This window comes from Pseudomonas agarici, from assembly GCF_900109755.1.
Taxonomy (GTDB): Bacteria; Pseudomonadota; Gammaproteobacteria; order Pseudomonadales; family Pseudomonadaceae; genus Aquipseudomonas; species Aquipseudomonas agarici.
The window spans coordinates 1-46,367 of sequence record NZ_FOAR01000035.1 but is presented as its reverse complement, the minus strand read 5'-3'; the positions used below and the strand labels follow the sequence as shown (position 1 = coordinate 46,367).

Below are 46,367 nucleotides of genomic sequence, written 5' to 3'. Positions count from 1 at the left end.
CCCACACGAATTGCTTGATTCAGTTGTTAAAGAGCGGTGGGTTGAGCTGTTCGCTGAACCGAGGCGCGCATTCTACAGCAGCGCCAGTTGCTGTCAAGTGATTATTTGAGAAGTTTTCAAGGCTTTTCGTTCAAAAAACGCTTCAACTTCAACCACTTGCGCTGTCGACCTATCGACAGCGGGAGGCGAATTCTACAGCGTTACACGCTGCTGTCAACACCTCTTTTACAGCGCTTCCGGGCTTCGATGAACTGAAGACCACATCGTTCTAAATCTACTTAACTCACTGAATGAAAAGGAGTTTTTCGTTTCGACCGCGTCGGAAGTGGGGCGAATTATAGGCCCATGGAAGCTACCGTCAACCCTTATTTTCATCTTTCTGTCGCAGGCTATTTTTGCCTTGCTTGATCGACACCATGAACAACTGCCAGAAGCGCCTGGCCATCACCCCACCATCAGTCACCGCATTGACCAGCATCTAGATCAAGCCTTGAACAGACGCAGATCTAAGGCGCTGCAACGGTGACTATTCAGTCGACCAAGACCTCCTCTGTCCCCTGCTCAACAACCGTTGCCGACAGGGCACCTACGACAGGACGGGCATCCACGGTCTTCAAGTCTTTGGCAAATGTCCCATCCTTCTCGCCCTTGAAGAAGTTCTTGCCGTAGATCAACAAACACAAGACCACGCCAACTCCAAATGCCCAGCTCGCTCCCTTGATCGCCAGCACCGCGCCGATCACCCCCGCGATGCCCAAGTCGCGCTGGCTGCGGGCTTCGAGGATGCCCAGACGGACACTCACATAACCCTGGATCAGCAATGTCAGCGACAGCGCGACGCCAAGAATCGGCTGTACCAGAGTCACCACCGGCAACAGCAGGAGGCCGGTGTTGGTCCCCCAACGGAACGAGCCGACGCCACCGATGATCGACGTCATCGCCTTCGGACCGCCCTTGAAACGCTCAATCACCACAACCAACATCGCTGCCCATTTCGGGCCACACATGGCGACGTCCGGGCCGAAGATGCTCATAAATGCATTACGCGCACCAAAAATCAGGTGCGCACGATCGGCGTTATAGTCGACCACATCATCGGTACGGACCGTCTCTGCCTCATCGAGCAGCGATTTCGCACTGAGCACGTCGCCAAAGACAATAATGTACGCCGCCAGCATCGTCGGCAGCGCGGAGAGGAACATCGACAACGGCGGCATACCCAGGCCAAACACTGTGTAGTTGCTCCACAGCCCGGCGAAATCCGGTTTGCTGATGCCCCACCGAATGATTGGCCATGGCGCTTCACCGAACAACGGCGCAATCACCACCGCCAACAAAATGATCGGCAAGATGCCCAGTTTGGCAAAATTCCACCAGAAACGGTTGCGCTGCTTCAGTTGGTTAAAGTGCTGGGAGAAAATCAGGTAGAAGGCGATGCCGACCGCAATGGCGATAGTCCATGGCAGTACATCGAATTTGCCGCCGACCTTGAACACCGCGATCACCGCACTCAAGCCCGCGCCGACGATAATCCCAGACTTGATCGCCGAGGGCACATACTCCACGACTTTCTTCGCCATCCCGGTCGCTCCCAGCGCAATCGAGAAAACCCCCAGCATCAACTGGAAGGCAATCAAGGCATGGACACGCTCCGGGCCCACCGGAAATTGCGCGCAATAAGCCATCAACAACGGCACCGCCGGGGTGATCCAGCCGGGTACGGTCGGATCGCCAAGTAAATGATGCGTGAGATAAAGCAAGCCATTGAGCATTACAACGGCCAGCGCGATCTCAAAAGACATGCCCAGCAGTTCGGTCATCAATGGGATGGCGGCTAAGTCCACGGCACACATTAGCAAGCCTTGCAGATAGTCCGGCAGCTCGAATTTGTAGTGCATGAACGGCAACCGGACCTTGAAAGGGCCTAGCGGGATGTACGGACTTTCGCTGCGCTGCGCAGGGGTATTGGACATGAGTCTACCTGTATTATTGGTTTTGTAATGGCAGACGACCGAACCGGTGGGCCGGACGTCGTGGTTTTCGGGATCAGTAGGCCGCGCGATAGATTTTCTCGATATCGCTGGCGTTCAACGTGCGCGGGTTGTTGCGCATCAAGCGGTCGATCTTGCTGGCCTCTTCGGCCATAGCCGGGATGGCATCCTCAGGCACATTGAAGCTGCGCATCCCGGATGGGATTTCCACGGCAGCGCACAGATCCACCATGGCTTTGACTGCCTGATCCGCCGCATCCTTAGCGCTCAGGTCGATGACACGCACGCCCATGGCTTGCGCAATGTCACGGAAGCGCTCGACGCAGGCCATCTTGTTCCATTCCATCACATACGGCAGCAGCAGGGCATTGCTGACGCCGTGGGCAATGTTGAAGCGTCCGCCCAATGGATACGCCAGCGCATGCACCGCACCTACCCCCGCGTTGCCAAATGCCATGCCGGCCATCAGGCTGGCAGTGGCCATATCTTCCCGAGCTTGCAGGTTGGACGGATTGGCATAGGCCTTGGGCAGCGCCTTGGCGATCAGCTTGATCGCACCAAGCGCGATGGCATCAGTGATCGGCGAAGCGTTGAGCGAAATATAGGATTCGACCGCATGCACTAGCGCGTCGACACCACTGGCCGCCGTCACACTGCGTGGGCAGGTCAAAGTCATAATCGGGCTGACCAGCGCCACGTCGGGCAGCAGGTAATCGCTGACAATACCTCTCTTCAATTGCGCCTGCTTGTCAGAAAAGATCGCCACGTTGGTCACTTCCGAACCGGCGCCAGCGGTGGTCGGAATGGCGATCAGCACGGGGCCTTTGCGTTTCACCAGATCGACACCGAACAGTTCGGCCAGCGGACCTTCATGATGGGCAAACGCCGCGACGCCTTTGGCAATGTCGATAGCGCTACCGCCACCCAGAGCGATCAACCCATCGTGGTTGCCCTCGCGATAGACACGGGTGCAGTCCTCCACGATGGCAATTTCAGGCTCAGGCTTGACCTGGTCGAAGATGCCGTAACGGCGTTCACCCAGTTGCGCCAACGCCAGATCGACGGTGCCGGATTTGACCAGAATGGCGTCGGTGACGATCAGCGGGTTGTTGACGTTGAGGCGAGTCAGTTCCGCCGCAAGCTGCTCGATAGCGGCTTGGCCGGTTATCAATTTGTTGGCGATTTTAAAGGCAGAGATGCTGCTCATCGGACTCGTCCTGTGTGCGTTGTTTTTGGAAGACGTGCCAGAAGAGATAGCGAAAGCTGTGCCAATACGCGAAAAGCCTTGTGGCAGAGGCGCTTTTGCGATTCACAGGAAATTTGAAAGGGTTTTAACCGATCAGTGTCGATTAGATTTTTGATCGATTTCAGCGGTAGCGATTGAAATACTAATCAGAACGTTCCCAGCGTTTCATCTTCTGCACCACGGTTGCCTGACTCACGCCCAATGCTTTGGCCGCCAGGCGAGTGGTCTTGTGTACCTGCAACGCGGCACGAATCGCCTTGCGCTCGGCGCTCTCCAGTACCTTGCGCAGCGGCAGGCGGCTGTCGTTGGCGTTCTGCGGATTGAGGTTGAGAATCTCTTCGGGTAGATCCAATGCCTCGATGGTCCCGGCCTGATTGGTCACCACCATCCGCTCGACCAGGTTGATCAACTCGCGGATATTTCCCGGCCAGGCATACTCGTACAGCAGATCGAGAGCCTCCAGGCTCCATTGCACCTGGCGTGCATAACGGACGTTAAACTTATCAAGGTAATAATGTAACAGCGGCGGGATTTCCTCACTGCGCTCGCGCAGCGCCGGAATGTTGATCGGCACCACATTGAGCCGGTAATACAGGTCGGCGCGAAAGCGCTTTTGCGCCACCATCTGTTTGAGGTCATGGTGGGTAGCGCTGATGATGCGCACATCGACCTCTTTCAGTTCCAGTCCACCGACCGGAATGAAGCGATTTTCTTCGATGACCTTAAGCAACTTGACTTGCACCGGCAGTGGCAAATCACCGATTTCGTCGAGAAACAACGTGCCGTGATGTGCCAGCTCCAGCAGGCCGCGCTTACCCTTGGGGCATGCACCGGTGAACGCGCCGGGCGCATAGCCAAACAGCTCGGCCTCAATAAGGTTCTCGGGCAGCGCGCCGCAGTTGAGCGCGAGAAACGGCTCGCTGGCACGCGGACTGGCGTTGTGAATGAATTGTGCAACGAGGGTCTTACCGACGCCGGTTTCACCCTGAAGCAAGACTTTCACCGAGCTACCGGCAACCTGTCGAGCCAGAGAGAAGACACGGCCGGAAACCTCCTGATCGGCCACCAGCGGCGAATGCAGGAGATTGTCTCGCTGGCCCGCATGAAGTTTGGCGGTGCTGTTGCGCAGTTGCTTGAACTGCTGCAGCTCATCGCGCTCGTGTTTCATGCGTAGCAGTTCAGTCATGTCGCGCACGGTGCTGACGACGTAGGAAATACGGTGTTCAGCGTCGAGAATCGGCGTAGCGCTGACCAGCAGCTTCTTGCCCTGACTCAGGCTCTGCATCACCGACACCGGTCGACCTTCCTGCAATACACGCAGTGACGCCGATTGCGAGATGACACCCTCCTTGACCAACTCCCGCATGGGTCGGCCGATAAGATCCGCACCATTGAGTCCGGACAGACGCTCATAGGCATGGTTGACCTTCAGCGTCTTGCCGTCGCCATCGGTGATATAGACGCCGTCATGCAAAGCGTTAAGCAATTCTTCGAAACCGGTGTCGTTGACGTTCACCGAGGGGCTCCGCGGGTGACTGGGAGGATTGAGAAGTCTAAGCGTTGTGGTGGCCTTGGTCTGCGATAGGTTGCCGGGCAGCCCATTAGGCGACATCCTCGGATAAGGTACAAGATGCGGGCATCCCGGCTGCTTGCCCTTGGGATAGAAGGGTTTCGGCCTTGCGATCAATATCTGTCACGGGATGACGGCGTCGATTTCGACCAGAAAACGGCTGCGGCTTATCAGCTTTTCTTGATAGTGCGCTCAAGGTCGAAAATCTCGATTGCATGACAGGCTGGCTCGCTGCTGTCCAGGGCGGTTGATTATCCCAGGTCAAGCATGGTGGCGAAATTGTTCGAGTAAAGAACGAGAGTAACCCAGTGCTGCCTTAGTCCTGGACGAAGGCGATACCGGACTTGCGAATATCCCTATAGAAGAAGCTGCCGAACTCCTAATCCACTCGATGTGGATTATTTCAAGCATCGAGCACTTCACAAATACTCAACGATAACGAAAGATACAATCGCTCGAGGCTAGAATTAGAATTTCTTCGTGGGCACGCAAAGAGAATTTCATAAATTGTCATTCAGCGGCCATTTTATTTAAGCCGTTTACGGTCTTCATCGGCGCAGTTTCTTCACCCGTCTACCTTATAAAATCCGCATCTTTTTGAAAGCAAACCAGCGGGGTTGGTGCTAGCGTATGCGTACAAGCATTTTGTACTGGAATCACTACTAATGTCTTCTATTATTTACAAGGACAGCCTACTTCCATCAATAAAATTTGGATCTGAGGACGTTTCCATGAGCGTAACACCTAAAGTCGTGCTATGTGCTTCGGGGACCTATTCCAGTTGAGCTGCTTTCGCGGGTGATGAAAAAAAGCCTTTGCACATTAACGAATAACATCGTAAAAGAAGAAAATACGACCGCGCAAATATTGAGGGTTTAATATACTCCGGGCTCGTGACAAAAAATCAACCAAGTGCGTGTTTATGTGATGATCCGGGCTGTTTGTCAATTTAGGTGTAAAAGCATCCCATCGGCTTCTTTAGCTGAGCCAATATCAGTTTTTGTTAGCAACATATGATTTAACCAACACCGAAAAACCCAATAATTTAAAAGGAGTTATCCATGAATAAATACACGCTCATAGCTCAACTGCTTGCTCTTGCCATCGCCCCTGGTTTTGCTCACGCATATGAAGCGGGCGATATCATTGTTCGCGCTGGTGCGATCACCGTTGATCCGAACGAAGACAGCTCTGGCGTGAAGAGCCCACTGGGTAACCTGGGCGGCAGCGCGACAGTTGAAAGCGACACTCAACTGGGCCTCAACTTCGCTTACATGTTTACTGACCATTTGGGTATCGAGTTGCTGGCCGCCACATTCAACCACGATGTGGGTGTACATGGCCTGCAAGGCGGATTAGCTGGACTCAATGGCAACCTCGGCGAAGTCAAACATGCGCCACCAACTCTGAGCTTGATCTACTACCCGTTGGACAAGAACTACGCGTTCCAACCATACGCAGGCATTGGCGTCAACTACACGGCCTTCTATGACACCGACACTTCAAACAGCGCCGAAGCCAAAGGCTACAGCCACCTTGATCTGGATAATTCATGGGGCATGGCTGCGCAAATCGGCGCCGACTATATGATCGGCGACCATTGGATGATCAACGGCCAACTACGTTATATCGATATCGACACCAATGCCCACGTTGACCTAGCCGGTGCTGGCGACCTGAAGCTCAATGTGGATATCGACCCGTGGGTATATATGGTTGGTCTGGGCTATAAATTCTAAGCCCACCGTGACAGCAAGGGGTTGGACCTTCACAGGCCGCGACCCGCAGCGGGCGGTTCGAGAGGTTGAGGTTAGAAAAGACGTGCCGCCATCGCTTGAACTGGATGGCCTGCAACGGTGCTGTATCCACTCACCCAACCTGCGCCAGATTTGAGGAGCCAGTAACAGAGCGAAGTAGGCTTTCACACCCGCAATCATCATTCGGCTTAAGGGCCTTATCTACCCGACAACGACATTGGTTGATTTTTTGTGTCCGGCGTAGGAGCGTAGAACCTCATTCGGTACTTTTCAAAACATCGAGGCTCCGAATATTGGCCTGTCTTCGCCCCTACGCCAGCTCTAAAAGCGTTATCTGCTACCGCCGCCACCCATGGTGCTGTTTTCGGCGTTACTTAATACGCGTTGAGTCAAATTTATGCACTTATCAATGTCACCAGCTTTTTTTGCCGCCAGCGCCTCTTTCTTCGCTTGCTTAAGGTTATCCGTCGCCCCCCCTTCTAAATTTTGGCTGGCCGTAACGAGCACCTCATCAATTTTTTCTAGATTGAGGTCACACAAATTATCAGCAGCATGGGACTGGATTGAAAATACGGAAATGGCAATCGATGCAAGCAACGCAAATTTATATCTCATAATTTACTCCAGCAATGGCTGTGGGTTGCAGAAAAGAGTTTTTATCGTCCTAGCAAAAATCAGCGCTGTCCATTTTACCCCTATTACTTATAGCGCAACAAGACATTAAAGCAAGTGGTAAACATCAAATAAAAACCATCACCAAAAAGCACGTTTATAAAATACAAAATAAACGATTATTTCTAGCAGATGACACCCCCAGAGTTAGGGGGATAAAGTGAGGCCTTCTCAGCCATAAAGCTCTAAATCCGATGTCAATCACCTAGTGACCTGTACGGTGAGTTCGTTAGTTCAAGTTCGCAGGCCTGCCGCCCATGACCTAAGCGCTGTGACCCGTCTAGCCTGGCTATGGCGGGCAACAGCAACGCCGGTCAAGGGCAGGTGGCGCCGAAATTGACTCATAGAACTCACCACACGGGTTACTTAGGGAGACCCTGAAAAAAACCTGCAGATTTGATGAAATACCTACCTCGCGCAAACTGAACGATTGAGTCCTATGAAACAGGTGTCTTTCGCCGATGCCGAGCATACCGACAAAGCTGCGCCGAAGTTTATAGACAGCTTAAACTTCGGCGCTTATTAATGGCTCTTGGGATTTCAGAAATCAACAGCAACGACCCCTTGAGCCCTCGAGTTCGCCGGAAATCCGTCTTTTAAAAGGTCGACTGACGATGCGGCCTTGAGCAACCCATCCTTTTGCACGGAAAAACTGTGTATGGCGTTGCCAGCTCCCAATGTATTTTCCGCAGTCTGATTGATTCTTTGATTGATAATGTAGAGAAAATCTTCATCTGGTGAAAGCGCCATCTCGAATGAAGTGCTTCCAGGCTGCATCAGGTTTCGATTGTTGATAAACGACTCGCCAGGCATTGGAACATTAACGACTTGTATTTCCATGGGTGACAAAGCGTTGTCGCCAGAAATATCATAAACGGATATTGTGCTAGATGCCTGTTGAGTATTCAAGCGTGGTAAATTGTTCACCGTGTAAAGCCGCGTCGCTTGCTTGTTGACCAATACCCAACAAATATCCTGACCACTATTATTTACCGCATTTACAAACTTCAAACTACCCGAGTCATCGTATGAGAATACACCCAACTGATTTCTCGTTACGAACCCGGCGTACAATATATTTTGTGACGGATGGCTCCAAAGACCCAGAGGCATTGAAGGTACGCCCGGCGAACCAATGTAAAGGTAATTTTCAATTGTCTCAGGCAGTGTGGTTTTGTTGATAAGCGTTAATTCCCCTTTGTCATTGATTTTCATAGTTTTTATTTGACCTTGGACACTGCTCTTCGGGCCAGCTAAAAATGACCGAGAGCCGTCTCCGTCAAAATCAGCGTCAACTTGAAACTCATCGGCAAAAAATAGATTCTTCACTGTCCTGGATGCATGAATTTGCGCGGGCTTTTGGAAGTCAGGCACCTTTAAAGTGTCTGCATAGACCAGGGCTCCGTTATGCTGGATTTTAAAAGAAGTGTAACTGGCTCCCTCAGGATCAGATAAACTCGCTTTCTGATGGTAGTCTTCGTTCCGATTAGCAGCAATCAAGATGTTTCCTGAAATATTAATGCTGACCGGTGCGATGCCCTTGGATGAAAAGGGTGAACCCGGAATTTCACTAAGGTGCCCTTCTTTACCTATATTGAATCCAGATATACTATTGCTATTGGTGTTCACCGCATAAAGACGTTTTTTATCACCAGTGATGATGATCTGTGAATCGTTATCTTGCGGACCCAGTTTTCCGTGAGTATTGTTATTAATACCCGTGCCATTGGTTTTATAAAATCTCATAAATTTAATAGAACCATCGCTCAGTCGTCGATATTGAGCGACTGCATTTTGGTTTTCTGCAATGTTATTCGTCAATGTGTAGAGGAATTTTTTCTCGCTGCCGGCGAAAGCAACGCAGCTTATACAGATGGCCACCGCCGATAGCGTGATTTTTGGTATTACGTTCATAAAAACGCCCTTAGATACACTTTTTCGTGGGGAATTAGGCTGCTCTTGCAAAAATGGTTACTGCTGTAAGCACAGCCTAGATACTTGCACGAAGACGCTAGCACCGCTCCTGACAGTCTGCTTTCAAAAAAATGCGCATTTTCTAGAGAGGTTGAATCGTAGTGGCCAACTAATTCCGGACAGGACGTTAAGTTTTTCTTCGGCCCGAATTGGCGTCAGTCCATCGTTGAATTGATTCGGCCAAATCCGGTTTTCGGCCAGCTAGCGTTAAAGAAACCTCAATGGATCACCAATGGTAACGTCACCACAAACTCGCTTCCCTTACCATCTCCCTCGCTCATACCCGTCACGGTGCCGCCGTGGGCTTCGACCAACTCACGCACTACCGTCAGACCGATGCCTAAGCCGGCACCGTTGAAGCCAACGGCATGAACGTCCTGTACAAACGGATCGAAGATAAACGGCAGTGCCTGGGCAGAGATGCCGATGCCGTTATCACAGATACTCATCTCAAGTACATCGACCTCAGTCGAGACTGAAAGCGTGACAGTGCCGCCTGCTGGTGTGTATTTGGCCGCGTTGCCCAGCAGGTTGCCTAGAATTTGCGTGAGACGCACCGGATCGCCGTCCACCGCCAGCGCACATTCGGGCAACCGTGCCGTAAAGTGCAGATGGTGAGCACTCATCACTGGACTGCATACAGCGATGGCTTCATGGATGATCTGCATCATGTCTACCGTGCGGCAATCGAGGCGCAGCTTGCCAGTGCTGGCACGAGAGACGTCGAGCAAATCGTCCACCAGCCGCGACATGTGTCGCACCTGGCCTTCGATCAACGCCTGCATTCGCGGCAGTTCTTCACTGGAGACACGCGCCAGCCGTCCGGCGATCATGCTGATGGGCGTCAGCGGGTTGCGCAGCTCATGGGCCACCATGACGAGAATGTGTCGTTGTTGTTCCAGTGAGTGTTCGGCCGAGGCTTGCAAATGTTGCGCGCTGAGGGCGGCGATCACCAATTGTTCGTTGGCTTCGCGCATCTCCAGGTACAGCCTTTGTTCTTCTTGCGTGCGCTGGGGTTTTTCCGCCTCCGAATGCGCCAGGAGGATCGCCAGCACCAATTGCTGATTGGCTTCGAGCAGTTGTTCGACCTGCTGGCCATCGACGAGTTGGGCATTGGCGTCGCTCAACTCTTTTTGCAATGCCGCCAATACTGCCCGTGCCTTAACGGTTTTCTGGCCGAGCAGGAACAGTTCGCGAGCGGCATTGGCCACCGCTTCTTCGTTCTTGCCATCGACGTTGCTCATGACCTTGACTCACGCATCTGTCTCCGGGACGCTGGCGGGTTGGCCGCCCCCCGAGCAAACCTTCCTGATCCGGCAACATTTCGCCGATTTGCAGGCCGTTATCGTCAATGTGGTACAGGCGCAACTCATCGGAGTGGGCACTGGCCCGCACTTTGACCACAGCCATGATGCGCATCAAGCGGCTCTGCACTTCAATATAGCGCTGAACGATGATCGCGTCGGTGAGAAACGCGGTGCCATAAGGGCTAAATCGCAGATCGGTGTAGCGGTCTTCCAGCTCCGAGGTCATCAGTACGCTGACTCCGGCGCTAGTTAGGGCCGTGACCATGCGTGACAGCGACTCGCGAAAATCTTCACGAAAGGTCGGCGCCAGCGCCAGTTCGAAACCCGACAGCGAATCGATCACCACGCGAGCGGCTTTCAATCGGGCGATCTCGGCTAACAGCAACTGAACGATTTCGTCGATGGACAGATCCGGCGCGCGGCTGTCCACCAGGCCGACCTGGCCACTCTGGATCAGGCTGGCCAGAGTGGCGTTCTGTGAGTGATCGGGGCGCTGTTCGAACACCGCAATCACACCGGTTTCACCATTGCGTGCGCCTTCGGCGAGGAAAGTCGCCGCCAGAATGCTTTTACCCGACCCCGAGGGGCCGGCCACCAGCAATGAATAGCCTCGTGGCAGACCACCACCGAGCATCTCATCGAGCCGTGGCACGCCCATTTTCAGACGTTTGATAGGGAACCCCAGAGGAGCCTCAGCCGGACTGATTGCCGCCGGAGCAAAAACCTTGATCCCCGACGTAGCGATGCGAAAAGTGTGCAGTCCTGGCAGCGTCGGCTGGCCGCGCATCTTCATGATTTCCATCTTGCGCACCATGGAGTTGCGCTGAACGCTCTGACGCAACCAGATCAGACCATCGGCCACGGTAAAAATCGGGTTGGTGTCGGTTTCGGTAAAGTATTCGCCAATCAGGAAAGTCGTCGCCTGCCAGGTGGTCATCAACATGCCCAATTGCTGAACGAACTGCGGCAGGTTGTTGTTGGGGTTGTCCTGAGTCTGGCTGGCCAGCACCACCGAACGGAACGAGTCAACGAACACCAGTGATGGAGAGTGCGCCTCCACCTCGCTGACGATGCGTCGTAACACCTCGTCCAGATCTCCGGCCAGCGTGTCGTCGGCCAGGTTGATGTAGCGGATCGACCGGTTGATCGCTTCGCTGTCGAAAAAATCGAATTGCTGCTGATAGCGCAGCATCTTCAGCGGTGGCTCACCCAGTACGGTAAAGAACAGCGCCGGGCGTTCGGGCGTCGCCAGAGCAAACATCATCTGATGCGCTAGGGTGGTTTTGCCGCAACCCGGAGGGCCAGCGATCAGGTTGAACGAAAACTCCGGCAAACCTCCACCCAGCACCTCGTCCAGTCCTGGCACGCCGGTGGCCAAGCGGTTGATAGTCACTTTGGTGCTCATGGCGAATTTTCCTGCGAAGGGGTGTCGCTCAAAGATGGCTCCCACACGTCACGAAGCAATCGTGCAGTGAGCGAGGGCCCAATCAGCGTGGTCAGCAGCTCGTAGAAGGTGGTCAGCATCACTTCACCGAAAAACAACGCATCGGCTTCGCTTTGTTCGAGGAGCACGGACTTGAGGGCAGTCAGATCCAACGCGGCCTGCACGCGGTCATAGGTGCCGGCCAAGCGCGGATGAGCGCAAGCGCACAGCTGGAGGCTGCGGCGGTGAAGCGCGCCAACCCCTTGCTGACCAATGATGGGCATGAGGGCTGCGTTCATATCCTGCAAGGTCGAGACGATCGCCTGGGCGACCCTTGCAATGTCAACGTCGGGGCCAACACGGTGCGCCAGAGAAGCTACGATCTGGCGGTTCTCTTCGCTTAGCGTAAACATGACTGGCTAGATCTGATGGACAAAGTCTGATGGTACACCCTAAAACGCGATATCGAGATTCATTTGGACACAACACTTCAGTTGCGGCCATATCAGGTGGGCCCGGCTGTACCCGGTTTCGCCAGTCTCGAAACCGTTGATAGGCTGTCGTCCAGGCCTGAACCGTTCAGACATAGATACAGCTTTTCTGGAGACCTCAATACCTAGACGTGAGTGACACGTAAGCGTCAGGAAATGCAGACGGAAAACCGGCTGTTTTCTGGGCGGCGCGATCCATCTCCGGGAGATTGCGCGAGCGTCTCAATAATGTGGCCGGAGCCTCAGCTAATGTGCGTGCTCAGTTAAGGGATCTGAAGAGGGTCGCGAACTCCCGCGCAGCGGGGGTCACCCTTGATGAGTTGGAACCATGAGCATCGAAGAAATAGCCGCGCTCGCGGCGAAATGCAAGACCTGGACGATTAGCCGGCAGGTTATTCCTGGGCCTTGAACGCCTGGATCAAGGTTGCAGCGGAGAGTAAGAGAGTACCAGGCGCAGCGGATTATTCGTTGACGGCACAAACCCCGGCCTGCCCTGGTAGCAATCGGCAGCGTCCTGGTCTTTTGCGTCGACGACAACGAAAGCTATACCCGACTGCTTAGAAACCATATACACGCGTCGGAAGAAGTCAGACATCAGCCGTTGGCCGAGTTCCTTCCCCTGCAGACCCTTGTCAATCGCGAGACGACGGGACAGCGCAAACAAAAAAGCCCCGGCTGGGCTTTTGTTGGCCTGTTGTCACGGAAAAAGTGAGCTGGCAGCAGATCGGCGCGAGAGGCCCTATTTATATGGTGTCCCAGGGCAGGTTCGAACTGCCAACCTTCCCCTTAGGAGGGGGATGCTCTATCCAATTGAGCTACTGAGACAACGGCGACCACCAGGACAGGTGGGCGCAAAGGACGGCGAGCATGTTAACGGGCATGCCACCGTTTGTCATGTCGTCCATGGGCTTTTTGGCGCGTAGGCCGCAACAAAGTCATTTCCCCCGAGTGAATAGGCAAAAAACCAGCAATCCTGTCGCCGGTCGGAAAACTCGCCTTAACGCCATATTGCACCGTTCGTCCACTAGATAATCGCCCAGTTGCTACTATTCTCTAACAATAGAGGCAAAAGGCCAGATGACTGCCTGACCTATGCGACAGAACGATTTGATACTTCCAGACGGCCTCGATATAGCTGATTAGAGCGCTTCACCGGTAAAAATTTTCAAACCAGTGCGCATTTTTGACAATTGGTGCTGGCATATCGCCTTTATCCAGTTCAATATTTGTCACAGAATTGGCGCCAATGATCTGGCAATTTTGAGGCATGATGCGGGTCTCATATCAATTCAGGTTGAACATTTGGCGCAGAATGCTGTCCTACTGACATCCTGCGGCCAATTCCAATGAACCGCTCCCCTGAACTAACCGGTTTAAAACTATGCGCCCATTGAAACAGGCAATTTATTCCAGCCGTACCGCTGACAAATTCGTCGTGCGTCTGCCCGATGGAATGCGTGAACGCATCGCTGAGGTGTCTCGTAACCATCACCGAAGCATGAATTCCGAAATTATTGCACGCCTGGAGCAGAGTCTTATTCAGGAAGGCGCACTGGGTGACGAACTGAGCATGCGCCTGGACAGCCCTGAGCTATCCCTGCATGAACGCGAGTTGCTGCAGCGCTTTCGCCAACTGTCCCACCGCCAGCAGAATGCCCTGGTGTCACTGATTGCACACGACGCCGAAATGGCCGCAGACACCCACTGATTCCTCTCTGAAAGCTCGAGCCAGCCTCGCGCTGGCTTTTTTTTGCGCGAAATTTAAGGCGGGATGCGCAGGGACAGCAAGCCCGGACACAACAGAGAGGTGACGCAGCCAACCCACAGGAGAAGGCCGCGCCAGAGGACTCAGAGCAGGAACAGTGTCGCCAGTCCGAGGAAGATAAAAAAACCGCCGCTGTCGGTCATGGCGGTGATCATCACACTCGCCCCCATCGCCGGGTCACGCCCCAGCCGCGCCAGCGTCATTGGGATCAAGACCCCCATCAAGGCCGCCAACAGCAGGTTCAAGGTCATCGCGGCCGTCATGACCACACCCAGCGACCAACTGCCATACAGCAGATACGCCACGATACCAATCACTCCCCCCCACATGAGCCCATTGATCAGCGCAACAGCCAACTCCTTGCGCATCAGCCGCGAGGTATTGCCGGTACTAACCTGATCCAGCGCCATGGCCCGTACAATCATGGTGATTGTTTGGTTGCCGGAGTTGCCGCCAATACCCGCCACGATGGGCATCAACGCAGCCAGGGCGACCAGCTTCTCGATGGAGCCCTCGAACAGACCAATCACCCGCGAGGCAAAAAAAGCCGTGATCAAGTTGATCGCCAACCACGCCCAGCGGTTACGCAGGGATTTCCAGACCGAGGCAAAGATATCTTCTTCTTCACGCAGACCGGCCATGTTGAGGACTTCGCTTTCGCTTTCCTCACGGATCAAGTCGACCATTTCGTCAATGGTCAGACGGCCAATCAGCTTGCCGTTTTTGTCGACCACCGGCGCGGAGATCAAGTCATAACGTTCGAAAGCCTGGGCCGCATCATAAGCATCTTCATCCGGATGGAAACTCACCGGATCGTTGGCCATGACTTCGACCACCTGCTTATCGGGATCATTGACCAGCAATCGCTTGATCGGCAACACCCCCTTGAGTGCGCCATCGTAGTCGACCACAAAAAGCTTGTCGGTATGACCTGGCAGCTCCTTGAGCCGACGAAGATAACGCAACACCACTTCCAGGCTGACGTCTTCGCGGATGGTGACCATCTCGAAGTCCATCAGCGCGCCAACCTGCTCCTCGTCATAGGACAGCGCAGAACGAACGCGCTCACGTTGCTGACCGTCAAGGGCTTCCATCAGCTCGTGGACGACGTCTCGCGGCAGCTCGGGGGCCAAGTCGGCGAGCTCGTCGGCATCCATCTCCTTGGCGGCGGCCAGGAGTTCGTGATCGTCCATGTCGGCGATCAGTGTTTCTCGTACAGAGTCGGAAACTTCAAGGAGGATGTCGCCGTCACGCTCGGCCTTGACCAATTGCCAGACGGTCAGGCGATCGTCCAGGGGCAAGGCTTCAAGGATATAGGCGACGTCGGCGGAGTGCAGATCGTCAAGCTTGCGCTGCAACTCGACAAGGTTTTGCCGATGAACCAGGTTTTCTACCCGATCCTGATGCAGGCCTTCCTGACGATGAGTCAGATCTTCGACCACTCGCTGGCGATGCAGCAACTCAACGACTTGAGCGAGGCGGTCCTGCAAGCTGTCTGGTGATTTCTTTACTTCAATTTCGGTCATAGGCGAACTCCACTCCCAGCAGCGGGGCGCGCCGGAAGGATCAATCAGTCAATTCATGATTGGTAAAGCGGGATGCTGAGTAACTACTGGGTAAGTCCATGGAGGTATTCCACAAGCCCCGGCGGGGCTGACAGGCGTAATCATACACTGCCTCAGACGCTTTAACGGCAAAAATCTTGGCAAGAACAAGCGCTTGCGAGACAAAACCAGGCATTCTTCGGCGGCTTTCCACTGCGACGACTCATCCTGAAAAGAAAACACACGCTCGATGAAAAAGTCAGCGGCTAGGCTCGATTGAAGACTGTCACGGAAGACTTCCAATGCCCACTAGAGCCTGGTATCTGTTGATCCCCCTCACGCTTCACCTATCCTCCTGCGCAAGCGCGGCCATCGTCCAGCGTTGCGAAGACGCCAGCGGCCATATCACTTTCACCACGCTGGGCTGCACACAAAACCAGAACCTGCAGATCCTGCGTGCCGACAACCCCCCACCTGGCGGCGAAACTCGTACCGCCACACCGAAGTCGCCACCAAAAGAACCAAGTACCGCCCCTCGGGGATTTACCGTAATCGGCGAACACGACGATGGATGCGGCAATCAACTCGATGCCAAGGTCAGGCGTCAGGCCATTATCCAGCAACAGGTGCGCCCCGGCATGAATCGCCTGGAAGTGGAAAGCGCCCTGGGCAGGCCGGACCGGATCAGTACGAGCAACAGTGTCATGCGCTATCACTACAACCTGAAAAAAGGCCGCAGCAGTCTGGTACTGTTCGATGAGAAGGGCTGCGTCAAACGCTAGCCAGCAAAAAGCCCGCAACCAGTGCGGGCTTTTTGGTGTATGGTGCACTCGACAGGATTCGAACCTGTGACCGCTCGGTTCGTAGCCGAGTACTCTATCCAGCTGAGCTACGAGTGCAAGTGTGTTTTTATACCAGATCACCACTGGTTGAAGCCACGTTGTTTGTATCGCTACCAACGACGCTTAAATGGTGCACTCGACAGGATTCGAACCTGTGACCGCTCGGTTCGTAGCCGAGTACTCTATCCAGCTGAGCTACGAGTGCATTTGTTGCCGCGCATTATAGGTCGCCAGATCTCTTTGTAAAGCACTTTTTCTAGTAATTTCAAAAACTTACAGAATAAGCCAGATCACAACGCACTAAACGAATAATGGCGGAGAACGGGGGATTCGAACCCCCGACACCCTTTTGAGGTGTACTCCCTTAGCAGGGGAGCGCCTTCGGCCACTCGGCCAGCTCTCCGCAACACGGGGCGTATATTAACCAGCTTTCCCCCCGTTTGCAAACAAAAAAAACGATAAAAATTAATGGCTTGGTTCTTCGTCCTTCTCTTTCTTGATCCGCAGGTAGATTTCCTCACGGTGCACAGCCACCTCCTTGGGAGCGTTGACGCCTATACGCACTTGATTTCCTTTGACGCCGAGCACGGTCACAGTGATTTCACCATCACCAATGATCAGGCTTTCTGCGCACCGACGAGTCAGAATCAGCATACCTATCTCCTCACGCATTTCAGTTCAGGGACAACACAGTCTGCAAAAAAAGTTTCGGCCTACATGCTAAATAGCCATAGCCCTACGCACCTAAGTATTGACGAGCACGAGCAAAAGAACAGCGTTTGATCGCGTCGAGCAAAAAAACACAAAGGGCGCGGTTCAGCCGCGCCCTTTGGGATAACGCATCACTCGCCTTGGCGAGCCGGGGCATCGAGTTCAAATGCCGTGTGCAACGCACGCACGGCCAACTCCAGGTATTTTTCTTCGATAACCACCGAAACCTTGATTTCGGACGTCGAAATCATCTGGATATTGATGCTTTCCTTCGCTAGGGCCTCGAACATGCGGCTGGCCACGCCCGCATGGGAGCGCATGCCGACACCGACGATCGATACTTTGGCGATCTTGGTATCGCCGATCACTTCCCGCGCACCGATTTCACGCGCGGTGTTTTCCAACACGGTTTGCGCCGCCTGGTAATCGTTGCGGTGAACGGTGAAGGTGAAGTCGGTGGTGTTATCGTGCGCGACGTTCTGCACAATCATGTCGACTTCGATGTTAGCGGCGCTGATTGGGCCGAGAATCTTGAAGGCCACCCCCGGAATATCAGGCACGCCACGGATGGTCAGCTTAGCTTCATCGCGGTTGAAGGCGATGCCGGAAATGATCGGCTGTTCCATGGATTCCTCTTCATCAATAGTAATGAGGGTACCCGGACCCTCCTTAAAGCTGTGCAGGACGCGCAGCGGAACGTTGTACTTGCCGGCAAACTCGACCGCGCGGATCTGCAGCACCTTGGAACCGAGGCTGGCCATTTCCAGCATCTCTTCAAAGGTGATCTTGTCCAGGCGTTGGGCCGAGGAAACGACGCGCGGGTCAGTGGTGTAGACGCCATCGACGTCGGTGTAGATCTGACACTCGTCGGCCTTCAGGGCCGCCGCCAGTGCCACGCCAGTGGTATCGGAACCACCACGACCGAGGGTGGTGATATTGCCGTTCTCGTCGACGCCCTGGAAACCGGCGACAACAACCACACGACCTTCCTTCAGGTCGGCGCGAATCTTCTGATCGTCGATCTGCAGAATACGTGCTTTATTGTGCGCGCTGTCTGTCAGGATCCGCACCTGGTTACCGGTGTAGGACACCGCCGGTACACCACGCTTGATCAGTGCCATGGTCAGCAACGCAATGGTCACTTGTTCACCGGTGGAAACGATCACATCCAGCTCACGGGGAACCGGCTGGTTTTCGCCACTGATTTGTTTGGCCAGATCGATCAGGCGGTTGGTTTCGCCGCTCATCGCAGACAGCACAACCACCAGGTCATCGCCGGCTTCGCGGAATTTCTTAACCTTGTCGGCAACCTGCTCGATTCTCTCGACAGTGCCGACCGAGGTGCCTCCAAACTTCTGTACGATCAAAGCCATTTTCTAAGCCGCCTCAGCCCGTAAAGGGGCGCCCATTAATCATTCAAACCACAGCCCCGTTGCCCACCACTAGACGATGGGCATTGGCGAGGCCTTAAACACCCTGCTCGACAAATGGCACGGTCAGGGCCAGTGCCGAGTCCAGTGCCGCGGCGTCGATACCACCGCCTTGCGCCATGTCTGGACGACCTCCCCCCTTCCCGCCCACCGCCGCAGCGGCTTGTTTCATCAGATCACCGGCTTTGAGTTGGCCGGTCAGGTCCTTGGTCACGCCTGCGACCAGAACGACCCGTTCCTCATGGACACTGCCGAGCAGGATCACCGCGCGGCCGAGTTTGTTTTTCAATTGATCGACCAGTGCCAGCAAGGCCTTACCATCCTGGCCATCCAGACGCGCGGCCAGGACTTTCACGCCCTTGACGTCCAGCGCCTGCGCCGACAGATCGTCACCCGCTGCGCTGGCCGCCTTGGCCTGCAATTGCTCGAGCTGTTTTTCCAGCAGGCGGTTGCGCTCCAGCACAGCCGACAGCTTGTCGATCAAGTTGTCGCGACTGCCCTTGATCAGGTTCGCCGCTTCCTTGAGTTGTTCTTCGGCGGCGTTCAGGTAGGCCAGCGCCACGGCACCGGTAACCGCCTCGATGCGCCGTACCCCCGATGCCACGCCTCCTTCGCTGACGATTTTCAGCAGGCCGATGTCACCGGTACGGTTGGCGTGAATACCGCCGCACAGCTCGACGGAGAAATCCCCGCCCATGCTCAGTACGCGAACACTGTCACCGTACTTCTCGCCGAACAGCGCCAGTGCACCCTTCTTCTTGGCCGTGTCGATATCGGTTTCTTCGGTTTCCACCGCCGAGTTCTTGCGGATTTCGGCGTTGACGATGTCTTCCAGGGCCTTGATCTGCTCAGGCTTGATCGCTTCGAAGTGGCTGAAATCGAAGCGCAGGCGCTGACTGTCGACCAGCGAACCCTTCTGCTGGACATGCTCGCCCAATACCTGGCGCAAGGCGGCGTGCAGCAGGTGAGTGGCAGAGTGGTTCAGCGAGGTGGCATGACGCACTTGGGCGGCGACCTCGGTGTCAACCTCGGCGCCGACCAACAAGTTCCCCAGGGCCAGCACACCATGGTGCAGGAACGCCCCGCCGGTCTTAGTGGTATCACGGACATCGAAGCGACCGGTAGCCGCCTGCAGATAACCGCAATCGCCGACCTGGCCGCCCGACTCGGCGTAGAACGGCGTCTGGTTCAGGATCACAACGCCCTCTTCACCTTCATTCAAGACGTCGACCGACTGCCCTTCTTTATAGAGCGCGATCACTTTCGCCGCCCCACGGGTGGCGCTGTAGCCGGTGAACGCGGTGGCCACATCGACCTTGACCAGGCTGTTGTAGTCCATGCCGAAGGAACTGGCGGAGCGCGCGCGCACCCGCTGGGCTTCCATCTCGCGCTCAAAACCGGCCTCGTCGAGGATGAGGTTGCGTTCGCGGGCGATGTCGCCGGTCAGGTCCATCGGGAAACCATAGGTGTCGTACAGCTTGAACACCACGTCCCCCGGAACCACGTTGCCCTTGAGCTCTGCCAGGTCCTGCTCGAGGATCTTCAGGCCCTGCTCCAGGGTCTTGGCGAATTGCTCTTCTTCAGCCTTCAGCACACGCTCGATATGCGCCTGTTGGGACTTCAGTTCGGGGAAAGCGGCGCCCATTTCGGCCACCAGCGCGGCAACAATCTGGTAGAAGAAGCTGCCCTTGGCTCCCAACTTGTTGCCGTGACGGCAGGCGCGACGAATGATCCGACGCAGCACGTAACCGCGACCTTCGTTGGACGGCAACACGCCGTCGGCAATCAGGAAACCGCAGGAGCGAATGTGATCGGCAACCACTTTCAGCGAAGCCTGGTTGTCATTGGCACAACCGATGGCCTGGGCCGAAGCGCTCAGCAGGCTCTGGAACAGGTCGATTTCATAGTTGGAGTGAACGTGTTGCAGTACCGCACTGATCCGCTCCAGGCCCATGCCGGTGTCCACCGAGGGTGCCGGCAATGGATGCAACACGCCATCGGCGGTGCGGTTGAACTGCATGAAGACGTTGTTCCAGATCTCGATGTAACGGTCACCGTCTTCTTCCGGCGAGCCGGGTGGGCCGCCCCAGATGTCGGCGCCGTGGTCGTAGAAAATCTCCGTGCAAGGGCCGCACGGACCGGTATCGCCCATGGTCCAGAAGTTGTCGGACGCGTAAGGCGCACCTTTGTTGTCGCCGATGCGGACCATCCGCTCGGCCGGCACGCCGACTTCCTGGGTCCAGATATCGTAGGCTTCGTCATCGCTGGCGTAGACGGTGACCCAGAGCTTTTCCTTCGGCAGATTCAGCCATTTGTCCGAGGTCAGGAAGGTCCAGGCGAAGGTGATCGCGTCACGCTTGAAGTAGTCGCCGAAACTGAAATTGCCCAGCATTTCGAAAAAGGTGTGGTGACGGGCGGTGTAACCGACGTTTTCCAAGTCATTGTGCTTGCCACCGGCACGCACGCACTTCTGGCTGCTGACAGCGCGGGTGTACGCGCGCTTTTCCTGACCCAGAAAACAATCCTTGAACTGGTTCATTCCCGCGTTAGTAAACAGCAGGGTGGGGTCGTTGCCCGGAATCAAAGAGCTGGAGGCGACACGGGTGTGGCCTTGCTGTTCGAAGAAACGAAGGAAGGCTTCACGGATTTCTGCGCTTTTCATAGGTTCTTCCACGGAGTCTGCGGCCGAAGGCAAGTGCATCACGTCAAATGGACTGGCGACTTGCAAAGGGCCGCATTATATCGGCCCTTTGCCTCGGGTACAGTGTGTTTATACGATAGAAGTCGTCAATTAGACGGCCTGCAGGTTGATTGACGGTTAAATTCGGCAAATACCGCAACCACCTGCTCGATTTGTGCCCGGTCGATGTCCATGTGGGTGACCATCCGCAAGCGCGGCGCGGCGCTCAACCGAACCCCGCGCTCGGCGGCAAACGCCTTGAGCGCATCTGCCCGCTCACCAAGATCGGCGTAGACCATGTTGGTCTGTACCGGCTCGATCCGATAACCTGCTTCACGCAACCCCTGCGCCAGATGCACTGAATTAGCATGATCGTCAGCCAGGCGCTGGACCTGATGATCCAGTGCATACAGTCCCGCCGCCGCCAGCAAACCGGCCTGACGCATGCCGCCACCGACCATCTTGCGCAGGCGCCGCGCCTTGCCGATCAGTTCCTCGCTGCCACACAGCACCGAACCGGCCGGCGCTCCCAACCCTTTGGACAGACAGACCGAGACCGAATCGAAGTGGCGGGTGATGTCCCGTGCGTCAATCCCCAACTTGACCGCCGCGTTATACAGCCGCGCACCGTCCAGGTGCAGCGCCAACCCCTGCTCCTGGGTCAGACGGCGGGCCGCCGCCAGATACTCCAGCGGCAGGACTTTGCCTTGCATGGTGTTTTCCAGGGCCAGCAGGCGGGTGCGCGCAAAATGGAAGTCATCAGGCTTGATCGCTGCCATGACTTGCGCCAGGTCCAGCGAGCCGTCGGCCTGGACCTCAAGCGGTTGCGGCTGGATCGAGCCGAGCACCGCAGCGCCGCCGCCTTCATATTTATAGGTATGGCATTGCTGACCAACGATGTATTCCTCGCCGCGCGCGCAATGAGCCATCAATCCCAGCAGATTACTCATGGTTCCGGTGGGCACGAAGAGCGCTCTGGCGAAGCCCAGTCGATCGGCCAACTCGCTTTCCAGCCGATTGACCGACGGATCTTCGCCATACACATCATCCCCCAGGGGCGCATTCGCCATGGCCTCGCGCATACCGGCGCTGGGTTGGGTAACGGTGTCGCTACGAAGATCGATAACAGTCATGAAACAGGCCTCGGCTATGGAGCACTGGTGTCGGATACATCCCTTTCGAAAGTAATTACTGCGGTTTTGGCGAAGGATAATCAAGCTCCGCTACAAAACACGCGGGTGATTCACCACAAAAATTCGATGATTATTATCGTAAAAGGCCACATGCGTACCTGTGAAATATATGGTAAAAATCTGGCGCCGCCAGAAAATCTGCCGGCAACGTTCTCAGGGCGGGGTGTAATTCCCCACCGGCGGTAATGGCGCACGATGCGCATAGCCCGCGAGCGCTTGGCGTAGTGGACGGTCTCGACGGTCCCTCGACAAGGTCAGCAGACCCGGTGTGATTCCGGGGCCGACGGTCATAGTCCGGATGAAGAGAGAACGGGATTGACACCAAAGGGCCGTCCACAGAATCGCCGTGTGCATGCTTGCCAGCATCTACAGCCAAGCTGAACGTACCCTTAAATCCCCTTCGATTCATAACGCCCTGTTTTTCACATAAACAGGAGTCAGAACAGATGCAACCCACCACTCTTCATCACACTCAACGTATCGCGTTCATCCAAGCTTGCTGGCACAAAGACATCGTTGATCAGGCGCGCTTCGGCTTCGTCGCCCAAATCGCCAAGCTGGGTTACCAGGAAAGCGATATCGATTTCTTTGAAGTCGGCGGCGCCTTCGAAATTCCCCTGCATGCCAAGCTGCTGGCGCGCTCCGGCGGTTATGCCGGTATTGTCGCCGCCGGCCTGGTGGTCGATGGCGGAATCTACCGCCACGACTTCGTCGCCACGGCGGTGATCGATGGCTTGATGCAGGTCCAGCTGGATACCGAAGTGCCGGTGTTTTCAGTCGTGCTGACTCCACACCACTTCCACGCAGGTGAAGAGCACCAGAAGTTCTTCTTCGATCACTTTGCGCACAAGGGCCAGGAAGCTGCGAAAACCTGTGCCGACACTCTGAGCAAACTGCGCGCCCTGCCGCGCCCGGTGCCGCAGAAACTGGCGGTCTGATCCCCCCACCTGCCGGCCCCGGCCGGCAGGTCATAACTATCTACCCTCTCCCGACGGCGCCAATGCGCTTAAGTGGATTCGACAGTGCCCTCCCAGGGCTCTCGACATCCATCGACTGCGGAGACACCCAAGCATGAACGACTTTTCCCGACTCGGTCCGGAGATTCCCGTCCTACCCGGCAATGAACATTGGATCGACGGCAACCAAGAAGATGCCCAACCCTCCAGGAAGTCCCTGGATCAGTACCCCGACGACCAGCGAGTCACCTACGAGCACACGCTCCATAGAGACACCACGGCCACGGTGCACCGCCAGAAGCTCGAGGCGCCGCCCAACTATCGGGGTCCCACCGATCACCTGGTCTTCACCACTCGTGACAGCACCGACCAGGTGCACCTGTACCGAACCGATCATCCGGTCATTGACATCAATGACCAGCGCTACCACTTGAAAATGGCCTCCTCCGGACAAGTCATCGTGCTGCGCACGGCAGGCGGCGATGACAACATCCGAGTAGACGACCATGTGAAGATCACTGTCTTCATCGAATCGGGCAGCGGAGACGACCGAATACACTGCGGCGGCGGTTTCACCAAAGTCGACGCAGGCCTCGGCAATGATCGGGTCTTCACCCACTCCGGCGCCAGCTATATCGAGGCCGGAGAGGGCGATGACGTTGTTATTGCCCAAGGTAGCGGCCCCATGACGGCCTATGGTGGCAAGGGTCACGACATCCTGGTCGGCGCAGAAGGCGCCTGCTTTATGGATGGAGGCCAGGGCGACGATGTATTGCTGGGCGGCAAAGGCCATAACGTGCTCAGCGGCTCCGATGGTAATGATCAAATCACCCCCGGCCCCGACCGCAATACACTCTACACCGGCACCGGCGTGGACTTCATCGACCGGTTGGGCCCCGATACGCAGGTGTTCAACGCCTATGCAGCCGATGGGCCGGTGCCTTCAAGCATCCACCAGGCCCCCGGCATTATCATTGCCGCCAAGGAGCTGGACACCTGCGGTGTGGTGGTCGAAGGCACGCCGCAATTTCAGGAGCGAGTCAAGGACGATCTTCGGCTGTTGCTGGGCTCCGGTAACGGCCAGCAACTGCTCGGCGCTCTGGGTGATGCCAAGGCAAAAAGTGGCGTGCCGGTAGTGATCAGGGAGTTGACCGAGGAGGAAAACGGCATGTGCTTCCCGAACCGCTCCTGGCCCGAGGATCCGTCCGAGGACGAGCATCCGTTTATCCGCGACAGCCATGCCGGCATTCCGGTCAAGGGCTGCACGGTGTACTACGACCCGTCGTTCCTCAAGGGGGAAGTCACCAGCGTCGTTCATCTTTACCATGAGTTGTGCCACGCCTATAACTTCGTCACCGGGACGATGTTCCTAGGCTATGGCCAAGATGGCGTGGACGGGGACAAGCCCCGTCAAAGTGTACCCAACGGCGAACTCCAGGCCGTCGGATTGAAGGCTGACGTGCCGCCATTCGACTTCGACAGGAACCCCGCGACGCCGCCGCTGGACAGCAACCCCGAGGCTTTCACCGAAAACGGCTTGCGTAGGGAGTTCGGCATTGCGCCGCGCAAGCAATACCGCGGCGACTAGTGGCCTATGTCGCTAATTCCTTTAGTCAATTTCGGCGCCACCAGCCCGGCCTGCGTGGCTGTGGTCACAGCGCCCTGGCCATGGGCGGGCGACATCCGAACTTGAGCTAACGAACTCACCGTATAGGCCGCTAAATCAAGCCCTCAGCGCCGGACGGCACCACCAGAATCCCCGCCCGTAGGCCGTTTTTCACCTTCGGGTTGGGGAAAATGATCCGCGCGCCCGGCTCTGTCACCACCCAGCGACTGCTTGCCAGGTCCTCGGCAAGCAGGTAGCCCTTGGGCAGCTCGGAGAAGTTCTCGATATCCGCCGGCAGGTGCAGCCGGAAGGAATCGCTGTGCTTGATGATTTCCCGTGCCACGCTGAACAGTTGCAGCCCATCGAGGTTTCCGTCCACAGCCACCTCGGTGCCCTCGATCAATTGCTTGAGGCAACGCTCGAGGCGGGAAACGTCAACGCCCTGGTTTTGGCCGAACGGCCGGGCCTTGCCCAGTTCCAGGGTAAAGGATTCGGCGCCCAGCTTGTCGTAGGTGTAGCTGCTGAACACGATGGAAGGTTTGTTCTGCAGCAGTACCGCTGACATGCCGGCGGCGCGCAGGCGGGCCAACTCGCCTCGCGAATGGGCACGCCCTTCCTTGTACGGGTAGAGTGCGAACTGTTCGATCTTCGAACCGCGAATGGCTGTATGCAGGTCGTAGTGCAGGCGGTTGCGATCGGCCAGGCTGAAAAAGCTCGCCGCCAACCGCTCCAGCTCGCAGGCCCGCAACGCTTCGCTGCCACTGCTTTGCTCATGACGACCGTTGAACAATCGATTGACGTCCTGCTCGATATAACGCTCGCCGCGACGCATCGCTTCGGGGTTGCCGAACAGGAACAGAATGCGCGCTCGAGGCTTCAGGTCGCCTCGGGCAATGTCGTGCAACAGGCGATCGAGCAATTCGATCGGCGCCGTTTCGTTACCGTGGATACCGGCGGACAACAGCAGGTCCAGCCCGTTGTCCCTGGCCTCGGGAGGCCGCACTTCCAGCGCGCCCTCACTCAGCCAGCGCATCCGCACGCCTTCGACCGTCAGTTGAGTCTTCTCCGCCGGTTCGCGACCGGCGAGGGTCAGTTCAAGCAGTTTGCCGAGGGCGAGCATAGGGTGCTGCTCCTTGATCAGTGAGCGTGGTTGCAATCGGGGCCGTGCACGTGATCGTCGTCACCGGCATCGGCCGGTTCCATCTCCAGTTGCAGACTTACAAGATTAGTCGCCAATGGACGAAGCAGCAGGTTGGCGTATTCGGCGTCGCCTTCCTCGACATCGACACCAATCAGCAATTGGCCGCGACCGTCATGCTGAATCCACAACTCCTTGCCCTGCCATATCACGGCAACGCGCGTGCAGGAGGTTTCCAGTTGAGTGCCATCGGTGTCTTCAAGGATCAACTGCAGGGTATCGCTCATGGTGGTGCTCTCATCTGGAGGAAAAGCCGGACCCCGACCTTCCGTCGGAGGCCGGGTGTGCGCTTTCAATTGATCTGGAATGGATAAACCGCGCCCAGTTTAAGGATCTGCGTCAGTTCATCCAGTGCCGTCCGGCACTCCAGCAGCAAGCGAGGGTCCGCCAGGTCGCTTTCGCGCAGGGAGTCGCGGTAGTGCTTTTCGACCCATTGGGTCAGCGTGTCGTACAACGGCGCGGTCATGATAACCCCTGGATTGACCGCCGCCAGCTCAGTTTCATTCAACGCCACACGCAGACGCAGGCACGCCGGCCCGCCACCGTTTTGCATGCTCTGCTTGAGGTCGAAGACTTTCACCTCGCGGATCAACCCGGCGGAACCAGTGAGGCCCTGAAGGTACTGCCAGACGCGTTCGTTCTGACGGCACTCTTGCGGCACGATCAGCAGCATCGTGCCATCGGCACGGGTCAGCAGTTGGCTGTTGAACAGGTAGGAGCGTACCGCGTCATCCACCGTCACCAGGGCGCGCGGCACGCAGACCGCCTGGAAGTTGCCGCCACGTTTGGCCAACTTGTCGCGCAGCTCAGCGAGCACCCGCTCGGTGTCGAGGAACGCGTCCTCATGGTAGAACAGCACCTCGCCGTTACCCACCGCAATCACATCGTTGTGGAACACGCCCTGGTCAATCACCGACGGGTTCTGCTGGGCATAGACCACACCCTCATCGCTCAGGCCATGCAAGCGGGCGACTGCCTGGGAGGCTTCGAGTGTCTGGCGTGCCGGGTATTTCTGCGGTGCCGGGTAGCGGGTGTCGAAGGCGCTGCGACCGAATACGAAGAATTCGACACCGGCCTCACCGTATTCACGGCAAAAGCGCGTGTGGTTGGCCGCGCCTTCGTCGCCGAATTGGGCAACGGCAGGCAAGGCGACGTGATGAGCAAAGTGCTTGCTATCGGCGAACATCGCACCGAGCACACGGCTGGTGGTCGGGTGTTCGATACTGCGGTGGTACTTGCAGTTCAGGTTGGCCGCCGTGAAGTGCACGCGACCGTCGGCAGTGTCGGCGCTCGGGCTGACGGTGCCGGCGTTGGCCACCCACATGCTTGAGGCCGAGCAACTGGCAACCAACAACGGCATGGCCTGTCTGGCCGCCTGCTCGATCACTTGCGCGTCCGTGCCGGCAAAGCCGAGCCGGCGCAGGGCAGCGACGTCCGGGCGTTCCTGGGGAGCGAGTACGCCCTGGACAAAGCCCATCTCCATCAGCGCCTTCATCTTCGCCAGACCTTGCAAGGCCGCTTCCTTCGGATTGGAAGCCTGCTGGCTATTGCTCTGGGAAGCGACGTTGCCGTAGGACAGGCCGCCATAGTTATGGGTCGGGCCTACAAGACCGTCAAAATTGACTTCAAAGGATTTCATCGGCGAGGCTCCACGAATCTGTTTTTATAAGCATCAAATCATCTGCGCATGGCGACCGCTTTCGAGGTCAAAGCCGAACACCCGGCGTCAGGCTGGCCGGTGCCGTCAGGCTTGGCGTTTCCAGCGACGCCACTGGGTACGCGCAATAATCCGCTGCGTAATAGGCACTGGCGCGATGATTACCCGACGCCCCGACCCCACCGAATGGCGCACTGCTCGCGGCCCCGGTCAATTGCTTGTTCCAGTTGACGATCCCGGCCCGGCTTTCCAGCCAGAACTGCCGGTAGCGCGCCTCGGAATCCGACAGCAGGCCAGCCGCCAGACCGAACCGGGTATTGTTGGCCTCGGCAATCGCCGCGTCAAAATCGGCATAGCGGATCACCTGCAGCAACGGCCCGAAGAACTCTTCATCGAGACGCCCGGCTACCGCCGTCACATCGAGAATCCCTGGTGTCAGTAATGCCGCACCGGCCTGGGGCTGAGTCATTGCCAGCAGCGCCACGGCACCATTACCCAGCAGTTGCGCTTGCGCGTCCATCAGTGCCTGGGCGGCGCTCAGGGAAATCACCGAGCCCATGAACGGTGCCGGCTGCTGATCGAACGCACCCACTTCGATAGTCGAGCTGACTTGCACCAGACGCTCCAACAAGCGGTCGCCCCAGGCACCTTGCGGCACCAGCAGGCGGCGAGCGCAGGTGCAGCGCTGACCGGCCGAGATAAAGGCCGATTGGATAATGGTGTAGACCGCTGCATCCAAGTCTTGGACTTGATCTACCACCAGCGGGTTGTTGCCCCCCATTTCCAAGGCCAGGATCTTGTCCGGGCGCCCGGTGAATTGCTGGTGCAGGTGATTGCCGGTACGGCTCGAACCGGTGAAGAACAGGCCGTCGATCCCCAGGTTCGCCGCCAGGGCAATACCGGTTTCGCGAGCGCCTTGCAGCAGGTTCAGCACGCCTGCCGGCAGGCCGGCCTCGATCCAGCATTTGACGGTCAGCTCGGCGACTTTCGGGGTCAGTTCACTCGGTTTGAACAGCACGCTGTTACCCGCCAGCAACGCCGGTACGATATGACCGTTGGGCAGGTGGCCTGGGAAGTTGTAAGGGCCGAACACCGCTACCACGCCGTGTGGCTTGTGGCGCAATACTGCAGTGGCGTCACCCAGCGGGCCGCTCTTTTCGCCGGTCCGCTCACGGTAACTCTGAATCGAAATGGCGATCTTGTTGACCATGCTGGTCACTTCGGTCGCCGACTCCCACAGAGGCTTGCCGGTTTCCTCGCCAATGCATCGGGCCAGTTCCTCGGCGTGACTTTTCAGGCTGGCGGCAAAGGCTTCGAGCACCACGATGCGTTCATCCAGGCTGCGCCGGGCCCAGCTCGGGAAAGCCTCGCGGGCGGCCAGTACCGCCAGCTCGACCTGTGCCGAGCTGGCGCCATTGCCCGACCACAGTACCTGCTGGGTCACCGGATTCAACGACTCGAAAGCTTCGCCCTGGCCGGCAAGCCATTGGCCGGCGATGTAAAGCGTGCTCATTATTTCGACTCCCGAGAAACAGACAACGGAACCGCGCGGACCTGATCACCCGCGCTCAATTGAAGACGTTTGGCGGTCAATGGGTCGACCACCAGCGTGCCTGCCGCAAATCGTGCGGGAGCGGCGGTGATGCGGCAGTCTTCGCGCTTGCGGTTGTGGATCAGGAACGGTATGGCGTCATCGCCTGGCGTACCGATGGCCAGCACCAGCGCCTGGCTGTCGCGTATCGCACGGATCTTGCCGGTTTCGCACGCCACCGCTGGGCCGGCGTCGAAGATGTCGACATAGCCTTGGTAGCTGAAGCCTTCGCTCCTGAGCATCGACAGGGCCGGCTCGGTGTCGGTGTGTACCTTGCCGATCACCGCTCGGGCATCCTCGGAGAGGAAGCAGGTATACAAAGGAAACTTCGGCATCAGTTCGGCGATGAAAGCCTTGTTGCCAACACCCGTCAGGTAGTCGGCCTGGCTGAACTCCATCTTGAAGAAGTGCCGGCCCAGGCTCTCCCAGAACGGCGAACGCCCGGCTGCGTCGGACATACCGCGCATCTCGGCGATGATCTTGTTGCCAAACAGTTGCGGGAACTCGGCGATAAACAGCATCCGCGCCTTGGCCAGCATCCGCCCGTTGAGGCCGTTGCGGTAGTCGGCATGCAGGAACAGCGAACACAATTCCGAGTTGCCCGTCAGGTCATTGGCCAGGAACAGCGTCGGGATCTCGCGGTAGATGTTCAGCTCCTGAGAGGCGCTGACCGTCAGACCGACCCGGAAGTTGTACCAAGGCTCACGCAAGCCGACGGCACCGGCAATCGCCGAAATACCGACGACCCGACCGTTGTCGTCTTCGAGCACGAACAGGTAATCCGCGTCGCCGCGCCCAGCGTCGCCCCGGAAGGTTTTTTCCGCCCAGCCGACGCGGTGAGCCAAGCGCTGCTCATCGGCCGGCAAGGTGGTCAGGCCGGTGCCGGTGCTGCGGGCCAGGTCGATCAGAGCGGGTAAATCGCTGCTGCGTACAGGACGAACGATCATGCTATCTCCTCAAACGGGTGCCGACAGACGGCGCCCGTGAAACTCGCTGTAAGGCTGCTTTCGATACCGACCTTAAACTGCCACCAGGCGCACGCTGGCGCCTTCGCCGACGCCCAAGGCTTCGGCGGCCTGCAGATCCAAGGTGACTGGCTTGCCGGGGGCATAATCGAGCGCCAACAACACCGCGCGGTAGTCCTGCAACAATGCATTGGACACCAGGTATTGGCGACCACCGCCCTGGCTCTCACCGATCTTCACCGGCACCACGCGGCTCTGGGCAATCGAACGGATCCCGCTGACCCGCGCGTGCAGGGTTGGGCCACCGTCGAAAATATCGATGTAATGATCGGTCTCGAAACCCTCGCGCATCAGGATGTCGAAAGTAATCTGCGCACGCGGGTGCACTTGTCCCATGGCTTCTTGGGCGGCGTCTGGCAGCAGCGGAACGTAGATCGGGTAATGCGGCATCAGTTCGGCGAGGAAGGTCCGACTCTTCACGCCGCACAAGCGCTCGGCCTCGGCGTAGTTCAGGTCGAAGAAGTTGCGGCCAATGGCGTCCCAGAACGGCGAGTCGCCATGCTCGTCGCTATAGCCGACGATCTCGGTCACCACCGAATCGGCGAATCGCTCCGGGTGACTGGCGACGAACAATAGACGACCACGGGAGTTCAACTCTGACCAGGCCGAGCCCACCAGTTCCGGCACCACATAGAAGCTGGTCAGCAAGCTGTTGCCAGTCAGGTCATGGCACTGGGAAAGCACGTGGATCTTGTTGTGGATCTTCAGCTCGCGCGATGCATGGACAAAAGTCTCATTGCGGAAACTGTAGAACGGCTCCGAATAACCGGCCGAGGCGACGATCGCCGAGCAGCCGACCAGCGTGCCGGTGGCAGTGTCCTCGAGCACGAAGAAATAGCTTTCTTCGCCGTTGAAGCTGACTTCAGCGGCAAACGAGGCTTCGCTCGCGGCGATCTTGTCGCGCAGGCGGCCTTCGTCGTCCGGCAGGGAAGTGACACCGATCGGGCTGTCGGCGGCCAGACGCCGTACCTCGTCCAGGTCAGCCATTTGCGCGGGGCGCATCACCAGCATGGTGTCACTCCTTACTAAAAACGGATCGGCTGAATCGGCCGACACAGAGGAAAAAATGCCGGGCTGGCCCGGCACGAAAAAATCGGCGCGTCGCCGACTCCATGAGCCGACGGCGGCGCTACTACCTTTCAATCAAGCTTGCGTTGATCAAGCAGGCTCGATCAACCCTGGGTCAGTCTGGCCACGGCACGCTCGAAACGGTCCAGGCCTTCCTTGATGTCCACATCCTCGACCACCAGGCTCGGAGCGAAACGAATCACATCCGGACCGGCTTGCAGAATCATCAAATTTTCTTTCTCGGCCGCATTGAACACGTCCTTGGCCTTGCCCTTCCAGGCATCGGCCAACACGCAGCCAAGCAACAGGCCCACGCCACGAACCTGGCTGAACAGGCCGTACTTGGCGCCGATCTGCTCCAGGCGGGTCTTGAATACCGCGTGCTTGGCATTGACGCCATTGAGCACTTCAGGGGTGTTGATCACATCGATCACCGCATTGCCGACCGCACATGCCAACGGGTTGCCGCCGTAGGTGGTGCCATGGGTGCCGACCACCAGGTGCTTGGCCAGCGCTTCGCGGGTGAGCATCGCGGCAATCGGGAAACCGCCCCCCAGGCTCTTGGCACTGGTGAGAATGTCCGGCGTCACGCCGTAGTGCATATAGGCGAACAGCTTGCCGCTGCGGCCCATACCGGTTTGTACCTCGTCGAACACCAACAGTGCGTCGTGCTGGTCGCACAGCGCGCGGGCCCCTTGCAGGTAGGCCAGCTCGGCCGGCAGCACGCCGCCCTCACCCTGGATCGGCTCCAACACCACGGCACAGGTCTTATCCGAGATAGCGGCTTTCAGCGCGTCCAAGTCATTGAACGGTACATGGGTGATGCCGGTGATTTTCGGCCCGAAGCCGTCGGAGTACTTCGACTGGCCACCGACGTTCACGGTGAACAGCGTGCGACCGTGAAAACTGTTGAGCGCAGCGATGATTTCGTATTTTTCCGCACCGAAACGATCGAATGCCACGCGACGGGCCAGCTTGAACGCGGCTTCGTTGGCTTCGGCACCGGAGTTGCAAAAGAACACGCGCTCGGCGAAGGTCGCGTCCACCAGTTTTTTGGCCAGGCGTAAGGCCGGCTCGTTAGTGAAAACGTTGGATACGTGCCACAGATTGTTGGCCTGCTCGGTCAGCGCACCGACCAGCGCCGGATGCGCGTGGCCCAGGACATTGACCGCAATCCCGCCGGCAAAATCGACCAACTCCCGCCCCGCCTGGTCCCAGACTCGAGAGCCCGCCCCTCGCACGGGAATAAAAGCCGCGGGGGCGTAGTTGGGAACCATTACCTGGTCGAAATCGGCGCGTTGCACCGGAGCTTGCTCAACGGACATCGGAGTCTCCTGAAGAGGTACGCCTGCCTGAAACTGGCGAGCGATGGGGGGATTGTAAGGACAGATTTCAGTCCGGCATTGTCGCCAAGCGACAACTTCTTATAGCGCCAAACCGGGTTTTGCCGAGGTTGTCGGCAATGCGACAAATAGCATCGCAAAGGCGCAGTTTAAACGGTGGGGCCCTTTTGATGCAGAGCCTACGAAATGAGATTTTCGACTGACGATCTTCGCAGTGTGAATTTTTGTGAAATGTTGTGAATTCGAGTGGAAAATTCGAAAGGCATGAACCCAGAGACCGACCTTCGCACGGCCACTCTCTCGGGAGCCCCAGCCGAGCGCTCCCCCTCCCTCGGAGCCCGCGATAAATGGCCTTTTGCACCAAGGCCGCCAGCCACCCCGAAGCCCACATTGCCCCCTCCGGCTCCGCTGTTTAAAGCGCTTGTAGCCGGCAATTAGCCCGCAGAATTTGTAACCAAATATACACACGCCTAGGGCTTCATGAGCAGGCCCCCGCTCAAGCGGCGGGTTGCTCACAGCAGCCCGATAACCCCGACCACACACTCGCGCCCCCTCAGCCCGCGCCGCTCGCGGCAGGGCCGGAGCGAGGTCGTGTGCCCGGAAAGTGATCCTCAGGGAGGTTCTGCATGACTGCCATACGCAACGCCACCGCCCCCATCGACCGCAAGGTCGATTCTGCCCAGAAAAAGTTCGAGATTGCGCTGGCCCAGGCCGGCGACCGACCGATCTTCGACCCGTCAAAGATCCGTGGCGCCAGCCTTCCCGAGCCCTTCCAGAATATCCAGCCGCCCAAGGACGGTAGCATCACCTACACGCCGCGCGACGGCGACAAGCCGGTGACGGTCAAGGAAAAAGACGACCCGGACCTGTACAAGCAGGTGCTCAATCAATACCAGCGCGACCAGAAGAACGGCGCCCACGAAGCCGGTATCATCCAGAGCCAGAAGGACGGTTACGTGCCAGCCGAGAGCAGCACCGTCGCCCCCGGCCTGGGAAACTACAAGGGGATCGGCGCCGTCGACGAGGTCGGCCCAGGGCTGATTCGCTACGAGACGCTCAGCGGCGAAAAAGTCGTGGTCAGTCAGAAGGACAACCCGACGCTATTCACCCAGGTCAGTCAGGACCGCGAGAAGCAACTCGCGATCAACCAGAGCGAAGCCGAGGGTTATCGTCTGGCTGCTCCCAACGAAACCTTCGACGGCATGCGCCTGGTAGGGGCGCCTGAAGAAATCGGCCCCGGCCTGATCCGTTATGAAACCGACTCCGGGCAGAAAATCATCGCCGCCAAGGACATTGCTCCGGAGATCTACAACCAGGCCGTCAACGAATACAAAGGCCTCTCCGGCGCCCCCGGCACCAGTGACAATAGCTGGATCGACGGATCCAGCCACGCCGCCGGCGCCAAGGACTGGGACAAGATCACCGGCAATACCGGCGCCCAGCCGACCCAGGAAGAACTCGACCTGAACCGACCGATCGCCGCATCGGAAATGATCTCGGAAAACTGGGATGCCTGGGGTCTGCACGATACCCCGATCGACTTCGCCAACCCGCCGACCACCCTGCCGCCCGAGGCTCAGGCCGCGCTCAAATATGTCGCCAGCAGTCCGTCGCTGATGGCCGCACTGGACAGCGGTGGCCGGGGCAAGGCCGATGGGGTGATCACTCATTCCGATGTCGATCACTTTATCCACAACGCCAAGGATGATCTCTCCGCCGCCACGAAATCCTATACGGCGTTCCTCGGCGGCAATCCTGACGAGTTGGCCAAGGCTAACGCCAAGCCAGCGGCGATCCTGATGGCCAACAACTCCCTGGTCGCCAGTGCCGGTCCGAACATGACCCCCGGCAGCAGCGACCAACGGGAGAACAAGGGCGAGATCCATATCGACAACCTGACGGGCCTGGCGAGCGACCCGGGCCTGAGCTCGGAATTGACCAGCGCCGCCGATCTTTGGTCGCACCCCGGGATGATGCGCTCCCTGGACCTGGGTGGCGACGATCCGGTGCTGTACCACGAAGACAAGATCATCGTGCGCGACAACATCGGTGCCTGGATGGAAAAACAAGCGCCCAAGACCGACTCCGACACCTTGATCTTCCTCGACGGCGCGGCCGTGCGCGACGCAGTGGCGGATGTCGACACCTCCAAGCTGAACGCCGATGTGCTGCAACACCCGGAAAACTACGACGGTAAGACCAAGGCCGCAGTGCTCACCCAATTGACTGACGCCCAAACCCGGCTGACCATCAGCGATTACAAGGATAATCACACCGGCCTGCTCGACAAGTACACCTCGCCCAACAAGGGGCTCAACCCCAACGAGGACAAGATCAAGGGCCAGCTACAGGACGCGATCCATACCCTGATGGCCGACAATGACGTCCAGGCTTTCATGCAGAACAAGCGGGGCCCGGCGCTGCAGAATATCGTCAGCAGCGACCCGAACCTGAAAATTGCCCTGCAATCCTACAAGGCCACCCAACTGGACACCGGCAACGTCCTCAACACCAACCTCGACGCCAAGGATGCGGACGGCAAGCCAGTGCCACCCGGTACCGCGCTGCAGAACGCGGCCAACGACATCACTATCGCCAACCTCGCGCTGGGCGGTGACGGTAAAGTGGACCTGCATGCCATCGCCGAAAAATCCGGGCAGATGGACAACCTCTACAACACCTACAAGAACGACTTCGTCTCTGGCCAAGCGTTCAAAGATATGCTCGCCAGCGGCACGGACCCGGTGGCGGCAGCCAGCAGCTTCACCGCCAGCGCCTCGGCCTTCCAGGCCTTCCTTGGGCCGAATGCCACCTCGGGCGACGCCCAGATCCTGCAGGTCAACTTCAACGAAGCGCTGTCCGAAGCCCTGGTCAACAGTGCCGACAGCAACAGCCTCAACATCACGCTCGGCGATGCCAATGGCAATTTCGATGAGGCCAAGGTCACTGCGGCGCTCAACTCTGCCGCCGAGGCCGACCCGCAACTGTTTACTGCGGCCGACGGCAGCAAGATCGATCCTTCGCAAGTGATCAGTATGATGCGCTCGGTATGGGACATCGGGCGCCAGAACGACAAGATCATCGACGTCCTACCTAAAGCCATCGACGGTTTGAAGTTGGGCAATGTGACTGACGCCTACAAGCAGGGCCTGATGCATATCGGCAGCGGTATCCTCGCCGGAGGCGTGCTAATCGCTCGCTCCGCCACCGGCAGCAACACTCCGATCGCTGATGCCAATCGCGTCTCGGCGGGCCTGCAGTTCGCCGGCCTGCTGATGGAAGGCGGCACCAAATACGCCAAGGAGTTCGGCTTTGGCACCAGTTGGGATATCAACAAGAACGTCGGCGAAGGCATTGGTGCCTTCCCGACCAGCGAACTGACCGGCAAGGGTCCGCTGAGCGCCGACGCCATCGCCAAACTGAGCAGCGTTAGCAAGATAGTCGGCGGTGCCGGCAGCTTTATCGGTGGCATCGTGGGCATCGTGGGCGGCGTCGACGGCCTCGCTCACGGGGAACCCCTCAGTGGCGCCTTCAACCTGGCCGGTGGCATCCTCGGCACCGGTGCCGCGACGGCCAGCCTGATCGAAGGCGGTGCCGGCTTGTTCGGCTTCAGCGATATCGCTGCCGTCGCCGGCTCCCTCAGCGGCGTGCTCGGCATCGGCGGTGCGATCGTCGGTGGTATCGCCAGTGCCTTCCTGCCCTTTGCCCTGGCCGACGCCCGTGGCAAAGAGCAGGAGAAGTTCTACGGCGAAATGGTGCCGATCCTCAAGCAATACGACCTGACCGGCGGACCTGAACAGCCCGGCGACTATCCGGAGGATCCCATCCCGGCGATCAATACCTGATACCCCGAAAGTAAGAGCGGTTGCCCGTGGCGACCGCTCCCCGTCCAACTGCTCACGTAAAAAGGTAACACCATGAATTCCAGCGATATCGTTAACATTCCGGCACAGGATGCCGTGTACACAACGGACAACCTGGAGCATGAAATCCATTTCGGGCCTTTCAAGCTGGTGCCTTGGCAACAGGCACTGTTCAAGGACGGCGAACGCATCACGCTCGGTAGCCGGGCCATGCTGCTGTTGATCTGCCTGGCGTCACGTGCCGGCGAGCTACTGGAAAAGAAACAACTGATTGCCCTGGTCTGGCCCAAGGCGATTGTCGAGGAATGTAACCTACGCACCCAGATCCGTATGTTGCGCCAGGCTCTGGATGAAGATGAACATGCCTCGCATATCGTCACCGTAGCGGGACGCGGCTATCGTTTCGTCACCCCGACCGCCCTGCACCCGGCCTCCCGGACCATCACCATCGAGCCCAAGTCCGACCATGCCGCCAGCTTCCTGCCACGGGCGCTCACCCAGTATCAGGTCAACGTCAACCTGAGCCTGGCGTATTCAAACCCCGGCACGCGATTACGGGACGACCTGTATCGGGAAAGGCCGACAATGTTCTAGTGGCCTGTACGGTGAGTTCGTTAGCTCAAGTTCGGATGCCATAAGTTCATGGCTAAGGCGCTGTGACGAGTCATAGCCGGGCTATGGCGAGGAACAGCAACGCAAGCCAGGGATTTAGGGCGCCGAAATTGACTCATAGAACTAACCACACAGGCCACTAGGCTCAACCGCGCTCGGAAGGCACCGAGGACAATTCGAACGGGCTGCTGCTGCGCCGCTGGTTGCGATCTTCCCGCGGTGTGGCACCGAAGAAGTTACGGTAGGCGCTGGAGAAATGCGGCCCCGAGGAGAAACCACAAGACAAGCCGATTTGGATGATCGACTTGCTGGTTTGCATCAGCATCTGCCGGGCCTTGTTCAGGCGTAGCTCCAGATAGTACTGGCTAGGCACCCGGTTGAGATATTGTTTGAAGATCCGCTCCAACTGCCGACGGGAGACACAGACATGCTGGGCGATTTCGTCGGTGGTCAGCGGTTCTTCAATATTGGCTTCCATCAGCAGCACCGCCTGGGTGAGTTTGGGATGGCTGGAGCCCAGGCGATTCTGCAACGGAATGCGTTGCCGCTCGCCGCCCTCACGAATGCGCTCGACCACCAACTCCTCAGACACCGCGCCAGCCAGCTCAGCGCCATGGTCACGAGCCAGGACCGCCAACAACAGATCCAGCACCGACATCCCGCCGCACGCTGTCAGGCGATCGCGATCCCAATCGAACAGATGGCTGGTGGCGATCACCTTGGGAAAACGCTCGGTAAAATCATCCTGCCAGCGCCAATGCACCGCGGCGCGATAGCCATCGAGCAACCCCAACTGCGCCAATGGATAGACACCGGCAGACAAGCCACCGATCACACAACCGGCGCGCACCAGTTGCTTGAGCGCACTGCTCAGTGCCGGCGCCAACACCGTCGGCGGCTCATCGGCCAGCAGGAATAATTTCTGACAACCTTCGAGCTTACCGACCCAGGGCTCGCCCGGCAGTTGCCAGGCGCCAGCCGGTACGCCTTCGGTGGATACCTCTGCCCGCAGGAACGACAACTCGTAGACAACCTCCGGATGCACGCGCTGAGCGACGCGCAAGGCCTCCTCGGCCAGCGCCAGCGTCAACGCTTTAGTGCCGGGCCAAATCAGGAAACCAATTCGATGGGCAGTCATGGCATGCAATCCGAAAACAGAACAGAGTGAAAAGCCGAGGGCAGCCAATTCAAAGTAGACCACACCGCGCACGGTGCGCAGCATGACTTATTTGGGCGCACAACGGCAGCATACAAAGCAGCGACTATTTCAAGCTGCCTGACAGGAATTGCCGCAAACGCTCGGACTGTGGGTTGACCAACACCTCGCGAGGATTGCCCCGCTCTTGCACCACGCCTTTGTGCAGAAACACCAGTTGATTGGAGACTTCACGGGCAAAGCCCATCTCGTGGGTCACCACGACCATGGTCCGACCTTCCTGGGCCAGGGCCTGCATCACTTTTAATACATCACCGACCAGTTCCGGGTCGAGGGCCGAGGTCGGCTCATCGAACAGCATGACCTCCGGCTCCATCGCCAACGCCCGCGCAATCGCCACACGCTGCTGCTCGCCACCGGACATATGGCCCGGATAGGCGTCCTTGCGATGGGCCACGCCGACCTTGTTCAGGTAGTGCTCGGCCTTTTCCAGCGCTTCTTTCTTCGATACGCCCAGGACATGCACGGGGGCTTCGATGATATTTTCCAGGGCGGTCATATGCGACCATAGGTTGAAATGCTGGAACACCATCGACAGCCGCGAGCGCAGGCGCTGCAGTTGCTTCGGGTCAGCCGCTTTCATTGCGCCGTCCTTGCCCGCCACCAGCTTGAGCTCTTCATTGTTGAGCAGGATGCGCCCAGCGTGGGGCTGTTCCAGCAGGTTGATGCAGCGCAGGAAGGTACTTTTGCCGGAACCACTGGAACCGATGATGCTGATCACATCACCGGCCTGGGCGGCCAGAGACACACCCTTGAGCACTTCGTGACTGCCATAGCGTTTATGCAGGTCTTGGACTTCAAGCTTGTACATGCGGTCGGTTCTCACAAAAACAGTCAGGTCAGTCGCTAAGCAGGCGCCCGTGGCGAAGGGGCTCACACCCCGCCACCTTGGCCAGCCAGATCGAGGGTTGGGCGTAACGCAGCCGCTCCACGGCATATAACACACCGGCTATGCCGGCACACACGGTGCTGACCCGGTCGGACAAAGGATCGATCACCTCAAACAGCGGCTCGCCCGGCTCGACCCAACTGCCCACCGGACACAGGTAGGTGACTACCCCGGCATGGGGCGCATAGAGCAACTCGGTGCCTTCGAACGGCATGGCTGCACAGGCCTCATGCCGTGGCACTGGCCACTCGCCGCCGATCAGGCCCTGCTCGGCGAGAAATGCGAGGATGCCTTCGGCATGCGCCTGGGCCTCGGATCGACCGGTATCGGCCTGGCCGCCCAGTTCCAGGGTAGTGGACATGCCCGCCAGGGGAATCGCTGCTTGCGGGAACTGTCGCGACAACCGCAGCCAAGGCAGCGAACAGGCCTCATCGAAGGAGGTACCGCCCGACTCTTCCGCCAGCAGCGCCACTTTCACGTTCAGATGCGCCGCCAGGGAGCGCCACTGCGGCCAGTGTTGTGGCAGGGCATACATGTGCACCGCCGCCTCGCAATCGCAATGCAGATCCAGCACCACATCGGCGTCACAGGCATGACCGAGCAAGACCCGTTGCATCCCCTGCAACGGATTGGTGGCTGGCGGCAAGGCGGCCAGCACCTCGCGCATGGCCTGGCGGATCAGTTGGACGTTGGCATGGGGATCGTCCCCCAGCTTATCGCCCACCAGGGCCGCCACCGGCTCGGTCAGCTCAACGAAGTCACGATTGAAATTCTTGCCGCTGGCGTATTCGAAACGGCCCTGGTGATTGCCTTGCAGCAACTGCCCGAGACCAAGCGGATTGGCAACCGGCACCAGTTCGATAACGCCCTTCAGCACACCCCGGGCTTCCAGCGCGGCCAGGTGCTTCTTCAGCTCCCAGGCGGTGCGCATGCCCGGCAGTTCGTCGGCATGCAGGCTGGCCTGGATATAGGCCTTGCGCTCACCGCTGCCGAAACGAAACACCGAAAGCTGGCGCTCGGTGCCCAGGCTGCCCCAGGGCAAGACATGATCGATACGTTCCATACTCAATGCTTCCGTGGAGCCAGGTAGCCCAGCCAGCGGCGCTCGGCCAGCTTGAACAGGCGCACCAGGATAAAGGTCAGGCACAGGTAGAACACACCCGCGGTGATGTAGGCTTCGAATGGCAGGTAATACTGCGCGTTGACGGTACGAGCGGCGCCAGTGATATCGATCAAGGTCACGATGGAGGCCAGACTGGTGGTCTGCAGCATCATGATCACTTCGTTGCTGTACTGCGGCAGCGCCCGGCGCAAGGCCGATGGCAGCAGGATCCGCCGATACATCTTATAGCGCGACATGCCCATGGCCTTCGCCGCCTCGATCTCGCCGTTGGGCGTGGCCCTGAGGCTGCCGGCGATGATTTCGGCGGTGTAGGCACTGGTGTTGATGGCAAAGGCCAGGCACGCACAGAAGGTCGCGCTCGACAGCCAGGGCCAGAGGAAGCTCTCGCGTATCGCTTCGAACTGGGCCAGGCCGTAGTAGATCAGGAACAGTTGCACCAGCATCGGCGTGCCACGGATCACGTAGGTGTAAAGCCAGGCGCTCATGTTCACCAGCGGCTGTTTGGACACCCGCATCAAGCCCAGCGGCAATGCCGCCAGCAAGCCAAACAGCAACGACAAAGCCAGCAGCTTCAGGGTGGTCAGCAAACCGTCGAGGTAAAGCGGCATGGCCTCCCAGATGACGTTGTAGTCGAAAATCATAGATCAGCCGCCCTTACGCCTACCGAGTAGCGCCTCTCAAGGTGACGCAATGCCAGCAAAGAGACGCTGGTGATCACCAGGTACATCGCCGCCACTGCCAGGAAGAAAGTGAAAGGCTCACGGGTTGCATCGGCCGCCTGCTTGGCCTTGAACATCATATCTTGCAGGCCCACCACGGAAATCAGCGCGGTGGCCTTGGTCAATACCAGCCAGTTGTTGGTGAAGCCGGGAATTGCCAGACGAATCATCTGCGGCACCGACACCCGGAAAAACACCTGTAGGCTGCTCATGCCGTAGGCCATGCCGGCCTCGGCCTGGCCTTTGGGAATCGCCATGAAAGCGCCGCGAAAGGTTTCCGACAGGTAGGCCCCAAAAATAAAGCCCAAGGTCCCGATACCGGCCGCCAGGGGATTGAGATCGACATAGTCGTCATGACCGAGCAACGGCGCGACGCGATTGAGCAAGTCCTGGCCGCCGTAGAAAATCAGCAGGATCAACACCAGATCGGGAATCCCGCGAATCACCGTGGCGTACAAATCGCCGAGCCAGGCCAGCCAGCGCACCGGCGACAGGCGCAACGCCACCCCGATCAGTCCCAGGATAATGGCCAGGGCCATGGACGACAAGGCAAGCTCAAGCGTCAGCCAAGCGCCATCGAGGATAACCGCCCCGTAGCCTTTCAACATGATTGAGGTCCTCGAAACACGGATGAAAAAATGGCGCAAACCTCAGGGAGCCTGTGGCTTGCGCCATTTCGGACGAACTGCCGCGATGACTTACTTGCCGTAAATATCGAAGTCGAAGTATTTGTCTTGGATTTGCTTGTACTTGCCGTTGGCACGGATCGCGGCGATTGCGGCGTTGAGCTTGTCGAGATTGACCTTGTCCCCCTTGCGCACAGCAATGCCGATACCGTCACCGAAAAACTTTTCGTCGGTGAATTGCGGACCGACGAACGCGAAGCCCTTGCCGGCATCGGTTTTCAGGAAGCCGTCCTGCAGCAGGGTGGCGTCGGCCACGGTACCATCGAGCCGGCCAGCAGCCACGTCCAGGTAGATCTCGTTCTGCGAACTGTAAGGTTTGATCTGGGCACCCAGCGGCTTGAGGACCTCATCGGCGAAGCGATTGTGGATCGAGCCACGCTGCACGCCGATATTCTTACCCTTGAGTTCGACCAGGTTGTCACTGATTACGGTGCCTTGCTTCATCACCAGGCGCGCCGGGGTGTTGTAGTACTTGTTACTGAAGTCGACAGACTTCTTGCGATCATCGGTGATCGACATGGACGATAGGATCGCGTCGATCTTGCGCACCTTGAGTGCCGGGATCAGGCCATCGAACTCCTGCTCGACCCAGACACACTTGACCTTCATCTCTTCGCACAGGGCGTTGCCGATGTCGTAGTCGAAACCGACGATGCTGCCATCCGGCGCCTTGGAGGCGAACGGCGGGTAAGCCGCCTCGATACCCACCTTCAGAGGTTTTTCATCGGCAAACGTCGGCAGCGACAGCACGGACAGTACCAGGGCGCCAAGCAGCACGAGTTTCTTCATCTTAGGACTCCATCGGTAAAGGGCAAAAACAGCAGAGTGAGCGTGAGCCCAACATGCGGATGGGTTAAATCGGGATAGCGGTGCTGCGTCCTAATAGGGACTGATTCGAATTCGGTCCAAACAATGACGAGCGAATGATGGGCATTCTAACGACAGGCCCGAAGTCGATATTTCTTCAATGCGACAACTAATTACAGAAGCATCGAGAATGCCGATCCGGCACATTGACAGTTTTTGGATTTTATGCGAAGGGAAAACACAGAGAACCGATCTATGCAGCAAATATCGGGCCTATTATTCGCAAAGCCCTCTATTCCGGCAAGCACAGCGTGCAACGACATTTTTTCGACACGCCATGCAACCCACAATATGAACGTAAGCGTTTCCCTTTGTCCTGGTGATGGACGACAGGTGACATATTTGGTTACTTGACGATGCCAGGGTAACAACCTGAAACGTCTTACGGCAAAAACCGACACTTAGCTCTTTTTAATTCAATCGCTTCAGAAAACCACCTCAAACAGAAAAGGGCCTCGCCCGACTGACGCCGGACGAGGCCCGATCACTTCGAATCGCCTCAGGCGACGCTCATGGTCTTGTGCGTATCGATCAAGTGTTGCACTACGCCCGGATCGGCCAGGGTGGAGATATCACCCAGCCCATCATATTCCGCCGTGGCGATCTTGCGCAGGATACGGCGCATGATTTTCCCCGAACGGGTCTTCGGCAACCCCGGCGCCCACTGAATAACGTCTGGCGAGGCAATCGGCCCGATCTCCTTGCGTACCCAGTTTTTCAGCTCCAGGCGCAACGCCTCGCTCGGTTCCTCACCGTTGTTGAGAGTGACATACACATAGATACCCTGGCCCTTGATGTCATGGGGCACACCGACCACCGCCGCTTCGGCGACTTTCGGGTGGGCGACCATGGCACTTTCGATCTCGGCGGTGCCCATGCGGTGGCCGGAGACGTTCAGCACGTCATCGACACGACCGGTAATCCAGTAATAGCCATCCTCGTCACGCCGAGCACCATCCCCGGTGAAGTACATGCCGCGGAAGGTTTTGAAGTAGGTGTCGACGAAACGGTCGTGATCGCCGTACAAAGTGCGCGCCTGACCCGGCCACGAATCAAGGATCACCAGGTTACCCTCGGCCGCCCCTTCGATAATATTGCCCAGGTTGTCCACCAATGCCGGCACCACGCCGAAGAACGGCCGCGCCGCCGAACCCGGTTTGAGGGCATGGGCGCCCGGCAGTGGGCTCATCATGTTGCCGCCGGTCTCGGTCTGCCACCAGGTGTCGACGATCGGGCAACGGGACTTGCCGACCTGCTTGTAGTACCAGTCCCAGGCTTGCGGGTTGATCGGTTCACCCACCGACCCGAGCAGGCGCAGGCTGCTGCCATCGGCCCCTTCGACGGCAGCCGAGCCCTGAGCCATCATCGCGCGAATCGCCGTCGGTGCCGTGTAAAGGACATTGACCCGGTGCTTATCGACGACCCTCGCCACCCGGGTGATATCCGGGTAGTTCGGCACGCCTTCGAACAGTACGGTGGTCGCACCGTTGGCCAGCGGCCCGTAGACGATATAGGTGTGGCCAGTGACCCAGCCGACGTCGGCGGTACACCAGTAGACTTCGCCCGGACGGTAGTCGAATACCCGCTCGTGGGTCAGGGCGGCATACAGCAGGTACCCGCCCGTGGTGTGCTGAACGCCCTTGGGCTTGCCGGTGGAGCCAGAGGTGTAGAGGATGAACAGCGCTTCTTCAGCGCCCATCTCTTTTGGCGCGCAGACGCTGCCCGCCACTTTCATCAGGTCTTCGAACCAGATGTCGCGACGCGGGTTCCACTTGATGTCACCCCCAGTGCGCTTGCACACGATGACTTTTTGGATACTGCTGGTTTCCGGGTTGGTCAGGGCGTCGTCGACGTTGGCCTTGAGCGGGATCTTCTTGCCAGCGCGAACCCCTTCGTCAGCGGTGATCACTACTTTTGAACGACAGTCGATGATCCGACCGGCCAAGGCTTCCGGCGAGAAACCGCCGAACACCACCGAGTGAATCGCGCCGATGCGGGTACAGGCCAGCATGGCAACCACAGCTTCGGGAATCATTGGCATATAGATGGTCACCACGTCGCCGCGATGGACATCCTGGCCACGCAGGGCGTTGGCGAATTTGCAGACTTGTTCGTGCAGTTCACGATAGGTGATGTTGCGTGAGTGGGCTGGGTCGTCGCCCTCCCAGATAATCGCAACCTGATCACCGCGTTCGGCCAGATGGCGGTCCAGGCAGTTAGAGGAAACGTTCAGGGTGCCATCGGCGAACCATTTGATATCGACGTGGTGATCGTCGAAGGACGTCTGTTTGACCGTGGTGAAAGGCTTGATCCAGTCGAGACGCTTGGCTTGTTCGCGCCAGAAGCCGTCAGGGTTGACGACCGACTGCTGGTACATCGCCTTGTAGGTCGCCTCGTCGGTCAGCGTAGTCGCCAGGACTTCGGGACGAACGGGGTACAGGGAAGCCGCACTCATCTTTCTTACCTCGGTGGATAGTTGTTGTTTTATGACCCTGTTGTAGCCGGGCTGACTCGGGTGGGCCATTCGACGATGGTAGTAACACCCCTTACAAATCATTGTATTAACTGCTGGCAAAGCCCAAGCACGCCGCCTGCAACCTTTTCAGGCCTGATGAAAATAGCCTGGATTTGGGGGCAGGCGAGACGTTTTTTGAGGATTATGACAAACTTTGTCACTAACTTTTATCAAAAACCCTTCTATATGAACGGCTTGCACACTCTTCAAAGCAACTTTGCCAACTAAACCTGCGAACTAACTGGATGATAGTTCCACGCAGGTTATTCATTCGAATTCAAACTTGACATTGTCTCGCTCGCGGCCTCGTCGACGAGCCGACCGCTGGGCTTGCCGGGGGCCGAGCGTCGCAAAATCCTTCTCCCGACAAAAAACTCTTTTGCCGCCAAAGCCCTGCAAGCCTGAGCCGCATCCCGAAAAGCACTCAGGAGGTCAGAATCCGTCACACCATTGAGCGGAAAAAGCCCTTATAATGTCTCGGTAAACGGGCTCGCAACACCCCCTGCAAGGTAGCGCTCTCACGCTGGCACCATTGCAGGAACAGACGCCCTTCCCTGTGCCATTCGCCCCTTGAGGGCCTCGTACACATTTTCCGTTGTTTGCCTGCGTAGCTTTACTTGCATAGCCAGGGCGGCAAACAATTCCATCTATCCAACGCGGCCGTCGGGCCGTGTGAAAAACCCATCATCAGTGTTTTCACACGGACGACAGGCCCTCACGCAGGAGACGACACGTCATGCTGAGCTGGGACGAATTCGACAAAGAAGAAGGCGAAGTAACGGTCAAGGGCGCCAACGCCGGCCATGCCACCGAAGCCAACATGGACCGCCTGGACAA

General features: G+C 57.8%; 34 protein-coding genes, 4 tRNA genes and 1 riboswitch. Of the genes, 7 read left to right on the top strand and 31 right to left on the bottom strand.

Features of this window, described 5'->3' with window-relative positions:
* Positions 1-530 precede the first annotated feature (530 nt).
* From BMX68_RS23125 to BMX68_RS23115, 3 genes are all read right to left on the bottom strand, one after another.
* On the bottom strand, positions 531-1,973 hold the full coding sequence (locus BMX68_RS23125; RefSeq protein ID WP_017131606.1) for a hypothetical protein: 1,443 nt from the start codon (positions 1,971-1,973) through the stop codon (positions 531-533).
* A 73-nt stretch (positions 1,974-2,046) separates the two neighbouring features.
* On the bottom strand, positions 2,047-3,198 hold the full coding sequence (locus tag BMX68_RS23120) for an iron-containing alcohol dehydrogenase (protein ID WP_017131605.1): 1,152 nt from the start codon (positions 3,196-3,198) through the stop codon (positions 2,047-2,049).
* Between the two features lie 181 nt (positions 3,199-3,379).
* Positions 3,380-4,753, bottom strand: coding sequence for a sigma-54 interaction domain-containing protein (locus tag BMX68_RS23115; RefSeq protein WP_017131604.1), 1,374 nt, complete (start codon positions 4,751-4,753; stop codon positions 3,380-3,382).
* A 1,115-nt stretch (positions 4,754-5,868) separates the two neighbouring features.
* Here BMX68_RS23115 and BMX68_RS23110 point away from each other — a divergent pair.
* Positions 5,869-6,546 carry an OmpW/AlkL family protein gene (locus tag BMX68_RS23110; protein ID WP_017131603.1) on the top strand — a complete coding sequence of 226 codons (678 nt, stop codon included), beginning with the start codon at positions 5,869-5,871 and terminating at the stop codon, positions 6,544-6,546.
* A gap of 348 nt (positions 6,547-6,894) precedes the next feature.
* Here the strand turns inward: BMX68_RS23110 and BMX68_RS23105 are convergent, their stop codons facing one another.
* The 6 genes from BMX68_RS23105 to BMX68_RS23080 all read right to left on the bottom strand — a co-directional run bounded on the left by BMX68_RS23105 (position 6,895) and on the right by BMX68_RS23080 (position 13,256).
* A complete protein-coding gene (locus tag BMX68_RS23105) occupies positions 6,895-7,179 on the bottom strand; it encodes a PA2433 domain-containing protein (protein ID WP_017131602.1) in 285 nt (94 codons plus the stop codon).
* Between the two features lie 597 nt (positions 7,180-7,776).
* Entirely contained in the window at positions 7,777-9,150 is a 1,374-nt protein-coding gene (locus tag BMX68_RS23100) for a beta-propeller fold lactonase family protein (protein ID WP_060782674.1), read from the bottom strand.
* A 278-nt stretch (positions 9,151-9,428) separates the two neighbouring features.
* Positions 9,429-10,454, bottom strand: a complete 1,026-nt coding sequence (locus BMX68_RS23095) for a sensor histidine kinase (protein ID WP_017131600.1) — start codon at positions 10,452-10,454, stop codon at positions 9,429-9,431.
* The gene (locus BMX68_RS23090) at positions 10,372-11,922 is read right to left on the bottom strand and encodes an ATPase domain-containing protein (RefSeq protein WP_017131599.1); all 1,551 of its coding nucleotides are present in this window, start codon (positions 11,920-11,922) and stop codon (positions 10,372-10,374) included. The genes BMX68_RS23095 and BMX68_RS23090 overlap by 83 nt, the downstream gene beginning before the upstream one ends.
* Complete coding sequence (locus tag BMX68_RS23085; protein WP_026013133.1) at positions 11,919-12,353, bottom strand: hypothetical protein; 435 nt, start codon at positions 12,351-12,353, stop codon at positions 11,919-11,921. The genes BMX68_RS23090 and BMX68_RS23085 overlap by 4 nt, the downstream gene beginning before the upstream one ends.
* A gap of 826 nt (positions 12,354-13,179) precedes the next feature.
* Positions 13,180-13,256: transfer RNA gene (locus BMX68_RS23080), tRNA-Arg, on the bottom strand.
* A gap of 556 nt (positions 13,257-13,812) precedes the next feature.
* Here BMX68_RS23080 and BMX68_RS23075 point away from each other — a divergent pair.
* Complete coding sequence (locus tag BMX68_RS23075; RefSeq protein WP_017131596.1) at positions 13,813-14,139, top strand: Arc family DNA-binding protein; 327 nt, start codon at positions 13,813-13,815, stop codon at positions 14,137-14,139.
* Between the two features lie 140 nt (positions 14,140-14,279).
* Here the strand turns inward: BMX68_RS23075 and mgtE are convergent, their stop codons facing one another.
* Positions 14,280-15,722 (bottom strand): magnesium transporter, encoded by a 1,443-nt coding sequence (mgtE, locus tag BMX68_RS23070; protein ID WP_060782672.1) that lies wholly within the window; start codon positions 15,720-15,722, stop codon positions 14,280-14,282.
* Between the two features lie 320 nt (positions 15,723-16,042).
* Here mgtE and BMX68_RS23065 point away from each other — a divergent pair, with 320 nt between their 5' ends.
* Positions 16,043-16,522 carry an outer membrane protein assembly factor BamE gene (locus tag BMX68_RS23065; protein WP_017131594.1) on the top strand — a complete coding sequence of 160 codons (480 nt, stop codon included), beginning with the start codon at positions 16,043-16,045 and terminating at the stop codon, positions 16,520-16,522.
* Between the two features lie 40 nt (positions 16,523-16,562).
* Here BMX68_RS23065 and BMX68_RS23060 read toward each other — a convergent pair.
* The 7 genes from BMX68_RS23060 to ltaE form a co-directional block, all read right to left on the bottom strand.
* A tRNA-Arg gene (locus BMX68_RS23060) sits at positions 16,563-16,639 on the bottom strand.
* Positions 16,640-16,710: 71 nt separating this feature from the next.
* Positions 16,711-16,787, bottom strand: a tRNA-Arg gene (locus tag BMX68_RS23055).
* 107 nt (positions 16,788-16,894) lie between these two features.
* A tRNA-Ser gene (locus tag BMX68_RS23050) sits at positions 16,895-16,985 on the bottom strand.
* 62 nt (positions 16,986-17,047) lie between these two features.
* Positions 17,048-17,236: a carbon storage regulator CsrA gene (gene csrA, locus BMX68_RS23045; RefSeq protein WP_002554426.1), complete on the bottom strand. Its 189-nt coding sequence runs from the start codon at positions 17,234-17,236 to the stop codon at positions 17,048-17,050.
* 188 nt (positions 17,237-17,424) lie between these two features.
* Positions 17,425-18,666 carry an aspartate kinase gene (locus BMX68_RS23040; protein WP_017131593.1) on the bottom strand — a complete coding sequence of 414 codons (1,242 nt, stop codon included), beginning with the start codon at positions 18,664-18,666 and terminating at the stop codon, positions 17,425-17,427.
* Between the two features lie 94 nt (positions 18,667-18,760).
* The gene (gene alaS / locus BMX68_RS23035) at positions 18,761-21,385 is read right to left on the bottom strand and encodes an alanine--tRNA ligase (protein WP_017131592.1); all 2,625 of its coding nucleotides are present in this window, start codon (positions 21,383-21,385) and stop codon (positions 18,761-18,763) included.
* Positions 21,386-21,510: 125 nt separating this feature from the next.
* Positions 21,511-22,536, bottom strand: a complete 1,026-nt coding sequence (ltaE, locus tag BMX68_RS23030) for a low-specificity L-threonine aldolase (RefSeq protein ID WP_017131591.1) — start codon at positions 22,534-22,536, stop codon at positions 21,511-21,513.
* A 205-nt stretch (positions 22,537-22,741) separates the two neighbouring features.
* Positions 22,742-22,911: riboswitch (FMN riboswitch) on the top strand.
* A 131-nt stretch (positions 22,912-23,042) separates the two neighbouring features.
* Here ltaE and BMX68_RS23025 point away from each other — a divergent pair.
* Complete coding sequence (locus BMX68_RS23025; RefSeq protein ID WP_060782670.1) at positions 23,043-23,534, top strand: 6,7-dimethyl-8-ribityllumazine synthase; 492 nt, start codon at positions 23,043-23,045, stop codon at positions 23,532-23,534.
* 133 nt (positions 23,535-23,667) lie between these two features.
* A complete protein-coding gene (locus BMX68_RS23020; protein WP_017131590.1) occupies positions 23,668-25,140 on the top strand; it encodes a M91 family zinc metallopeptidase in 1,473 nt (490 codons plus the stop codon).
* 130 nt (positions 25,141-25,270) lie between these two features.
* On the opposite strand, the gene astE is transcribed toward BMX68_RS23020, so the two are convergent.
* The 7 genes from astE to BMX68_RS22985 form a co-directional block, all read right to left on the bottom strand.
* The gene (gene astE, locus BMX68_RS23015) at positions 25,271-26,278 is read right to left on the bottom strand and encodes a succinylglutamate desuccinylase (protein WP_017131589.1); all 1,008 of its coding nucleotides are present in this window, start codon (positions 26,276-26,278) and stop codon (positions 25,271-25,273) included.
* Between the two features lie 17 nt (positions 26,279-26,295).
* Entirely contained in the window at positions 26,296-26,583 is a 288-nt protein-coding gene (locus BMX68_RS23010; RefSeq protein ID WP_017131588.1) for a hypothetical protein, read from the bottom strand.
* Positions 26,584-26,648: 65 nt separating this feature from the next.
* Positions 26,649-27,995 carry an N-succinylarginine dihydrolase gene (gene astB / locus BMX68_RS23005; protein WP_017131587.1) on the bottom strand — a complete coding sequence of 449 codons (1,347 nt, stop codon included), beginning with the start codon at positions 27,993-27,995 and terminating at the stop codon, positions 26,649-26,651.
* A 67-nt stretch (positions 27,996-28,062) separates the two neighbouring features.
* A complete protein-coding gene (gene astD, locus BMX68_RS23000; RefSeq protein WP_167375456.1) occupies positions 28,063-29,529 on the bottom strand; it encodes a succinylglutamate-semialdehyde dehydrogenase in 1,467 nt (488 codons plus the stop codon).
* The gene (gene astA, locus BMX68_RS22995) at positions 29,526-30,551 is read right to left on the bottom strand and encodes an arginine N-succinyltransferase (protein ID WP_017131585.1); all 1,026 of its coding nucleotides are present in this window, start codon (positions 30,549-30,551) and stop codon (positions 29,526-29,528) included. The genes astD and astA overlap by 4 nt, the downstream gene beginning before the upstream one ends.
* A 72-nt stretch (positions 30,552-30,623) precedes the next feature.
* Complete coding sequence (gene aruF / locus BMX68_RS22990) at positions 30,624-31,640, bottom strand: arginine/ornithine succinyltransferase subunit alpha (protein ID WP_017131584.1); 1,017 nt, start codon at positions 31,638-31,640, stop codon at positions 30,624-30,626.
* A gap of 161 nt (positions 31,641-31,801) precedes the next feature.
* On the bottom strand, positions 31,802-33,022 hold the full coding sequence (locus BMX68_RS22985; RefSeq protein ID WP_017131583.1) for an aspartate aminotransferase family protein: 1,221 nt from the start codon (positions 33,020-33,022) through the stop codon (positions 31,802-31,804).
* Positions 33,023-33,666: 644 nt separating this feature from the next.
* Between BMX68_RS22985 and BMX68_RS22980 the strand changes: the two genes are divergently transcribed.
* Both BMX68_RS22980 and BMX68_RS22975 read left to right on the top strand, forming a co-directional pair.
* Entirely contained in the window at positions 33,667-36,885 is a 3,219-nt protein-coding gene (locus BMX68_RS22980) for a type III effector HrpK domain-containing protein (protein ID WP_017131582.1), read from the top strand.
* Between the two features lie 72 nt (positions 36,886-36,957).
* Positions 36,958-37,497, top strand: coding sequence for a winged helix-turn-helix domain-containing protein (locus BMX68_RS22975; RefSeq protein WP_017131581.1), 540 nt, complete (start codon positions 36,958-36,960; stop codon positions 37,495-37,497).
* A 163-nt stretch (positions 37,498-37,660) separates the two neighbouring features.
* Here BMX68_RS22975 and argR read toward each other — a convergent pair whose 3' ends face one another.
* The 7 genes from argR to acs all read right to left on the bottom strand — a co-directional run bounded on the left by argR (position 37,661) and on the right by acs (position 45,470).
* On the bottom strand, positions 37,661-38,653 hold the full coding sequence (gene argR, locus BMX68_RS22970; protein WP_026013131.1) for a transcriptional regulator ArgR: 993 nt from the start codon (positions 38,651-38,653) through the stop codon (positions 37,661-37,663).
* A gap of 124 nt (positions 38,654-38,777) precedes the next feature.
* Positions 38,778-39,542: an ABC transporter ATP-binding protein gene (locus BMX68_RS22965; RefSeq protein ID WP_017131579.1), complete on the bottom strand. Its 765-nt coding sequence runs from the start codon at positions 39,540-39,542 to the stop codon at positions 38,778-38,780.
* Between the two features lie 28 nt (positions 39,543-39,570).
* Positions 39,571-40,683, bottom strand: coding sequence for a succinylglutamate desuccinylase/aspartoacylase family protein (locus BMX68_RS22960; RefSeq protein ID WP_017131578.1), 1,113 nt, complete (start codon positions 40,681-40,683; stop codon positions 39,571-39,573).
* Positions 40,684-40,685: 2 nt separating this feature from the next.
* Positions 40,686-41,384, bottom strand: coding sequence for an ABC transporter permease (locus tag BMX68_RS22955; RefSeq protein WP_017131577.1), 699 nt, complete (start codon positions 41,382-41,384; stop codon positions 40,686-40,688).
* Positions 41,381-42,070, bottom strand: a complete 690-nt coding sequence (locus BMX68_RS22950; protein WP_017131576.1) for an ABC transporter permease — start codon at positions 42,068-42,070, stop codon at positions 41,381-41,383. The genes BMX68_RS22955 and BMX68_RS22950 overlap by 4 nt, the downstream gene beginning before the upstream one ends.
* Positions 42,071-42,160: 90 nt before the next feature.
* Entirely contained in the window at positions 42,161-42,937 is a 777-nt protein-coding gene (locus BMX68_RS22945; protein WP_017131575.1) for an ABC transporter substrate-binding protein, read from the bottom strand.
* A gap of 577 nt (positions 42,938-43,514) precedes the next feature.
* Positions 43,515-45,470: an acetate--CoA ligase gene (gene acs / locus BMX68_RS22940; RefSeq protein ID WP_074862661.1), complete on the bottom strand. Its 1,956-nt coding sequence runs from the start codon at positions 45,468-45,470 to the stop codon at positions 43,515-43,517.
* Positions 45,471-46,367: the final 897 nt, after the last annotated feature.

Excerpts from the sequence above, each read along its gene's own strand:
- BMX68_RS22950 (WP_017131576.1), bottom strand. The coding sequence starts at position 42,070 with ATGTTGAAAGGCTACGGGGCGGTTATCCTCGATGGCGCTTGGCTGACG.
- BMX68_RS22955 (WP_017131577.1), bottom strand. The coding sequence starts at position 41,384 with ATGATTTTCGACTACAACGTCATCTGGGAGGCCATGCCGCTTTACCTC.
- alaS (WP_017131592.1), bottom strand. The coding sequence starts at position 21,385 with ATGAAAAGCGCAGAAATCCGTGAAGCCTTCCTTCGTTTCTTCGAACAG.
- aruF (WP_017131584.1), bottom strand. The coding sequence starts at position 31,640 with ATGCTGGTGATGCGCCCCGCGCAAATGGCTGACCTGGACGAGGTACGG.
- BMX68_RS23085 (WP_026013133.1), bottom strand. The coding sequence starts at position 12,353 with ATGTTTACGCTAAGCGAAGAGAACCGCCAGATCGTAGCTTCTCTGGCG.
- BMX68_RS23105 (WP_017131602.1), bottom strand. The coding sequence starts at position 7,179 with ATGAGATATAAATTTGCGTTGCTTGCATCGATTGCCATTTCCGTATTT.
- BMX68_RS23020 (WP_017131590.1), top strand. The coding sequence starts at position 23,668 with ATGAACGACTTTTCCCGACTCGGTCCGGAGATTCCCGTCCTACCCGGC.
- BMX68_RS23120 (WP_017131605.1), bottom strand. The coding sequence starts at position 3,198 with ATGAGCAGCATCTCTGCCTTTAAAATCGCCAACAAATTGATAACCGGC.
- BMX68_RS22965 (WP_017131579.1), bottom strand. The coding sequence starts at position 39,542 with ATGTACAAGCTTGAAGTCCAAGACCTGCATAAACGCTATGGCAGTCAC.
- astE (WP_017131589.1), bottom strand. The coding sequence starts at position 26,278 with ATGCTCGCCCTCGGCAAACTGCTTGAACTGACCCTCGCCGGTCGCGAA.
- mgtE (WP_060782672.1), bottom strand. The coding sequence starts at position 15,722 with ATGACCGAAATTGAAGTAAAGAAATCACCAGACAGCTTGCAGGACCGC.
- BMX68_RS23125 (WP_017131606.1), bottom strand. The coding sequence starts at position 1,973 with ATGTCCAATACCCCTGCGCAGCGCAGCGAAAGTCCGTACATCCCGCTA.
- BMX68_RS22985 (WP_017131583.1), bottom strand. The coding sequence starts at position 33,022 with ATGTCCGTTGAGCAAGCTCCGGTGCAACGCGCCGATTTCGACCAGGTA.
- BMX68_RS22975 (WP_017131581.1), top strand. The coding sequence starts at position 36,958 with ATGAATTCCAGCGATATCGTTAACATTCCGGCACAGGATGCCGTGTAC.
- BMX68_RS23040 (WP_017131593.1), bottom strand. The coding sequence starts at position 18,666 with ATGGCTTTGATCGTACAGAAGTTTGGAGGCACCTCGGTCGGCACTGTC.
- argR (WP_026013131.1), bottom strand. The coding sequence starts at position 38,653 with ATGACTGCCCATCGAATTGGTTTCCTGATTTGGCCCGGCACTAAAGCG.
- csrA (WP_002554426.1), bottom strand. The coding sequence starts at position 17,236 with ATGCTGATTCTGACTCGTCGGTGCGCAGAAAGCCTGATCATTGGTGAT.
- acs (WP_074862661.1), bottom strand. The coding sequence starts at position 45,470 with ATGAGTGCGGCTTCCCTGTACCCCGTTCGTCCCGAAGTCCTGGCGACT.
- BMX68_RS23110 (WP_017131603.1), top strand. The coding sequence starts at position 5,869 with ATGAATAAATACACGCTCATAGCTCAACTGCTTGCTCTTGCCATCGCC.
- BMX68_RS23095 (WP_017131600.1), bottom strand. The coding sequence starts at position 10,454 with ATGAGCAACGTCGATGGCAAGAACGAAGAAGCGGTGGCCAATGCCGCT.
- BMX68_RS22945 (WP_017131575.1), bottom strand. The coding sequence starts at position 42,937 with ATGAAGAAACTCGTGCTGCTTGGCGCCCTGGTACTGTCCGTGCTGTCG.
- BMX68_RS22960 (WP_017131578.1), bottom strand. The coding sequence starts at position 40,683 with ATGGAACGTATCGATCATGTCTTGCCCTGGGGCAGCCTGGGCACCGAG.
- BMX68_RS22980 (WP_017131582.1), top strand. The coding sequence starts at position 33,667 with ATGACTGCCATACGCAACGCCACCGCCCCCATCGACCGCAAGGTCGAT.
- BMX68_RS23065 (WP_017131594.1), top strand. The coding sequence starts at position 16,043 with ATGCCCACTAGAGCCTGGTATCTGTTGATCCCCCTCACGCTTCACCTA.
- BMX68_RS23025 (WP_060782670.1), top strand. The coding sequence starts at position 23,043 with ATGCAACCCACCACTCTTCATCACACTCAACGTATCGCGTTCATCCAA.
- BMX68_RS23100 (WP_060782674.1), bottom strand. The coding sequence starts at position 9,150 with ATGAACGTAATACCAAAAATCACGCTATCGGCGGTGGCCATCTGTATA.
- astB (WP_017131587.1), bottom strand. The coding sequence starts at position 27,995 with ATGAAATCCTTTGAAGTCAATTTTGACGGTCTTGTAGGCCCGACCCAT.
- BMX68_RS23010 (WP_017131588.1), bottom strand. The coding sequence starts at position 26,583 with ATGAGCGATACCCTGCAGTTGATCCTTGAAGACACCGATGGCACTCAA.
- BMX68_RS23090 (WP_017131599.1), bottom strand. The coding sequence starts at position 11,922 with ATGAGCACCAAAGTGACTATCAACCGCTTGGCCACCGGCGTGCCAGGA.
- BMX68_RS23075 (WP_017131596.1), top strand. The coding sequence starts at position 13,813 with ATGCGCCCATTGAAACAGGCAATTTATTCCAGCCGTACCGCTGACAAA.
- ltaE (WP_017131591.1), bottom strand. The coding sequence starts at position 22,536 with ATGACTGTTATCGATCTTCGTAGCGACACCGTTACCCAACCCAGCGCC.
- astA (WP_017131585.1), bottom strand. The coding sequence starts at position 30,551 with ATGATCGTTCGTCCTGTACGCAGCAGCGATTTACCCGCTCTGATCGAC.